Raw genomic sequence first — 57,671 nt, 5'->3', positions numbered from 1 at the left:
GAACGCAAAACCTTATAGGAGTGCTTGGGGACGACCATGATGTAGTTAGCATATCCACACGATTTTTCAAGCGGAATGAAGAACCTGTCCACATAGAGAATGACTATTTCTTCGCGTATCTATTGGAGAAGGTTCTACATGTAGATGTAGCAAAGGGATTCAACTTTCCACCTCTTAAGAACAACCGCTGGAAAAAGCTGCTGATACTTTTATTCCCATATTTCTTGAGTAAAGCTCTTCAAGTCGGTGCATACAAAATGTATGTGAGGCGAGAGTATAACGACTCACGGCTGAAGGGTACGGTCGATGTAGCGAGGTACCTCAGCATTGATATCCCTTTCATCGGGCGTGTGGCGTATACCACCAGGGATCTTGATCTTGATAACCCCGTCAGTGAATTAATCAGGCACACAATTGAATATATTGTTTCAGGATTTAAAATTGGACAGCAGTTGCTTAATGGCAACAAAAACGTCAGGGACAATGTACGAACTATCCGGCTGAGGACTCGGCGATATCTCAAGTCAGAAAGAAACAAGATCATAGACTGGAATATCCGGCATCCCGTTGTCAATGAGTACTTTCGAAGTTACAGGCTACTACAAAAAATATGCGTGGCTATCTTGTGCCACGACTCCATATCAGCAAGTGCCGTAAGGAACGGTCACATCAACGGCATTCTATTCGACTGCTCATGGCTATGGGAGGAGTATCTTAACGTTCTTTTGCGCAACAAATGTAAGGGCCTATCTTTCGTTCATCCGCGCAACAAGTCGAAAACCGGAAAACAATACTTGTTCGGCAAGCCTGAAAAACATGACCGAAATTCTGAAGTCAAAGGAGTTACCGGACTTATATATCCTGATTTCTTAATAAGCAGTGCTCCCATCGTAGTTGCTGACGCGAAATACAAACCGGTGGACAATATTTCTGGTGCAGACTATCTTCAACTACTGGCATACATGTATCGGTTTGATTCCCGATATGGACAGTACTGGTATCCAGAACCACAAAAGGATGATAACTGCAAACCAAATGTAAATAGACTTGAATTGCTCACTGGGATCGATGACGGTGAGCAAAGTAAGCAATTCAGACAGGAGGAGCAGAAAGTCGTACTCGACAAAGTTGGTTTCCCAATTCCCGGTGGAGCATCGACTTATGAGGAGTACTCTTCGTCTATGCAAAAGAGCGAAGAACAATTCGCACAATCAATCATGGCATTGCAAAATCATGGCATTGCAAGCTAAATCGTGGCTATCCGAGAACGTTAATCCGCTCTACAGCAAACCAGGCCCTTTAACCTCAGAAACCTTGCTATCTGATCAGACCGGTGGTATTAAACATGTGATTCCTAGAAGTGTGCGTTTATAACTTCGTAAGCTGTGACATGCAGTTTTTTCTTAATATTCTTACATTTTTAGCGTTCAGCAGGAGTACATCGCTATGCGCTTATATAGCGTCTCTATCCCCCCCCCCCCTGGAGAACCAATGGCGGTATCAAAAGAATGCTCGAATTCAGCGACACATATAAGATATAACAAGATTGAATAAAACGGCCGGCTTACCATATTTATTCGCATGTGGGGCTGAAATGCGTGTCGCCCGGATAATTGAATGGGATAACAACAGCAACTACCGGCCTTATTGACAAGAGCACATCTTGAATTGAAGCGCATACACGTTCAAGACTAAACCTTGCAATATCAGCCTAGCCTATCAGTTTGATATGCAGACTTTATCGGATAAGAGAGTAATCATGACCGGTACCCTCTGTTCGTTAATGCCTGCTGTTGAGTTGTGATCTGGATAGATTGAGAACACGAACTCAGGGCTGTAAGGATATCAGTAAGATGCCATAGCCGGGAAATGGACAACCCTGATGATCCAAGAGAACGTTCTAGCTGCCACATCAGCGAACGTCCCGATAAGGGAGTGCATACTCCGAGGCAAGACCTCGTCTTTTTAGTGGGTATAAGAAAAGAGCACTTTCCTCTGCCGAAGCGATGCTGGATTAGAATACAAAAAATCGCAAACAATTTACATGTTGACAGCGCGAACGCTGAAAAAATAAAACGGCGCTAATAATTCACGAAAATGAATCCTGACCATACGGTGTTATTACTAATAACGCATAGTTAAAGGGTGGGCGAAGTTTGATGACAATGATATGGATTCATTCCTTGACATGTACTCGCCCTATACTAGGGATGGTAGTGTGTAGACTGCTTTTGTCGTCCAGCCAATCCCACTAAAACCTAATCGCCATTAGTAGGCGCAGGCCGATACCAGTGAAAAGGGGTATCTATGAAAGTGGTTGCGATAATAATGAATGTTGCGAGCATATTTGGTTTAGCTGTCACAGCTGCCATACAAATTCGAGCTGGCTATTACAGCGACGAGCACTCTAGCCTCTTTACTCAGTTCGATTCGACGCAATCAGATCTTGCATGGATTTGTGCCTTGCTATTTTTTATTCTTTTCGTATTATCACTTTCAACACTGATTTACTTTGTCGAACAAGCAAAACGGAAGTCACCGAATCAATAAGTACACCTTTAACGAATCCTGTTCCACACCAAAAATACATTTCATAAATGTCGTGTCACCTGCCGCTGAAGGCAGAAACTACAGCATTTTATAGCTTTGTCCCTATCCAAAATCTCTGGCAATAACGCTAGGTATAAAACAATAGAAGCCTTGCAAGAACTCGTCATCAGCAAATCCGACAGTGTTCTATGTCAGGCGAGTTTGTATAACACACTCACTAAAGGCTTTCAAACAACTTTTTACTTGCAATTCAAATGTCTTGCCGGACCTACGGGATTTTGACACGCGCCCCTCCAAGAGAGGGCCGCTGTACTTGTACGAGCTAGTTACCTTTGACTGTTGCCAGTATCAACTAGAATTCAGGCGATGCTAGCAAGCTCCCACTACTAATTTATACGAGCTGAAGTAGATAATTGGTGCACCATTGTGCCAAATCGATTTTTCTATGATTTTCGAAAGATGATAGACGGAAATCCTTGCTGTTCGACAAATCTTAGCGTAACTATACTCAACTTCCTAGAGATGGAATGATACCGAGGAATGGAAAATTAGACATTTACGGACATACATAATTGTTATCTCGCTATATGTTGAATATCAGAAAATGCTGGCCAATTAGTAACTCCATCTTACTGACATACCCGGTCATTCTTGCAGTCTAAGTAAGTAACTTTTGGCTATGGCAATCATCGAAAATCGTAGCGGATCAGCTACCAGAGCCCTGTCAAACTACATCAACTCGACCAACTCCCGAGTTCGCAACAACTATGTATGAGAATCAAAATCTCGTTGATTCCTCAACTAATCCTCTGCAGGCAACTCGGTAAACCAATATCAGGCTGAAACACGGTGCGAATGAGGAGACTCCAGATTAGAGTTGGGAGAAGAGCGCTATTTGGAAGGCCTGCCCCATATGCCAAGGCAGTCCAAGTGAAAGAGGACATGGACTTGCGTCTGTGATGAGACAGTTGCCCAGACGGTCAGTTAGACCGTCAGAACTGGTGAGCCTTGTTCCAATCCGCCACCCGCGCAAAGTAATCAATGTACGAGCTCCCCGGTTATTCGCGGTGACTGTCTCCAGAAGGGGAGTCTTCAGGCCAAAACTTCTGTCACTCGTATTCTCGCCATCCACTGCAACATGCCCACATGATGCCAACGGGCCAAAGCTACAAGGTGACGGGCTGAGAAACTGATCGACCAGTCACAGCCGAAGATTCCCCTAATGATGAACCAGACCGCATCACCATCAGAAGGAAACCCATGCCGAACCCTAGTATCATCACCGTCACCGACCTCGGCTTCGCCTATCCGAGCAGCCCATCCGCCATTTTCGAGCATCTGTCCGCGACCCTTGACCGGGGCTGGACCGCCCTGCTCGGCGACAACGGCTGCGGTAAAACCACCTTGGCTCTGCTCCTGTGCGGACGCCTATCGCCGACCCAGGGAAGCATCAGCCCGAAACCCAACAGCTTGGTCTGCGAATACTGCCCCCAGGACATCGCCGAGCAACCGCATAACCTGGACGATTTTGCCAACGACTGGTCACAGCGGACCGTTGCCATCAGGCGGACCCTGGGCATAGCAGACGATTGGGTCTACCGGTATCCGACCCTCTCCGGCGGTGAGGCGAAGCGCCTGCAAGTGGCCTGCTCCCTCAGCCGGGAACCTGACCTGCTGGTCCTGGACGAGCCGACCAACCATGTGGATGCAGCGACCAGAACCCATATCGGCAAGGCCATGGACTGCTTCGCAGGCATCGGTCTATTGATCTCTCACGACCGGGCCCTGATCGACGCCAGCTGCCCTAGGTCGTTGGTTTTCCGCAAACGTCACACGCAGGCCGGCAATGTGCTGACGCTGACCCAGTTCAAAGGCAGGCTGGCGCAGATCGAGGAGCAGGAGAAGGCTGAAGACCGTCACGCCCAGGAGGAATTGGATAGCAACCGCCGGGAATTGAGCAGGCTCAAGCGGTTCAAGGCTGCACGCTTCCAGAAACTCCAGCATGTGGATGCCCTGAGACAGCAGGGAGGCCGGATCGACCCACACGACCACGACGCCCGGAACATTCACAAACTGGCCAAACCCGGGGCCTCGGGAACAGCAGCTGCCCGCGGCTATCGGCAAGCTGACGCGCGCATCGCCGCGACCAGCAGAAAGAACGCCGACCTACAGACTGCCGCTAAACGCTATGACGGGAGCATGAGCCTGCAGGCCGAAGCCAGCCACAAACGTGAATTGGTCCGAGTTGATGGCGGCGACCTACGTGACTGGATGGAAAGACATGGCGTCGAAGACAGCCAGCATGGGCCAGCTCTAAAAACCATCACCATCGGGCCGAAAGACCACATCGGCATCAGTGGTCCGAATGGACGTGGTAAGTCCACCTTGCTCGAGCTGCTTGCCGCCCGTCTGCCCACGGATCTGCCCCGCCTGATCCTGCCTCAGATCATTGGCTCGGCACGAATACACAAGGCCTTGGAGGACGCGGTCGCGCTGCCGGGGACTCAGAAAAAGAAACTGATGTCGGCTTACGGCCAGCTCAACGCTGATCCAGAAGATCTTCTGGCCGGTCACGAACTCTCTGCGGGCGAGGGCCGCAAACTATTGCTGTGCCTGGGATTCTTAGAGCATCCCCAGCTACTGATCCTGGACGAACCGACCAATCATCTAGACCTTCGCTCCCAGGCCGCTCTGGCCGAGGTGCTGGCACCCTACCAGGGAGCCCTGGTGGTCGTCTCCCACGATGAAGGCCTCCTGGAAGCTGTAAGCTCAATCCGCTGGGAAGTCGAATGATTCCAGGACACCCATCAGCCTGATATTAGTGTGCGGGTTAGGGGACGCGAGTTAATGATATACCAGTCGCCATGCGACCTCCATATGAACATGTCGCCCCAATCCACCACAGTGCAGTGCAGCTAAAAGAGCGAAGAAACGAGAAGAACCAGTGATATGTCAAATATGTGCCTGGAGCCGGGAATACAGGTAATAAAAGATTCCAAGGCCTAAGACCTTGGAATCATTGCTATATGGTCGGGCCGGCGGGATTTGAACCCGCGACCCCTTGACCCCCAGTCAAGTGCGCTACCAAACTGCGCTACGGCCCGACGGTGCATCAGCACCGAGTAGAGATAGTAGCACAGCGTCACCGGGCCGACAACGGTCCGGCGAGTCCCGGTAGACCTGTCCGGACAGACCGGGCACATGATCGACTTGCTATCATGATTCTGGACGGTCGGCGCAACCCGCGTCGGCCGCGAGTCGTTCCAGCCCGGAAGGGGTTCCATGAGCACAGACGTTTTCGACCTTTCGGCCGCAAAGATGCGCGACAAGGGCATGAGCGAAGTCTCCATCAACCAGTTCAGGCACCTTTACGAAACCTGGGAACGGGGAGATGCCAAGGCCTGCGTGCGCGAGAAGGATGTCGTCCCGCTCAAGGACGTGCCCCGCACCAAAGACATCCACGACACCATGGACATGGACATGGCCCTGGACGCATTCTCCCGCACCGCCTTCATCAAGCTCAACGGTGGGCTGGGCACCTCCATGGGCCTGGAAAAGGCCAAGTCCCTGTTGCCCATCCGTCGCCACAAGGCCCGTCGGATGCGCTTCCTGGACATCATCATGGGCCAGGTGCTGACGGCCCGCAAGCGCCTAGGGGTACCCCTGCCGCTGATCTTCATGAACTCCTTCCGCACATCGCGCGACACCATGCGCGTGGTCAAGCAGGACCGTCGCTTCGTCCAGAACGGCGTGCCCATGGAGATCATTCAGCACATCGAGCCCAAGATCGACGCCGACACCGGCCGTCCGGTCGACTTCCCGGCCAAGCCCGACCTGGAATGGTGCCCTCCCGGCCACGGCGACATCTTCTCGACCATCTGGGAGACCGGCCTGCTGGACACACTCAAGGAGCAGGGGATCGACTACCTGTTCATCTCCAACTCCGACAATCTGGGCGCCCGGCCTTCAAGGACCCTGGCCGGCTATTTCGCCCAATCCGGAGCGCCCTTCATGATCGAGGTGGCCAAGCGGACCGAGGCTGATCGCAAGGGCGGCCACATCGTCATCGACAAGGCCAGCGGACGCCTCATCCTGCGGGAGATGTCCCAGGTGGACCCGCATGACCGCAGCTCGGCCATGTCCATCCGCAAGCACCCCTACTTCAACACCAACAGCATCTGGGTCAGGGTCGATGCCCTGCGCGACAAGCTGACTGAATACGACGGCGTGCTGCCTCTGCCCATCATCGAGAACCGGAAGACCGTCGACCCCACCGATCCTTCCACCCGCCCCGTGGTGCAGCTGGAGACCGCCATGGGCTCTGCCGCCACGCTCTTCGAGGGGGCCATCTGCGTGCAGGTGGATCGTATGCGCTTCCTGCCGGTCAAGACCACCGACGACCTGTTCATCATGCGCTCCGACCGCTTCCATCTGACCGACTCCTATGAGATGGAGGACGGCAACTACGATTTCCCCAACGTCCAGCTGGATGAACGCTACTACAAGTACATCGCCGACTTCGACGAGCGCTTCCCCTACGGGGTTCCCAGCCTGGCGGCTGCCAACTCGGTCACCATCGAGGGGGACTGGACCTTCGGCAGGGATGTGACCCTATATTCCGATGCCCATCTGAGCGACCAGGGGCGCTCTTCATACGTACCCAACGGTCAGTATGTGGGACCCCAAGGGATCGAACCGGACGAGTGGGTCTAAGGCCAGGCGCAACAGGGTTCAGCCTGTCAAGAAAAGGGACCATATTTGGGTGTTTGGCTCCCACGGTCCTGAAAATCCATCTATGATAGGTAGACGTGCGTTAGGCGCACTGATACACAAATTTTAACGATACGCGAGGACTGATGGCAGAAGGCACGAACGGAAGACGGCGTTTCTCGGATAAGTGGGGCAAGCACGAACTCGATGTCCTAGCCGTCTTATCGTCCGCTTTCCCGCAATGGCTTACATCACGGCAAATAGCGCAACGGGTCAAGGCCTATGCCGACTCCTACGGCGAGCTGGCCGACCAGGCCGCCAAGGCTGCCTTTGCCAAGCAGTTCCAGCGTGACCGGGCCAAGCTGGCGGCCATGGGCATTGCCATCGAATCCCGTCAACCCGAGTATTCCTCCAAGTCCGAGGGCCAGGATTTCGCCTCCTACCGTCTGCAGCTGGGGGACGAGCCCCGCATCCGTATGCACTTCAACCAGGAAGACATGCCGGTACTGGCCGCAGCCAACTACCTCGCGCGATCCATTGCCATGTCCCAGGAGGCGTGCGAGGAGCCGACCCGGCCAGTCTCACGCACAACGCCCCGAGTGCCACAGGTGCCCATCCCTGGCCTGGGTCTGGACTCCATAGCTCCGGGACTGGGTACTCAGCGCATTCCCGATAACCTGGTCAAGGTCATCGATTCCCGCCGCTTCGCCGCCACAGTGGACGTGGACGGGGAGAACCTGAACGTGGCCTATGCCGACTCGGACGATCTGGCCATGTTCGTCCTGGAGCACCCCGATGCCTCCATCGTCAGCCCGCAGGAGGCTGCGGATGCTTTCCGGCGCCGTCTGGATGCAGCCACCCGCTTCAAGCTGGCCGACGAGTCGCAGAGCCCCGGCGCGGCAACGGTCATCTCCCCGGAGATTGCACGAACCAGCGTCGAGCATTTCGCCAGTGACCTAAGCGACGACGACACCGACCTACGGCACGCCCGCAGGGCCAGTGCATCATCCTTCCAGACCGGGTCCGAGGTGGACCGCCGACTGCGGCTCATGCTTTTCCTGTCCGCACATCTGGGCGAGGAGTTCTCCCTGGCCGAGTTGGCCGATCGCTTCATCGGCCACCCCAGCAGCAAGGAAGAGCTGCGCAAGTACGTCAATACCATCCACAAGGACATCAACACCCTGACCACGGTTTCGGATGACGGGGAGATGGCCGGCAGCCAGTTCTTCGACATTGACTGGTCCCTGCTGGATGACAGCGGCATCGTCTCGGCCACCAACTCGCTGGGCTTGGAGCGACTGGCCGGCATTTCACCCCAGTACCTGAGCATGCTGACCGCCTCGCTCAACTACCTGGCCCATTCGCCCCTGCTGCCCGAGCAATCCCGCACCCAGGCCGAGTCGCTCTACCAGCGCCTGCGCAAGCATGTAGGGCCGGGCGAGACACCCTGGCTCTCCCTTACCGGGTACGAGACCGAGCCCAAGAGTTTCTCGGTGGTACGCCGGGCCATCAAGACCGAGTGCCTGCTGGACATGGAGTACACGGACGCCGCCGGCCGGACCCGCCGCAAGGTGGTGGCCCCCGCCAAGATCTTCGTGGATGAGGGTGTCTACTATGTCGCCGCCTGGACCGATATCGGCGATGCAGCGGAGGGCACCGAGGCCGCGGATGCTCCCTCGGATTCCAGCCGCCACCTCAAACAGGGCACCGGACGCAACAGGCAGTGGCAGGTTCTGCGAATCGCCAGAATCGAACATGCAACCATCGTCAAGCCCAGGCACAAGGTGGAGTTCCCGGATGTGCCTGTCAGTGAGCTGCGCAAGTGGTCCTTCGACAACGGCACGGCTGCGGTCTTCATCACCGACCGGCCGGACCTGCCCTACATCAAGTCCCTGCCGGGTGCCTCTGTGGAGCCCTGCGGGTCCGGGCAGAAGGTTCACCTGACCGTTTCCTCGGACTCCTGGTTCGTGGCCTTCTGCATCGCCCACGCCAAGCACATCACCGCAGTGGCGCCCAAGACCCTGCGCACCATGATCCTGGCCCGTGCCCAGCGCGAGATCACCATCAGCGACGCTCACGACAAGGAGCAGGGCCGGCACTAGTCCCGGTCGGAGAGGAGTGCCATGCCTGGATGGATCTGGATCCTTCTTGTGATCTTCATGCTGGCCATGCTGATCGGCGGAGCCGTCTACGCCATCCGCCACGCCATGGCAGCCAGCCGCTCCATAGGGCGGGTCTCGGACGATCTGAACCGTCACATGCCGCAGCCCCCGGCAGCAGGGCAGTCCCAGGCAACGGATAGGACTAAAGGTCCGGCCTTCGCCCTGCCCCTGTCGCAGTCAACCGAGCGATACAGCCAGGCCCATGCCCTGGTGCTGGAGCGCAAGGAGCAGCGCAGGAGGAACCACGGCCGCATCTGGCGGCGGTGGAAGCAGTTCAATAGGTAGTTCTTGGAGGAACATGTCAGGTCATCGTCACCACGGACAGGATTCAGCAGCATCCGAACCGGGGCCGGCGGAACGCTACGCCCGTTTCAGTCGCCACCGCAAACGCATGACCGGGGCGCCCGCACGCTTTCAGTCCAAGCTTCCCTTCCCCCTGGATGACTTCCAGCTGGAGGCCATCACCGCCCTGGAGGATGGCGACAACGTCCTGGTGGCCGCTCCCACCGGCGCCGGCAAGACCATCGTGGCCGATTTCGCAGTATTCCTGGCCCAGGAACAGAACGTCAAGACCTTCTACACGACCCCTATCAAAGCCCTGAGCAACCAGAAATACCATGACCTGGTCGACCGCTACGGCGAGGATCGGGTGGGGCTGCTGACCGGCGACACCTCCATCAACTCCGAGGCGGACATCGTGGTCATGACCACCGAGGTCCTGCGCAACATGCTCTACGAGCGGTCCTCCACCCTGACGGCACTGAAGTACGTGATTCTGGACGAGGTCCACTATCTGGCCGACCGCTTCCGGGGGCCCGTCTGGGAGGAGGTCATCATCCATCTTCCGGCCTCCACCCGCATTGTGGGGTTGTCTGCCACCGTGTCCAACGTGGAGGAATTCTCCGACTGGATCTCCTCGGTGCGTGGACGCACCCATCTGGTGGTCTCCGAGCGCAGACCCGTGCCGCTGGAGCAGCACGTCCTGGTCCAGGCCGACAGGCACACCGAGCCCGAGATCCTGGACCTGTATCGGCACGATGGCTCTGGAAAGCAGACCCCAAAAATCAACCCGCGTCTGGTCTCCCGGCTGGCCCAGCTGGACAAGGCCGGACAGGAGCGCATCCAGGCCCGCGACAAGGGGCATCATCATCGCCATGGCCGAGGCGGCAGGCCGGAGCGAAGGATGGGGGAGCGGTACCGTCCAAGCCGGGCTGACGTGGTCGATGAGCTGGACTTCATGGACATGCTGCCCGGCATCTACTTCATCTTCTCCCGCACCGGCTGCGACCAGGCCGTCCAACAGTGCATTCGGGCGGGGTTGCAGCTGACCACCGACGAGGAGGCCCGCCGTATACGGCACATTGTGGACTCCATGGCAGCAGGGCAGCTCAGCAAGGAGGATCTCAAAGCGTTGGGATTCTCCCAGTTCCGCTTCGCTCTGGAGCAGGGCTTCGCCGCCCATCACGCCGGCGTAGTCACCCTCTTCCGGCAGATAGTCGAACATCTGTTCGAGTTAGGGCTGCTCAAGGTGGTCTTCGCCACCGAAACCCTGGCCCTGGGCATCAACATGCCCGCCCGCTGCGTCGTGGTCGAGAAGCTGGAGAAGTTCGACGGCACCGGGCATGTGGCCCTGACACCCGGTGAGTTCACCCAGCTGACCGGTCGGGCCGGCCGACGCGGCATCGATGACATCGGCCATGTGGTGGTGGTCGATCACCGGGACTTCAGCCCCAAGACCATGGCAGCCCTGTCCAGTAGGAGGGTCTACCCGCTGCACTCCAGCTTCCGGCCCACCTTCAACATGGCCGTCAACCTGCTCAATTCCTCCAGCTACAGCCGGGCCCGGGACACCCTGGACCATTCCTTTGCCCAGTGGGAGGCCAACCGATCGGCCTCGGAGCTGGAGGAACGCATCGAAACCCTGACCAGCGGCCTGGAGGACTACCGGAAGGCCGCCCAGTGCAGCCGTGGCGATCTGATCGAGTTCATGCGCATCCGTTCAGCCCTCTCCTCGGCCCAGAAGAATGATCGCCGCCGCCTGAAGCGGCAACGATTCACCAGCGAGAAGGCCCGCGACCGGGCATTCCGTGACCTTGACCGGCACATCGACCAGCTGCGCGAGCAGGAGCGCAATCATCCCTGCCGCCAGTGCCCGGACCTGCCCAAGCACCTGCGCTGGGGGAACCGATGGATTCGCATGGACAAGGAGCTGCAGCGCACCCGGGAGCAGTACGAATCCAAAACAGGGTCGGTCTCACGCCAGTTCGACAGGATCTGCCAGATTCTGGCCGACCTGCGCTACACCCGGCCTGTGGACCCTGACGACTGCCGACTGACCCGGAAGGGCCAACTGCTCAGGCGCATTTACAGCGAGCAGGATCTGAGCCTTGCCGAGATTCTGGATCGGGGCATCCTCGACGATCTGGAGCCCCCTGAGCTGGCGGCCGCAGTCTCCGGACTGGTCTATGAATCCCGCCGTGGGGTAGGGGAGCAGCCGGGGGAGAGGGCCGGATACCGGGCTCCCGGGCTGGTTGAGGCCATGGAGGATATGAAGCGTCAGTGGTCCCAGGTGCAGGAACGCTGCGATCAGGCCGGGTTGGAACTGCCCCCGGAACTTGACTTTGGCCTGGGGCCGACCATCTACGACTGGGCCTGTGGCGACTCGCTGACCACCATCCTGCGCGACAGCGACCTGACGGCGGGAGACTTCGTGCGCAACGCCAAGCGCCTGTCCGATGTGCTCACCCAGATCGTCCAGGTGGAACCCTACCTGGGCAGGGGAGGGCATCACCTGGCCAGGACTGCCAGCATCGCCGCCGACCAGGTCAATCGCGGCATTGTGGCTTACACCGGCGTGGAGTGAACACGGGCCCAATCAGGGAATAAGTTTCAGGTCAACACTGTTCTGTAGCTTGGAAGCAGGACGGACACGAGTATGGAGGAATCATGGCAGAGCGCAGTCTTCGCGGCATGAGCATTGGGGCGAAGTCCCTAGAATCCGATCAAAATGTGGACTTCGCGGCACGCAGCGAGGTCGCCTATATCTGCCCAAAGGGCCATCGGACCATTCTGCCGCTGGCTGAGGGTGCTGAGGTGCCCCAGGAGTGGGAGTGCCGCTGCGGGCAGATCGCTCACCTTGAGGGACACGACGAGCAGGAGTCCGGCAAGACCGGCAAGCCGACCAGGACCCACTGGGACATGCTGCTGGAGCGTCGGTCCGAGGACGAGCTCAAGGCTGTGCTGGACAAGCGTCTGAAAATGCACCGCGAAGGATGGTTCCCCGACTATGAGTAAATCACCGAGCCGCCTGGTTCTCTTGGATCTGGACGGCACCCTGACAGCTTCTCATCCGGGCATTATCGCCTCTGTGATACAAACTTTCAAAGAGCTTGGTCATCCTGTGCCCGATGAGGGCGCGCTTCGACGATTCATTGGACCGGCTATCGAAGTGTCCTTGCGCCACAACGGCATCAGAGAGGAAGATGTCGATAGGGGCGTGCAAATCTACCGGCGTTATTACAGCGGGATAGCAGCCTTCGAGGATCCGGAGCATCCAGGACACCAGGTCCCTGGACGCCTGCTCGCTACGGTCTTTGACGGCATTCCAAAACAGCTGAGTCGTATGCGTCAGCATGGTCTGACTATAGCTGTGGCCACCTGCAAACCCGAGTATCAGGCTCTGCCGGTCTGTGACCACTTCGGGCTGACGCCACTGGTAGATGGTGTCTATGGAGCAAGCAAGGACTCCACAAGGATTACCAAGGCCCAGGTCATCACCTACGCACTTGAGAAGATCGGTTGCAATGCAAAGCTCGGCGACAGGGCCCTTATGGTCGGTGACCGTTGGACCGATGCCGATGGCGCCTTGGAAACCGGCCTGGACTGCCTAGGATGCCGCTGGGGCTATGCCGAACCCGGGGAACTCGAGTCTCACGGCTGCTACCGAATCATCGAGCAGGTCGACCAGCTGTGCCAAGCTGTCGATGATTACTTCGACAACGACCATACCCAGCATTGAGTCGGCCAGAACCGCATAGAACCACATTTATGCTTTAGGGGGCCACCCGAGATCACCCGGGTGGCCATTGATAATTGTGAGCGATGCTCTTGCGACGTCACCGAGACGACCATAATAAAGAGACCATGGAATCGCTGGAAAATCACCGGAAAACGGCGCAATCGAAATCATGACCTAATAAGCCGATAATGTACGTTATGTCAAATTACTTATTGTTTTTCTCCCCTATTGATACCCTCACATTCCGTTCAGGCAGCCCGCTGACGCTGCTCGTGTTGGTGCTCCAGACGCTGACGAAGACGCATGGCCGTCAGCTCGTCGATGGGCCGCTCAGGCAGTCCCGGGGTCAGCTGTCCGGTAGTCAAATCCACATGGTCGCAGGTCTGCAATTCCAAATCCATGCGATGCCAGATTGCGCCCACAGAGACAGCAAAGACGGCACGCCCGGACTGCATCAAGGCGAATACCTGATCGGGGCCTGAGCATTCGGTGACCTCGTCGCCGTCGCAGACCACGGTCACGTGCTCCAGCTGGCCGACGGTCCGACGCTCAAGATAAGCCACAGTGCTCGTGGCGTTGACCAGGTTGACGCCGGCATCCAGGAGTCGCTTGAGAACAGCCAGGATGACGACATCCTTGAAGGAATAAAGCCTGCGGGAGCCTGAACCGTGCGAGGCCTTGATTGATGGCTCCACAATCCGCTTGCGGGCCCAATAATCCAGCTGTCGATAGGTGATGCCGGCCACCTTGGCTGCGACCGTGCCACGGTAGCCACGGGTCGTGCCTTCGGCCTGCTCAGGCGAAAAGAGTTCCCCCTGCACCAGCATCGGCGCCTCTTCGGCCATGTCAAGCCCCCTGTCAGTTCTTGGAGATGACTGCCCGATTATCGAAGTAGACCAACCGGAACTTGCCGATCATGATCTCGTCGCCGTTGTGCAGGTCGGCCTGGTCCACACGTTCACGGTTGACGTAGGTTCCGTTGAGGCTGCCCGTGTCCTCGACACGGAAGCCATGATCGGTCCGTACAAAAATGGCGTGCGCCCTGGAGACCGTCGAGTCGTCCAACAGAATGTCCGCCTTCGGATCACGGCCCACGCTGACCTGGTCCTCATCCAGCAGATAACGCGATCCCGACACCGCTCCCCTGGTGGAGATCAGCAGGGCTGTGCCCTCAGGCAATCGGGCCATGGTCTCCAGGTCGTCCTTGGTCAGTGGACGGTCACCGTTGGAGGTGACTGGAATATTCAGGGCCGGCATGCCGATGATGGTCGTCTCGCCCGCAGTGGGAATAGGTTCTGTCATAACTGCCTATTCTACAGGCTTTGCATACTGATAGTCCTGCACGCGTCGAACCTGGTCGATTTTGACACTATCGGACTGGTCCACCGATACGGATGCATGGAACTGCACCTTGATCCGCGAGCCCACTCCCCCGGCGATCTGAATGGCGTTCTGCAGGCTGTCCGGGTCTCCGATGGCCTTGACCACATATGGGCTGTGCAGCTTGGCGTGGTCGCACTGCAGGCCGGTGCGGGTATCCAGCAGATAGGTGTTGGTGACCACCCGGACATCGTTGAAGGATATGACCTCAGCCCCGGCATTGCGCAGCTCCTCGATCAGGTTGAACATGGTCGAGGCATCCACGCGGTCGCTGTCCTCAGTGACCGTTACGACCACTCCCCTGCCCTGGGCCGGCAGCCGTCCGGACAGGATGCCGCTGCTCTGTTCGTTCTGCTGGGCGATGCGGGCGGCCTCCTTCTGCTTATCGGCGGCGGACTTGATGGAGGTCAGCTGCTGGTTGAGCTGGCTCTTGCGCTCCTCCAGCTTGTCGACCTGATTGCTGGTCTCGTCCAGCACCCGCACCAGCTCTTCCTCGGACAGGCTCTGGTAGGAGGACTGGTTATTGCGCACCTGGACGGCGTACCCGAAGCCCAGCAGCGCACACATAAGGGCAACCAGGACGCTGGTGACCAGCCTGACCCTGGTGGCGTTGGAGTTGAGTGTGCGCAGAGGCCTCCGGCGAACCACAGGGAAAGCGCCGGTCTGCGTATCGTCGGATGGGGCCCTGACCCGCCCAGGCCGCCTGGGTGGAATGCTCTTGGGCATCTGTTCATCGCGTTTCTTCCTGAGGGTGTGTCTCATATGATCACCCCTTGAAAATGAACCGCCGAATAGCGGAGACGTTGGAGAAGATGCGGATGCCCAGAACCACGATCACGGCCGTGGACAGTTGGGAGCCCACGCCCAGCTGGTTGCCCAGGAAGACCAGCAGAGTGGCGGTGATCACGTTGGAGATGAAGGAGACCACGAAGACCCGGTCCGAGAAGCTGCGCTCGAAGTAGGAACGGACCGCGCCCATCAATGCATCCAGGGCCGCCACCACCATAATGGGCAGGTAGGGCTGCAGGACGATGGGAATGTCGGGCTTGAGGAAGATGCCCGCCACCACGCCTAGGATCAGGCCGAGAATTGCCGACATGTCAATGACTCCTTCCGGCATAGGACAGATTGGGCAGACCGACAGCATTCAGGTTCAGGCGCCGCTGCTTATTCACATTGACGGTGATGTTCGCATTCTTCAGGTCACGCAGACGATTCTGCAGATCGCTACGAGCCATCAGATCAGACAGGGCGCCCTGGTCGCCTATGGCCTCGATCTTATAGGGCGCCTCAATGGAGGCGGTCCCCACCAGGATGGTCTGACCGGCCGTGCGCACTGAAGTCTGCGTTCCTATTCTATTGCCGTTGATGGCGATGGCCTCGGCTCCCGCAGACCAAAGCTTGGTCAGAAACCACTGCAGGTCCTGGTCCGTGACCAGTTTGATCTGATCAGCATTGTCCCGGGCATCCTTGGAGGCTATAGGGTTGGCCAGGGTGATGACGATGCCCTGGCCCTGCACCTTGCTGGTACCGTTGGTCAGATCGTCGGCGGTCTGCGTGTCGTTCCGGCCCTGGCCACCCACTTGACCCGAAAGCGTGTCGATATTGCCGTTGAGGTCAGAAATCTGCCCGTTGAGGTCGTTGGCACGCTTGCTGACCGCCTCTACCTGGGTAATCAGCTTTTCGCGCACCTTCTGACGCGGGTCCCTGTGCAGCACCTGCACTATGCCCGTGCCCGCCAAGCCGACCAGCACGCAGATGACGAAGACCAGGATCCTGTTCACCCAGACACTCACCGGTGATCTGCGCTCAGCGGGCAGCAGGCGGGCATCCTCGAACATGGGATCCATGGGACGGTTGGTCAGGTCATCGATCAGCCTCAGGGACTCATCGGCCATGCGCCGACGAATGGACTCCTGGGAGGGCTCGGAGCTCTCCTCATCCACATAGTGGCGCTCCAGGCCGGCAGTGGAATGCGAAAAAGCCGCCCGGCGGTGAATCAGGGCACGGTCGGGCGGCACGGGGAAGGATTCAGGCGTCATCTGTGGCTCAGTCATGATGGCCATCCTGATGGTCCTGATGGTCCTGACGAAGCAGTCCAATGCCTTGACGTGCGTAGATCAGCCCTGCCAGCCAGTAGAGCGCCACACCCCAGATGACGGCGGCAAGAGCCACCAGATGGAAGAAGCGGAAGAAGGCGGAAGTGCCCACATCCGCAAAGATCAGGGCAGGTATGGCAAGCATGAGCACGGCCGTTCCGGTCTTGCCCGCGAAGTGCACCGGCAGAGGGCCGTAGTTGTGTTGGGCCAGAGCCAGAACCAGCAGGCCCATGAGCACATCCCTGGCACCGACCAGGGCCAGAAGCCACCAGGGCAGTATGGAGGCGATGCTCAGGGCAAGGACAGAGCAGAGAATGAGCAGACGATCGGCCACCGGGTCCAGAATCTGCCCCAGCTTGCTGACCTGGTTGAACCTGCGGGCAATGACCCCATCCATACCGTCCGACAGGGCCGAAATCAGCATGACCACCAGGGAGATGATCAGATGCCGGTTGGCCACCAGGTAGGCAATAAGGGGTATGGACAGGATACGAAGCAGGCTGATGACATTGGGTACGGTGAGAATCACCGACCTCGGCTCAGGGCTGTACCTGCTGCGTGAAATTCGATCGATCAGTGCCATCCGACTACATTCTAGAGGCTTGAAGGGCTGTTACAAGGATGGCGCGCGCGCCAATTTCATAAAGCCGGTCCATGAGGTTGTTCACCTGGTCCCTGGGTACCATGGCCCTGACCGCCGCCCACTGCTTGTCGTGCAGGGAGGAGACTGTCGGAGACTCATACCCGGGCGTGATGCCCACAGCCATGGCTACACGCTCAACCGGGATGTCGTAATCCATCAGTACATAGCGGCGGGCTGTCAGCACACCCTCCAGCCTACGGGACATGACCGCCAGGCGCTCATCATCCGGATCCAGGCGGGGCGACCTGATGAGAATACCCTCCGACTTCAGAATGGGATCGCCGAAGACCCGAAGCCCGGCGTTGCGCAGGGTGGTGCCGGTGGAGACCACATCGGCTATGAGGTCAGCCACCCCAAGCTGAACCGACGACTCCACTGCCCCGTCCAAGTGGATCAGTTCAGCCTTGAGCCCCTTACTGGTCAGGTAGTCTTCAAGAAGCCGGTCGAAGGTGGTGCCGATCCGCTTGCCGTCCACGTCCTGCAGGGTGTTGATGGAGCTGGCCTCCGGAGCGGCGAACCTGAAGGTGGAAGCGCCGAATCCCAGCTGGGCGACCTCGACGGCCCCGGTACCCGAATTCAACAGAAGATCACGCCCGGTGATGCCCAGATCGATGGTTCCCAGGCCGACATAGACCGCTATATCGTTGGGCCTTAAGTAAAAGAGCTGGATGTCGTTGTCGACGTCATCGACTACCAGCTGCCGATCGTTGGAACGCAGACGATAGCCGGACTCTGACAATAGTCTCCATGCGGGCTGGGACAACATGCCTTTATTGGGCACCGCGACCTTCAACACGGCAACCTCCTAATTGCGGAAGCGAATCTACAGCGGAATGGGATTGGGGGGTCACAGGTACCTGTAGACATCCTCCAAGGTAATGCCCCGATCGATCATCATGACCTGGATGTGATACAGCAGCTGGCTCATCTCCTCGGCGGTCCGCTCCTTGCCCTCGTACTCGGCTGCAATCCAGGTCTCCCCGGCCTCTTCATTGATCTTCTTGCCGATGAAATGCGTGCCCTTGTCCAGCTCTTCAACAGTCAAGGATCCTTCCGGGCGCTCCTTGGCCTTGGTCGTGAGCTCCTCAAACAACCCATCGAAGGTCTTCATCTGGCTATCTCCGTTCTTCCTGCAAAACCTGTCAGTCCTTGTAGCTTACCTGCGCGGCCTGCCTGATCTGGTCAATGGCCTTGGCCGGGTCGTCGGCACCGTAGACCGCAGAGCCTGCCACCAGGACATCGGCTCCAGCCTCTGCGACGATGGGGGCCGTGGTGGGGCTTACCCCGCCATCCACCTGGATGTGGGTCTTGAGTCCGCGGGCGGTGATCTGGTCACGCAGGCGGCGGGTCTTGGGCATCTGATTGTCCAGGAACTTCTGGCCGCCGAAGCCTGGTTCCACGGTCATGACCAGAATCATGTCAAATTCATCGAGAATATCGAAAATGGGCTCCACGGGTTCGGCAGGGCGCACGGCCAGACAGGCCTTGACCCCCATGTCGTGCAGCTGGCGGGCCAGACGGACCGGGGCATGGACGGCTCCGGTGTGGAAGGTGACGGAGGCGACACCCAGCGTGGCGAATTCAGGGGCCCAGCGGTCGGGGTCCTCGATCATCAGATGCACGTCAACCGGCAGGTCGGTCACCTGGCAGATGCGCTCCACCACAGGCTCGCCAAGCGTCAGGTTGGGAACGAAATGGTGGTCCATCACATCCACGTGGACCATATCGGCATTGGCAATAGCCTTGAGATCCCGCTCCAGGTTGGCGAAATCGGCGGAAAGAATGCTTGGTGCTATCTGAATGCTCATGAAGATTATTCTATGTTGTGCGGAAGACTGGCGGCACCGGTTTGTAGCTCAATTACACAGGTCCCGACCCTTGGGTGGCCGACCCCCGCCCTACTTGCTCCGGGCCTCGGATTCCTGACGGACCTCAAGCTCGGTGATGGTCCTCAGCTTTTCGGACAGCAGGGAGGTCGGCTTGCCCTTGCGCCCGATGAGGACGAAGGCTGCAGCCGCCAGGAAGAAAACCGTCATGGACACCCAGACATTGATCCTGACCCCCAGGAATTCGTGGGCGAAGTCGATGCGAAGGGCCTCGATCCAGGTGCGCCCCAGGGTGTACCACATGACATAGAGGGCGAAGAGGGAGCCGGCCTTGAGGACGTTCACCGCCTTGTGGCCGATCCAGACCAGGAGGGCCGCGCCGATCAGATTCCAGATCATCTCATACAGGAATGTTGGCTGGAAGAGGGTGCCGGTCGGGCAGGTGGCCCCGTCATAGCACTGTTCGCTGCTGCCGATGGCGGAACCCGCCGCGTCGATCTTCAGGCCCCAGGGCAGCGTGGTGGGAGCCCCGTAGAGCTCCTGGTTGAACCAGTTGCCCAGCCGCCCGATGGCCTGTGCCACCAGAAGGGCTGGAGCCACGCTGTCGGCCAGCAGGGCGGTCGGGTAATTCTTGTGACGGCACCAGGCCCAGGCCGCCAGAGCTCCCAGGAGGACCGCACCCCAGATGCCCAGGCCTCCACGCCAGATGCGCAGGATATCCGCTGGGTTGCCATCGGCTCCGAAGTAGCGTTCGGGGGTGGTGATGACGTGATAGAGCCTTGCGCCGACGATGCCGGCCGGTACCGCACAGATGGCGATGTCCAGAATCTGGTCGGTCCGGCCACCCTCCTTCTTCCAGCGTCTGGCCGTGATCCAGGCAGCCACGATGATGGCCAGAAGCATGGTCAGGGCATAGAACCTGATGGTGACCGGCCCCAGTTGGAAGCTGGATATTCCCGGCGATGGAATGTAGGCAAGCGTCATAAAGCCCCAATCTAGCCCCTGGGCCTTACAGCCCCGCTCACTTCCTGGCCTGGGAGATGCCCCAACGCAGGTCGGAGCAGACCTCGGCCAGGGCCTCCAGTGCCTTTCTGCGGTCCTTCCGTGGCCTGCCCTCGTCATCCAGAAGACAGTGGACCAGGGCCGAGCCGACGATGACCCCGTCCGCGTAGGCGCCGACCTGGGAGGCCTGCTGGGCGGTCGAAACCCCGATGCCCACGCACACATAAGGGGCGCCCGCATGCCTGACCCGAGCCACCAGGTTCCGGGCCGAGTCGGACATGCTGGTTCGCTCGCCGGTCACGCCCATCCGAGAGGTCGCATAGACGAAGCCCCTGGCGGCTCGGGAGGTGAGTTGCAGACGTGCATCGGTGGAGTCGGGCGAGACCAGATAGACCCGATCGAGGCCATAGCGGTCCGACTGCTCTATCCATTCCCCGGATTCGTCGACGATCAGATCCGGGGTGACCAGCCCTGACCCGCCTGCCTCGGCCATGCGCTGTGCAAAATCCGCCACGCCGTGATGCAGAATCAGATTCCAATAGCTCATGACCAGAGCCCTTGCGCCGTCCGCCTGGACCTGACGGACCGCATCGAAGACGCCTTCCACCTTGACGCCATTGTCGATGGCGCACTTGCTGGCCGCCTGGATGACCGGACCATCCATGACCGGGTCGCTGTAGGGCAGTCCGATCTCGACGATGTCGACCCCGCTTTTCACCATGACCCGCATGGCCTCCAGCGATGTGGGCACGTCGGGGAATCCATAGGGGAAGTAACCGATGAAGGCCGGTCTGCCCTGCTGGCGGAGGGCCTGCAGCGTGGACGCCACCGGGCTGATCGCGCGGCTGAGCCCCTTGGGTTGGACGGGTTGGACGGGCTGGACGGGGGCTTTCTGCCATTGCCATTGCTGGTTGACCATCAACGGGCCTCCTCTTCTGCTTGATCGCTCTTGGCGTGCCCGGCCTGGGCTTCCAGAGCACTGGCCTCCTGCTCGGACAGGTAGCCGAACCATCTGCCCGCCGTGGCCACGTCCTTGTCGCCTCTGCCCGAGATGTTGATCAGAATGACAGGATTCCTGATTCCCTTGCGCAGAAGGTCGATGGCCGCCTTGCTGGCTCCTGCCAAGGCGTGCGAGGACTCCAGGGCAGGGATGATGCCCTCGGTCCGGCACAGGTCGCTGAAAGCCTGCATGGCCTCCTTGTCGGTCGCATAGTCATACTTGACCCGGCCCATGTCGTGCAGCCAGGCATGCTCAGGACCCACCGAGGCGTAATCCAGTCCGGCGGAGATGGAGTAGGTGTCCATGGTCTGGCCCTGGTCGTCCTCCAAGAGATAGGACCTGGTCCCCTGGAAGACGCCGACCTGTCCTGTGCCTGGCGACAGGCGGATGGCGTGCCTGCCCGAGCTGGGCCCGTCCCCGCCGGCCTCGTATGCATAAAGGGAGACCCGGGGATCGTCCAGGAAAGTGTTCATGATGCCTATGGCGTTGGAGCCACCGCCCACGCAGGCCACAACCCCGTCGGGATGGTCGATACCGTATGCGGAAAGCTGTGCGGAGGCCTCTTCGCCGATGATCTTCTGGAAGTCCCTGACGATGGTCGGGAAGGGATGGGGGCCGGCCACCGTGCCCAGCAGGTAGTGGGTGGACTCCACGTTGGTGACCCAGTCGCGCAGGGCCTCGTTGATGGCATCCTTGAGAATCCTGGTCCCGGTGGTCACCTCGACGACTTCGGCGCCCAGCATTCGCATCCTCGCCACGTTCAGGGCCTGTCTGCGGGCGTCGATCTGCCCCATGTAGATTCGGCACTTGAAGCCCAGGAGGGCACAGACCGTAGCCGTGGCCACGCCGTGCTGTCCGGCGCCGGTCTCCGCAATGACGCGGGTCTTGCCCATCCGCTTGACCAGGAGCCCTTGCCCCAGGGCGTTGTTGATCTTGTGGGCGCCCGTGTGGTTCAGATCCTCCCGCTTCAGGAAGACCCTGACCTGGCCGCCGACCCGGTCACTGATCAGCTTGGCGAACCGGGGGGCCGGCGTCAGGGCCGAGGGACGCCCCACATAGACCCGGTTGAGTCTGTTCAGCTCCTCACGGAAGGCCGGATCGGCCTTGGCCTCCTTATAGACACGCTCCAGCTCGTCAAGGGCGCCCACCAGGGCCTCAGGGACGAAACGTCCACCATAGGGGCCGAAATAGGGACCGTCATGGGTCGACAGGGGCCTGGCCTCGGCGGCCTTGAAGCGGTGACCGGCCTGAACCAGCAGACGAACTGTACCCTCCTGGTCCTGGGAGGTGACCAGACCTTCCCCTATCAGGACCGCATCGGCCCCTGCCCGGGCGTAGCGCTCCAGCTCGACCGTGCCGAACACTCCGGATTCGGCCACCTTGACCACGTCCTTGGGCAGGTTGGATGCCAGCCGGGCATACTGGTCGACGTCGACGCTCAGGTCCTTCAGGTTCCGGGCGTTGATGCCGATCACCCTGGCACCGGCCGCAATGGCCCGCTGGATCTCCTGACGATCATGCGTCTCGACCAGGGCGGTCATGCCCAGGCTCCCGGCCAGGTCGAGCAGGTGCCTGAGGCGGGTATCATCCAGGGCAGCCACAATCAGCAGTATCATATCCGCTCCGTTGGCCCTGGACTCCCAGACCTGGTAGTCGGAGACGATGAAATTCTTGTTGAGCACGGGAATGCCGACGGCCTGCCTGACCTGCCGCAGATCCTCCAAGGACCCCAGGAAGCGCCTGCCCTCGGTCAGGACCGATATGGCCGAGGCGCCCCCGTTGGCATACTGTCGGGCCAGGGCGGCCGGATTTTTGATGTCGGCAAGGTACCCCTTGGAGGGCGAGGCTCGCTTGATTTCCGCGATGATCGGAATGCCGACGCTCTCCCTGAGCAGTCGGGCGGCATCCAGAGGTTTGCGCTTCATGCTCCTGACCTGTTGCTTGAGGCTTTCCAAGGGAATCTTCTGTACCCGGCCCCTAGCATCCTCCACGGCGCCGGCCACCAGTTCATCCAAGACGGTCATAGAGCCCTTCCCTCCATTTTCCTGTGTGTTCCCTGCCACAACCTTAGCGTCTTTCTGCACTGGATCACCCTTCCTCGCTCTGCATTTGTGCCTGCGTACGGTTACCCTGCACCGCCGGCAGGGGTCCTCCGGCCTCGAAACATGACCTGTGTCCGGTGTGGCAGGCCGCCCCCACCTGGTCTACTTCGATAAGCAGCGCGTCCCCGTCGCAGTCGATGCTGACTGCCTTGACGTATTGGACGTGCCCGGAGGTGTCTCCCTTGCGCCAGTATTCCTGTCTGGAGCGGGACCAGAAAGTGACCCTACCCGTGGTCAGGGTGCGCCTCAAGGCCTCCTCATCCATGTACCCGACCATAAGCACCTGACGACTGTCATACTGCTGGACCACAGCGGCCACAAGTCCCTTGGCGTCCTTCTTGAGCCTGGCCGCTATGCTCGGATCCAAACGTGCTTCCCGGTCCTTCGAAGACTGTGACATTGATCCTCGTTCTCCTTGATTCATCTGATTGGTTCTGCTGATTGGTCCTGTTGATTCGTCCGACATGACCTTGTCGGGTGATTATCCATGAATCTATGGTATGGGTATGGTTTCCCGATGGATGCCAACAGGGCCTGCAAATGCCGTGCACCATGTGGTGCCGAAGAATTATCTGCGGGATTGATTCAGGCCTGCCATCGAACCGGATACCCGGCCGCATGGAGCGCCTGCTTGACGTCCTTGATGGACACCTGGCCAAAATGGAAGACGGAAGCCGCCAGGACCGCGTCGGCCCCGGCCTTGACAGCAGGAGGAAAATCGGCGGCCTTGCCTGCCCCTCCACTTGCTATGAGCGGCAGTGATACAGCCTTGCGCACGTCGGCGATCATCTCCAGATCGAAGCCCTGACGGGTGCCGTCCGCATCCATGGAATTGAGGAGGATCTCGCCGGCCCCTAGCTCCTGGGCCTGCTTGACCCAGTCAATGGCATCGATGCCGGTGGATTGGTGGCCGCCCATGGTGGTCACCTCATATCCCGAGGTAATGCCCTGTACATCGGATCGGCGGGCATCGACCGATAGCACCAGGACCTGGCGGCCGAACCGCTGGGCGATGTCTCCGATGACCCGCGGATTGGCGATGGCTGCCGTGTTGATGCCGACCTTATCGGCGCCTGACCGCAGGAGAGTATCGACATCCTGCGGGGTACGCACGCCTCCGCCAACGGTCAGCGGAATGAAGATCTGGTCGGCAGTGCTTTTGACCAGGTCCACCATGGTGGCCCGCCCGCTGCCCGAAGCGGTCACATCCAGAAAGGTCAATTCGTCGGCGCCCTGTTGATAGTAGGCGGCAGCCAGCTCGACCGGATCACCCGCATCGCGCAGATTCTTGAAGTGGACGCCTTTGACCACACGGCCCTGATCGACATCAAGGCAGGGAATGACACGAACCGCTACCGTCATGCGACCTGCCTTCCTGCCTGAACCGATTTGTTTGAGTCACGACATTAGCTTCTGCAGTGTCCGAAGACCATGGCATGTCCACACTATGGCATGGCTGTGTCATGGCCACATTGCAAAACGCGGAATCAGGCCTGGAGCTTGACGGACTTGGCTGCCAGCTGTCCGCAGGCGCCGTCGATGTCCGATCCTCGGGTGTCCCTCATGGTTGCAGTGATGCCGGCCTTGTGGAGGATGTCCAGGAAGCGCTGCTCATCCTCGGGCTTGGAGGCCGTCCAGCGCGACCCCTCGATCGGATTCAGGGGTATGGGGTTGACGTGCGCCCAGTCGTCCCCGTAATGGTTGAGGCGCTTGGCCAGAAGGCGGGCGTGCTCGGCCTGGTCGTTGATGCCGCGCATCAGGGCGTACTCGATGCTGACCCGTCTGCCGCTGGCCAGGTAGTAGTCGTGGGCCGCGTCCAGGACCTGGGTGGTATTGAAGCGGCGGTTCATGGGAACCAGCTTGTCGCGCAGCTCGTCACTGGGAGCATGGAGGGAGACGGCCAGACGGACCGGGATTCCCTCTTTGGTCAGCTTGCGGATACCGGGGACCACGCCGACCGTGGAGACGGTGATGTTCCTGGCCGAGATCCCGAATCCCTTGGGCGGCAGGGCACTGATCTGCCTGACTGCGGAAAGCACGGCCCGGTAGTTGCCCATGGGTTCGCCCATCCCCATGAAGACGATATTGCTCAGACGACCTGGACCTCCGGCAACCTGTCCGGACTTCATCATCCGGGAGGCGGCCCGGACCTGCTCCAGAATCTCACCGGTTGACATGTTCCGGGTCAGGCCCAGCTGACCTGTGGCGCAGAAGGGGCAGCCCATGCCGCAACCGACCTGGCTGGAGATGCAGAGGGTGGCCCTGGAGGGGTAGCGCATGAGCACGGATTCGATCCTGGATCCGTCGAAGAGCTCCCAGAGGGTCTTGATGGTGGTCCCCTGATCCGCCTTCTGAACGGTGACCGGGGTGATCAGTTCAGGGAAGAAGCGGTGTGCGGCCTCCTGACGGCTGGCCGCAGGAAAGTCTGTGAAGTCGTCCGGGTTGGTGGACAGGTGATTGAAGTAATGGTTGGCCAACTGCGAGACCCGGAATTTCGGCAGGCCCAGTTGGGCGCAGATCTCCTGACGCTCCTGCTGGTCCATGTCCGTAAAGTGGCGCGGCGGCTTGCCTCGCCGGGCGTGGTCGCCCGCCAGAACGTCCCTGAAGGCCCCATCCTTGCCTCCGGGGGTGATGCCGGTCTCAGGCTCGTCACCGGTCATGTCGACATCCGTCATACCTCAACCTCATCCTGTATCAGTCATCCGACCATCAATTCCGGTCACAGGCCGGTAGTCAAAAGAACCAGTGTGATGAACGGTGCGGACATGAGGATGGAATCCACCCTGTCCAGCACCCCGCCGTGGCCCTTGAGCAGGTGGCCCATGTCCTTGATCCCCAGGTCTCGTTTGATCAAGGAGGCACTCAGGTCCCCGAGGGTGCCTGTGGCTCCGACCATGATGCCCATGAGCAGGGCGACCCACCAGATTCGTCCCCAATCCGCCATGGGGTAGGTGGCCGCAAAGATGACCAGGGCGCCGACCAGGCAGCAGAGCATGGAGCCTGCAAGCCCCTCCAGCGACTTGCCGGGCGAGATGCGGGGCGAGATCTTGTGCTTGCCGAAGAGCGAGCCGAAGAGAAGACCGCCGATGTCGCTCAAGGCAGGCAGGAAAATCACCATGAAAGCATGTGCGGCGGGATGCCCGCCGAAGGTGGTGGGCAGGGTTATCAGACAGGCCAGGAGGGTGATGTAGACAACGGTCAGGAGGGTGACTCCCACATTGGCCAGGCTGCTTGACCGGCTATCACCCTCTGCGGTGCCGTAGGAGGCATCGGCCATGGTCTGAGCATCCTTGCCCGACAGCTTGGCGTTCACCGCCTTGAGCAGACGGCCGCCCAGACGATGGTTGCGGGTGGCCGCAAGAGCCCCGACCAGGGCAGTGATCAGAACACCGGCGGTCATGACCGCCACATGGTCCGGCGCGTAGAACGAGGCCAGCATGGTGGCCGCCGAGCATACCCACAGCTCGACCACCGGAATGTGCAGGCCCGCCGTGGCAAAGTCCACCCTGAGCTCCCAGAGCCCCAGGGTCATGAAGATCACGATCAGATAGATGAATGCGTCGATGCGCACCAGGATGCAGGCCAGGATGATGACCACCAGAAGCGCACCGGTAGCCACCGCCTGTGGCATGTTGCGCCCGGTCCGTTTGTTCAGGGTTGCGACTGCATCCTGACCTGCATTCTCGGCTAAGCTTTCCTTGGTACTCATGAAGTGTGGACCCTCCCCAGGCGGATCAGACCTCGAGGATCTCCTTCTCCTTGGCATCCAGGAGCTGGTCGATCGTGTCGTTCTTCTGCTTGGTGACGGTCTCCAGCTCCTTCTGCAGCCGGTTGCCCTCGTCCTCGCCCAGGTCGCCGTCCTTGACCTTGGCCTCCAGCTCCTCCTTGACCTTGCGCCGGATGTTGCGGACAGCCACCTTGCCCTCCTCGGCCTTGTTCTTGGCCAGCTTGACGTAGTCCCGGCGGCGCTCCTCGGTCAGCTCGGGCATGGTGACCCTGATGACGTTGCCGTCACGGCTGGGGTTGACGCCCAGGTCGGAGTCGCGGATGGCCTTCTCGATCGCACCCGCCTGGGAGGGGTCGAAGGGGGTGACGGCCAGGGTGCGAGGCTCCGGGACGCCGATGGATGCCAGTGACTTGATGGGCGTGGGAGTGCCGTAGTACTCCACCATGATGTCGTTGAGGAAGGAGGGGTTGGCTCGCCCGGTCCTGATTCCCGAGAAGTTCTCCTTGGTCGCCTCGATGCTCTTGTCCATCTGCCTGCCGGCCTGGTCCACCACTGTGGTCATGATCTGCTCCTTGCTGTATGGACCATCCGCCTGTGCGCGCGAGGTCCTTCATTCTTATACTCTACGGCCATAGGGCCACGGGGGCCAAGCGGCGTGGGGTCTGCCCGCGACCGGTCACAGGGTGCGATCAGGGCCGCCGTGGACCAGGGTGCCCAGACGCTGGCCCTCGAGCGCGCCAGTCACGTTGCCTTCACCCTCCAGCCCGAAGACTCGGATGGGCATGTCGTTGTCCCGGGCCATGGACAGCGCTGCCGCATCCATGACGGCCAGGTTGTCCACCAGGGCCCTCTGGTAGCTCAGATTGGTGAACATGCGCGCCGAGGCCTGCTTGTGCGGATCAGCCGTATAGACACCGTCCACACCGTTCTTGCCCATCAGGACCTCGACGCAGTGGATCTCCAGGGCCCGCTGGATGGAGACGGTGTCGGTTGAAAAGTAAGGCATGCCGGATCCTGCGCCGAAGATGACCACGCGCCCCTTCTCCAGGTGACGGATGGCCTTGAGCGGAATATAGGGCTCGGCCACCTGGCCCATGGTGATGGCTGTCTGCACCCTGGTGGCCTGACCATCCTGCTCCAGGAAGTCCTGCAGGGCCAGGCAGTTCATGACCGTGCCCAGCATGCCCATGTAGTCGCCGCGCGAGCGTTCGATTCCGGCCTGGCTGAGCTCGGCTCCGCGGAAGAAGTTGCCGCCGCCCACCACGATGGCCACCTGCACGCCGCCCTGCACCGCCTGGACGATCTCCTTGGCCACCCGCTTGACCACCTGCACGTCGATGCCGACCTCGCCTCCCCCGAAGGCCTCTCCGGAGAGCTTGAGCAGCACACGACGAGGCGCTGCTGGGTTTTGCGCTGAATCGGATCCGGTCATAAAAGCCCTTTCTCCAGACATGATGACGGGCGGAATACGCCGCTAATAGGGTATCGGGGCTGGGCGACAACCCCTACCTGAGCAGGCCCTGGGAATTGACCCAGGACAAAAGAAGGGGAGCGACCACGAAGGCCACTCCCCTGCCATCAGTGCCGACCGTCTGCCCATCCCTCAGACAGGATCGGGCGAGACGACCCACGACATTGCCGGACTACCGACTACTCCTCGTCGCCCTTGCCGACCTCGAGACGGGCGAAGGCCAGAGCCTTGCCGCCAGCCTGCTTGAAGAGGTCGCCAATGGTCTTGGAGGTGTCCTTGACATACTGCTGCTCCAGCAGGACGGTCTCCTTGAAGAAGGCGTTCAGACGCCCCTCGACGATCTTGGGAATGATCTTCTCGGGCTTGCCTTCGGCCTGGGACTTCTCGGTGGCCACACGACGCTCGGACTCCACCACGTCGGCGGGCACATCCTCGCGGCTGAGCCACTTGGGGCTCATGGCGGAGATCTGCAGGGCCACCTCATGGGCCACCTGGGCGCCGGCCTCATCAGTGGCGATCATGGCCACGATGGAGGGGGGCATCTCCACGGACTTGCGGTGGGCGTAAATCTCCACACGGGGACCTTCGACCCGGGCCACCTGGCCGACCTTGACGTGCTCATGGAAGAGCGCGCCGGCCTCCTCCACAGTCTCCTTGACGGTGCCGGACTTGGACGGAGCGGCATCGACCTGCTCGGCGTTGGAGGCATCAGCCTTGGCCACGTCGTCGATGACCTCCTTGCCGAACTCGACGAACTGAGGGGTCTTGGCCACGAAGTCGGTCTCGGAGTTGAGCTCGACGGCATAGCCGATCTGGCCCTGTCCGCCCTCGACGACGGTGGAGGCGATCAGGCCCTCCTGAGCCTTGCGGCCCTCACGGGCGCCTGCGGCCTGGATGCCGGTGGCGCGGATGATCTCCTTGGCGCGGGCCATGTCGCCCTCGGCCTCGGTCAGGGCCTTCTTGACGTCCATCATGCCGGCGCCGGTCTGGTCACGCAGCTCCTTGATCAGTGCAGCGGTGATTTTTGCCATGAAACTCTCCTATCTAGACGCCAGATTCAGGCGGCCTGATCAGCAGCGGGGGTCTCCTGCTGCGGTTGCGCAGGCTGCCCGGCCTGGGGAGCCTGGGCGGTCTCCTGGGCCTGCTCCTGCGGCTGTCCGTCCTTGTTCTCCAGCAGGTTCTTCTCCCACTCGGCCATGGGCTGGTCGGAGGCCTCCTCGGTCTTGGCGGCCTTGCCGGAGCGCTCCAGCAGACCGTCGGCCACGGCATCGGCCATGAGCCTGGTCAGCAGCTCGACGCCGCGAATGGCATCGTCGTTGGCGGGAATGGGGTAGGTGACGAGCTCAGGATCCGTGTTGGTGTCCACCAGGGCCACCACCGGAATGCCCAGCTTGTTGGCCTCGGAGACCGCCAGGGCCTCCTTGTTGATGTCGACCACGAACAGGGCCGAAGGGGTGCGGTTCATGTTGCGGATGCCGCCCAGCTGGCGCTCCAGCTTATCCTTCTCGCGCCGCAGGAGCAGGAGTTCCTTCTTGGTCAGCCCCGAGCCGTGCACATCGTCGAAGTCCATCTCCTCCAGCTCCTTCAAGCGGCCGACCCGCTTGGTCACGGTCTGGAAGTTGGTCAGCATGCCGCCCAGCCAGCGCTCGGAGACGTAGGGCATGTTCACCCGGGTGGCCTGGGCCTTGATGGCCTCCTGGGCCTGCTTCTTGGTCCCCACGAAGAGCACGGTGCCGTTGTGGGCCACGGTCTGCTTGATGAAGTCATAGGCCTGGTCGATCAGACCGAGCGACTTGAAGAGGTTGATGATGTGGATGCCGTTGCGCTCCATCAGGATGTACTGCTTCATCTTGGGGTTCCAACGACGGGTCTGGTGTCCGAAGTGGACGCCGGCCTTCAGCATTTCGCTCATGGTGATCTGTGCCATGTCCGTACCTTTCATTGTCGGTTATTGCCTGGCCATGTGCACCTGCGTGCAACTCCGAAGAGCCGACCGACACAGGGCGTCGCGGACATGGCGCGAATTTACGGCGTGTGTTCGGGAATACTCTTGGCGCGCCTGCCCACCCGTGACAGCGGACCTGCGCAATGACACGCCGAATTACCATGATACCCGAGGCCAATGACCTCGGGTATCATGTTCGCCCTCTGCCTACTTGGCTGATCTCAGCTGCTGCATGGCCTTGCGGCGGACATCGCTCTCCAGCCGATCCACATAGACATGGCCGTCCAGGTGATCGCACTCGTGCTGGATCATCCGCCCCATGATGCCATGGCCTTCGAGGGTCACCGTCTTGCCGTCCAAGTCGATGCCGTGGGCTCGGGCGTAGTCGGCCCGCCTGGTCGGATACCAGAGGTTGGGCAGGGACAGACATCCCTCCTCGCCATACTGCTCGCCGGAGGTCTTGTCGATGACCGGATTGATGATGTAGCCCACCTTGCCGCCGATGTTATACGAGAATACGCGCAGGCCCACGCCGATCTGATTGGCCGACAGGCCGGCCCGGCCCGGGTCGTCGACAGTGTCCACCAGGTCACGCACCAGACTGCGCACAGCCGGGGTAATGCTGGTCACAGGATCGCAGGGGGTGCGCAGAACCGGATCGGGAACCACTCTGATTGTACGAATCGCCACTGCCTACTCCTCGTCATCCCGGCCGTCACGGCCGTCCTTCTCATCCTCTGGGGCCGCTTCCTCCTCCTGGCGGCCATCACGCTTGCGTCCGGTCATGCTGGCCAGGGAATCGCTCATGGTGGTCCGTGCCCTGCTGACGATGTCGTTCTCCTTGGCGGCGGGCTTGGCCGGCGTCCTGGGCGCATAGAGGACCTTGTCCACAAGTTCGGCGTACTGGCGGAGCACCTCGGGGCGAACGACCTTCAGGCTCGGGGTCAGGGTGCCGTCCTCCTGGCTGAAATCCTTGTCCAGCACCAGGAACTTGCGCACCGACTCGGCCCGCGAGACGTTGCAGTTGGCCTTGTCCACATACTGCTGGATGAAGGCATGGATGGCATCGTTGTGGCTGGCCTGCTCCAGGCTCATGTCAGCGTCCAGACCCTGGGAGGTCAGCCAGGACTTCAGCATGCCGGCATCCAGGGTGACCAGGGCGCCTACGAAGGGCCTGCCGTCGCCTACGACCACGGCCTGGGAGACTATCGGGCAGGTGCTGATGACATCCTCCAGGGGAGCCGGGCTGACGTTCTTGCCGCCGGCGGTGATGATGACGTCCTTCTTGCGGCCGGTGATGAAGACGAAGCCCTGGTCGTCGATCTGGGCCAGATCGCCGGTGTGCAGCCAGCCGTCCTTATCGAGGACGGTGGAATCCAGCTCGGGCTGGTGGTAGTAGCCCATGAAGACGCTGGGGCCCTTGACCAGGAGCTCGTCGTCGTCGCTCAGCCTGACCGTGATGCCCGAGCCGGGGCGGCCGACCGACCCCACCTCGTTGGCATCCTCGAAGTTGACGATACAGGGGGCCGCCGTCTCGGTCATCCCGTAACCCTGTATGAAGGTGATTCCATCGATTCCGTTGAAGAAATGGGCCAGGTCGGCGTTCATGGGCGCGCCGCCGCAGGCCAGGTAGCTCAGGTTGGAACCCAGGGCGGACTCGATCGTGTTGCCGACGGTCTTGGTGTAGAAGGCGTGGGCCAGGCGGGTCAGCGGCGAGTGGCCGCGCCCCTCCTGCTCATCCTTGGACCACTTGATGAAGTGCCTGGTGGCCTTGGCGAAGACCTTGCCGGCCAGACCTGTGCCGGCCTTCTGCGAGGCGGCGTTGTAGACCTTCTCGAAGACACGGGGCACGCCCAACAGATAGGTGGGACGGAAGGTGCGCAGATCGGTCAGCAGGTGTTTGGCATTGGAGACGTATCCGACCACGCCCTGGGCGCCGATAGCCACGTACTGGATGTAGCGGGCGAAGCAGTGGGCCAGGGGCAGGAAGAGCATCAGACGGGAGGGCGCCGCCAGCATGTGGTAGAGCACATCCCAACCCACGAAGACGATGTGGACGAAGTTCCGGTTGGAGAGCATGGCGCCCTTGGGTTCACCGGTTGAGCCCGAGGTGTAGACGATGGTGGCCAGATCGTCGGCCTTGACCTGGGCGATGGCCCGGTCCAGACGCTCGTCGTCGATCCCCTGGCCGAATTCGCTGACCGCGTTCAGACCCCCGGCTTCGAAGTTGAAGACGTACTTGAGTTTGGGCGAGGATCCCCGGACCTGCTCCAGAATCTGCGCATGCTCCGAGTCGCCAGCGAAGGCCAGGACACAGTCCACGTCCTGAACGATCTTCTGGGCCTGGTTGGGCGAGTCGGTCTCATAGATGGGCACCGAGACCGCACCTATGGCGGCGCAGGCGAAATCCGTAACCCCCCAGTCATAGCTGGTGGAGGCGTAGATGACCACGGTACTGCCCTTTTCCACGCCCAGAGCCATCATGCCCTTGGCCACGGCGCGAACCCGTGCGGACATCTGCCCGGCCTTGACGTCATGCCAGTTTCTGGTCATGGGATCCTGCCACTGGGCAACCAGCTCCTCAGGGTCGCGCGCAGTGCGTTTTGCCAGGAGTGAATAGATGGTGTCCTTGTCCGTCGTCGGGTGTTGAAGCTCGACCGTATATTCACGCAACATACCCACCATCATATGGGTCAACCCGCCAAAGCCGCCGCCTAGCCCATGTCGAAGCGCACACAGAGCCAGCGCGAACCGCTTCTGGCGACGATCAGGTTGGTCAGCACCGTGCGCTCGCCGACCAGGAATCCGATGGTGGTTTCGTACCGGTCACGGTCCACGCGGTAGAGCTCGACCAGTTTAGGAATCAGCGGCAGGTAGGCCATGCCGACATGATCCGTCGTGCGGACCATACCCAGATGCCGATCACGTATCAGTCTAGCCAATATAGCCAGCCGCTCCATGCAAACGCGGTTGAGCACACGGTCCAGGCTCTTCATCGGCAGGCGGCCCCGCAGCACATCGAAGACCCTGGATGCCAGGGCGCACAGGTTGATGAGAATTCGTTTCAGGTCCCCCGTCAGACCCTCATGTCCAGCACCATCTCCTGGACGGACGAAGTTGACGGTTCGCACTGTCAGATTGATGTCCCCAAGTCCCAGCGGCACTTGAGCGCAGGTAGACGGCCACCAGCCGCCAGACTCCGGTCCCGGCGAATCCCCGATTGCCTGATCCCCGTCCCAGGTCGGCGCCAGATCCATATACTCCGTCATACTTCTCCCCTCGCACTTCTATGTGCCTGTTCCCCCTCTCATGCCGGCGAGGTGCACTGGGCGACCGACGCAACGACAGCGATTACGTCCAGAGTATGAATGCGCTGAGGCAATGTAAAGGCCGGTTCAGGAATGTGGTCAACCTGAACCGGCCTTGATACGGATTGTGGATAAATGGGCTCTGAATGCCCTGTCCTGCTCAGCAGCGCGGAGAGGGAGTCACTGCCACACGGCACTTCTGGAAGTTCTTGACATCCACGTAGCCGGTGGAAGCCATGGCCCGGCGCAGGGCCCCGATCAGATTCAGACTGCCATCCGTGCGATCGCTGGGCCCGAAGAGTATGCGCTCCAGGCTGCCCACCTGGCCGACCTGGACCCTGCGACCCCGTGGCAGCTCAGGATGATGGGCCTCAGCCCCCCAGTGCATGCCCTGGCCTGGAGCCTCGGTGGCCTTGGCCAGGGGTGTGCCCAGCATGACCGCGTCGGCCCCCATGGCCAAGGCCTTGACAAAGGACCCCGAGGTGCCGGTCTCCCCATCGGCGATGACCTGGACGTAACGTCCACCGGACTCGTCCAGGTAGTCACGACGAGCCTCGGCCACATCCGAGATGGCCGTGGCCATTGGAGCCTGAATCCCGATGGTGGCGGAATCAGTTGAGGAGGCTCCCCCGCCGAACCCGACCAGCACCCCGGCGGCACCCGTGCGCATCAGATGCAGGGCAGCCTGGTAGGTGGCGGCCCCGCCGACGATGACCGGAACGTCCAGGTCGTAGATGAACTTCTTCAAATCCAGGGGCTCGTGGCTGGTGGAGACATGTTCGGCCGAAACCGCCGTTCCACGTATTACGAAGAGATCCACACCCGCATCGACCACCGTGGTGTAGAACTCCTGGGTGCGCTGCGGCGAGAGGGCCCCGGCCACCGTGACCCCGGCCTTGCGAATCTCCTGCAGACGGCGGGTGATCAACTCAGCCTTGACCGGTTCCCGGTAGGCCTCCTGAATGACCCCGGTCGCCTGCTCCGGCGAGGCATGGGCTATCCGATCCAGCTGGGGACGCGGGTCCTCGTATCGGGTCCACAGTCCCTCCAGATCGAGCACGCCCAGTCCGCCCAACCGTCCCAGGGCGATGGCCGTCTCGGGGCTGGTCACCGAGTCCATGGGCGCCGCCAGCAGTGGCAGGTCGAACTCGTAGGCATCCACCTGCCAGGCCGTGGAGACATCCTGGGGATCCCTGGTCCTTCTTGATGGGAGTATGGAGACATCATCGAGCGTGTAGGCCACCGTGGCCTTCTTGCCGAGACCGATTTCGATTTCCTGTGTCATGTCTGCAAGCCTAGCGCCTCATGATGACGCTCCGGCGTGCTACGAACGGGTTACGAGCAGGGGAAGAGAGAGTAACAAACTTGGGATACAACTGTTCGCGAGCGCAACTGCGGCACCGGGGGCAGGATCCGGCCCCCGGCCCGCCCACTGTTAGGAGGCCGCCATGGACAAGATCGCCGTGAAGGGACGCATCGTCGAGCTCGACGGTGACGAGATGACCCGTGTCATCTGGAAAATGATCAAGGAACGGCTGATTCTGCCCTATCTGGACGTGGACCTGGACTATTACGATCTGGGCATCCGAAACAGGGACGCCACCGACGACAAGGTCACCGTCCGGGCGGCCCAGGCCATTCAGCGCGAGCATGTGGGCGTCAAGTGCGCCACCATAACCCCAGACGAGGCCCGGGTGAAGGAATTCGGTCTCAAGCGCATGTGGAAGTCGCCCAACGGCACCATTCGCAACATTCTTGGCGGAACCATCTTCCGCGAACCCATCGTCATCGACAACATCCCCCGGCTGGTTCCCGGATGGTCCAAGCCCATCGTGGTGGCCCGCCATGCCTTCGGCGATCAATACCAGGCCACCGATTTCACCGTGCCCGGGCCGGGAAAGCTGAGCGTCACCTTCACCCCCGGGGACGGGGGCGACCGGATGACCCGGGAAGTAACCGTCTACCCAGGTCCGGGCGTGGCCCAGGTGCAGTTCAACCTTGACGACTCCATCCGCGACTTCGCGCGCTCCTGCTTCAACTATGCCCTGCAGAGGCACTACCCGGTCTACCTGAGCACCAAGAACACCATCCTCAAGGCCTACGACGGCCGGTTCAAGGATATTTTCGCCCAGGTCTACGAGCAGGAGTACCGGAGTCGGTTCGAACAAGAGGGACTGACCTACCAGCATCGGCTGATCGACGACATGGTGGCCTCCTCGCTCAAGTGGCAGGGCGGCTATGTCTGGGCCTGCAAGAACTACGACGGCGATGTCCAGTCCGATGCGATAGCCCAAGGGTTCGGCTCCCTTGGCCTCATGACCTCCATGCTGATGACGGCCGACGGGCAGACCGTAGAGGCCGAGGCCGCCCATGGGACCGTGACCAGGCATTACCGGCGCTGGCTCAAGGGGGAAACCACCTCCACCAACCCGATCGCCTCCATTTTCGCCTGGACCGGCGGACTCAGGCAGCGGGCGCGACTGGATGATACGCCCAAGGTGGCCCAGTTCGCACAAATCCTGGAGTCAGTGGTCATCGAGACCGTGCGCTCCGGCCGCATGACCAAGGATCTGGCCAGCCTGGTCGGTCCTGACCAGCCCTGGCTCGACACCGAAGGGTTCATGGATGCCCTGGACCACGCCCTTGCCGAGCGTATGGGTTCAGCTGCGACAGAGGCCACGGAAGCCAGGGCGGACTAGCAGATCGGACAGAGCATCATCTCCTTGCCCTTGCAGGCGGCCGATCCGCCCGGTTCACTCTTGACCGTCTGCCGCTAGGCGAGAACCTTGTGCGCAAAAGCGAGGAGACTCCATACGTTCCTGCCCGAGAGCCCATAGAATGGTTGCTCGGGACCCGGCCAGAGTCGGGCACTGTCGGAACGAAGGAGCGAATGTGAAGAAGACCGGCTTAGCACGGCATTTGTCCGGCTTGCTGGCCCTGCTGGCGAGCCTGGCCATGGTGGCATCGACCGGTGCTTGCGGTCCGGCCCTGGGCAAGGGGGAGCATTCCCCGAGCGCCCCGCAGAGCCGGGCGACTTCCACGGCACCTGCAGAAGTGCCCGGTCGGGTGGCCATTTTCACCCCCTCCGACGGCATCACCCTCTCCCAGCACACGCCCATCAACAAGTGGGCCGCCCTGGTTCCCGAGATCAAGGCGGCACTGATCAAGGAGCATCTTTCCGGCAAGCGCATCGATACCTACACCAGCGGGAATCTGGAGGATCAGAGCAAGGAATTGCAGGATTACGTGGTCAACAGCCTTGCGGAGCGCAAGGCCGGGAAGACCTCAGCGCCGACCACACTGGTGGTCGCACCCATGACCTCGCCAGACTCCATCACCCGCCAGTACGGCGATTACATCAGCAAGTCGCTGGTTGCCGATGCCAAAGACAAGGCGCGCGCACGCCTGGTCTCGTCTCTGCGTCTGGCCGCGGGCGCGGGCATGCATGTGGTGCTGCTGGCCAACCAGGTTCCGGGCATTCAGCCGGATTTGTTCGTACAGTTGTCCGATGCCCGGGCCATTGGTCAGATGCAGGCGGACAAGCTGGCCAGCAAGTTGGAGCTGGACAAGGTCAGCAAGAACAACCCCTGCCGCATCGAGATCCTGCTGCCCAACCGCACAGCCGAGACATCCCCCTCTGATGCCTCCTCTGCGGACAAGGAGGCTGAAGCCGACCAGGCTGAGCAGGACCGGCAAGAGGAGCGGGATGCGCAGAGTTCTTTCCCCGCCCAGGCCTTCGCTGGTATCTGGCAGGTGCTGGGTCCTTACTTCAAGGACGGGCGGGCTGTCAGCCCATCGGGGCGTCTGAAGGCGGATAGCACCGAGAAGGACTGGCAGGCGGTCGCCTTCGATCCAGGCAAGGATGCTTCGGCTACCGGCAAAGAGCTGGCGACCCGCCTGGCCATGGACGATGGCGCCAAGACCCACACCGAGGTGGATGGCATTCTGGCCATGAACGACTTCATCGTCTCCGGAGTGGTCTCTGAGCTCGGGGATCTGGGATACCGGGGTTCGTCAGCGGACGTCAACCCGGAGATCTCCATATCCGGCATTGTGGGATCCATGGCCGGCCGCCAGGATCTGCACCGACAGCGCGTGCCCAAACCCGCCCAGAGCCCTACACCCCAGAATTCGGCGGGGTCGCAAGCGGAGTCTTCACAGGCCACGGGCAAAACCCAGGAATCCACGCCCTCGGACGACCACACCGCCTGGCCAATCATCAGTGGATATGGCGCCTACGTGGACAACATCCCTCAAATCGTGGACGGACAGCAGTGGATGACCGGACTTGAGGACAGGCTGGGGCTTGCGGCTGATATCGCCAAGGCCTGCGTCGGCCTCAACAGCCAGGGCAAGGTACCGGCCATGGACACGATCCAGACCGTCAACCAGGACGGCAAACAGGTGCGTCGCCTGTCAAGACCCTTGGTCGCGGTTTCGGCCTCCAACCTCAAGGCGGCGCTGATCGATACAGGCTACATCAAGCCAGCCGACGCAGGTCTTTGAGCATAGATCTCCTGCTCGACCCGGTCCTCATACCGCTTGAGAACCTCCTGACGGCGGGGCTTGTATGATGCGGTCAGCAGACCGTTCTCTCGGGTGAAGTCCTGGTCCAGGATCAGATAGCGGCGGATGCCTTCGGCCCGGGATACCTGAGCGTTGGCCGCGTCCACGGCACGGTCGACCTCGGTGCGGATGATGGGGTTCTCCCCGGCCGCAGCGGCATCCTTCAAGGGCTCAGCGCCCTGGTCCCGCAACCATCGGTCGACCTCATCGTAATTGAGGGTTATCAGGGCAGAGATGAATGGCCTGCGGTCCCCGATGACCATGCAGTGGCTGATGAGGGGCGAACGCTCGACAGCCGTCTCCAGCAGCGCCGGCGAGATGTTCTTGCCCCCTGCAGTGATGATGATCTCCTTGCGCCGGCCAGTCAGCCGGACGAACCCGTCCTCGTCCAAGCTGCCCAGATCGCCGGTCAGGAGCCAGCCGTCACGAATCTGCCTGGTGGTGATTTCTGGATGGTTGTGGTAGCCCATGCAGACGTCGGGGCCCTTGACACATAGCTGGCCCTCCTGGTCGATGCCCACAGTGATGCCGGGCATGGGCAGGCCGATGGTGCCCAGCCGATAGCCCTCGGTGGGGTTGACCGTCACAGGACCCATGGTCTCGGTCATGCCGTAGCCCTCCAGCAGGGGCAGGCCTATGCCATTGAAGAAGTCCGCAATGTCCCTGTCCAGGGGGGCGCCGCCCGAAATGGCATACTTGACCCGGCCGCCCAGGGCCTCCAGGATGGGATCATAGACGGTGCCCGTGTACATGAGGTGCTTGGTCTTCAGCGACATGGGAACCCGGCTGCCGGTCTGCTGATGACGGGACCACTGCCGGGCCACACCTGCAGCATCCAGGAAAATCCTGCCCCTGGCGCCTGTGCCGGCTCGCTGGGAGGCGGCGTTGTAGATCTTCTCGAAGATTCGCGGGACAGCCAGGATGAAGGTGGGCTTGAAGGTCTGCATATCCTGCAGCAGATTGCGGATGGACCCGGTAAGCCCCAGGGTGAGATCCGTGGCGATGGCGAAGAACTGCAGGCATCGGGCGAAGGCGTGGGCCAGAGGCAGACAGAGCAGAAGCCGCCTGCCCTCGCCCAGGCAGATGTCAGGAACCGCCTGAGCACCCGAACGCACTGTGAAGACGATGTTGCTGTGGCTGAGTTCAATGCCCTTGGGCTTGCCAGTGGAGCCTGAAGTGTAGACGATGGTGGCCAGGTCGGAGCCTTGCACCGAGTCGGCCCGGGCTTGGAAGTCCGCCTGGTCCACCGCCCGTCCGTAGGCGGTCATGGTGGTCAGCGCACCCCTGGTGATCACATACAGGTCGTTCAGATAGGCGCACTGGGAACGAACCGCGTCCACACGCGCCCTCATGTCGTCATCCTCCAAAAAGGCCATGCCCACGTGGGAGTCGTTGAAGATGCGCCGGATCTGATCTGGAGAATCTGTCTCGTAGACCGGCACCGTCACCGCTCCGATGGACAGGATGGCCATGTCCAGGGCAGTCCACTCCCATCGGGTGTGCGAGACGATGGCCACCGAATCCCCACGGCTTATCCCCCGTGCCATAAGCCCCTTGGCCAACGAGACAACGCGGTCCCGGAACTCACGGGCCGTGATGGCCTTCCACTCACGTCCGCTCCGGTATTCGATCAAAGGGTCGTCGCCCAGGCGCTCCACCCTGTCCTCAAGCAGGGAGAAGACGCTGGCATCGGCATCTATGGGTTCCTCAAGCGGACGCGTGAATTCCTGCTGCATGTTCTGCATGACCACTCCCTGCTGAAACGGCGTTATGCTTAATAATTCTAACCGCTCTCCCGGGCTGGCGATATACCCGGTCTGCGAATGCGCGCGTCATCTGAACGACTCTGGCACTGCTATAAGGGTTTGAGACGAATCCTATGATTTCCGACTTTAGCGCCGGGATCCAGATAACGGCCTTGATTGTCTTTCAGGCCCCAGTGCAGACACGCCTGGCCACAGTGGTCGGAGGCCCCCTGCACCCTTCCCCAGACCGTACCGGTCTGCAACCGGGTACCTGCCGGCAAGGAGCTCTGTGCAGGCTCATAGGTGGAGACCAGGTTGCCGTGACGTATGGAGACCACGTCCTTGCCCGCTACGGAACCTGCAAAGGCGATGACACCGTCTGCAGGGGCACGGATATTGCTGCCTGACTCCGCCGCCAAATCCATCCCGCGATGACCGCTCAGCCATGGACGATCCGGGGGATCAAAGGGACGCGTAACCTGCGGGGCGGCCTTATCGCCAGTCAAGGGTTCAAGGGGCCACAGCCAGCCCCGGCGGCAGGCTCTGGTCGATGAGGCAACTCGACCCTTCTGCGCCGGAGCCGTGACCGAAGGCAGGATCGGCGCAGGCTGAGCCGTGACGGTTGCCGTAGGCCCCGCAGCCGACAGGACCAGTGCCAGCGTCAACACCAGCAGGGTCCGGGGAAACCATGGGGGCCGACAGCCGGAAGGCATGATGGGCATCCGGCCGGTAACCCGCCTGATGCCCTTGTTCTTATGGTCACGCGCACAGGCCATAGTCGCACCTTCAATCCGTCATCGTGGATGCCCGATTGGGCGCCCACCATCATGATGGATTGGATGCCACAGCCGTGTGAACCGGAGGGAGGGATGTGGTCGAATATGTAATCGTCCACATCAACACAGACCGTAAAGGCACCGTAATCGAGGATCCTCGGAAGGTTCCCGGCCTGGATGCCTTTAGCGGCCTGTTCAAGCCAGATGGATGACCGTCCAAGAGATGGGAGGCAGTTGAAGAGTCAAGGCGTCCCCATCCATCCTGAAGTCTTTCCGGGCATGCATGACGACCCGCTCCTGGTCTTCAAGCGTGTTGCGCGCCGAGGGGTCGTCCTCGTGCAGGGTGCTGACCGTGGCCTGCCGATCTCGATCCTGTTCGGGCAGGGCGATACTGAAATCAACAGAACTGTCAAGGTTGCGGTTGACTACAAAAACGCTCAGTGAACCATCGGCACCTCTGACGGCCGCTGAATCGGTCATGGGCACCCGGCCATAGCGGGATATCTCATAGGTGTCGCCGCTCTGCAGGCTCTTGAGCACGCTGGCGCCCCGCGCATAACGGGAGGTCAGGGCGAAGGGGTAGAAAATGGTCTGCCTCCAGGCCGGGCCGCCGGGCTTGGTCATGATGGGGGCAATGACGTTGACCAGCTGGGCCAGGCTGGCCGCATGAACGACGTCGGCATGCCTGAGCAGGGTGATCAGCAGGTCGCCCACCACCACGGCATCCGCCGCCGAATAGACATCCTCCAGGAGCGGTGCGCCTACGGGCCAATTGCCGATGCCTTCGGGCGATCTGCTGGCCTCAGCATCCTGGTACCAGACATTCCACTCGTCGAAGGAGATGAAAACCTGATGATCACTGCCCAGCCGGGCACGCGAGGCGGCGATGATGGCTTTTACGTCGGTGATGAAACTGTCCATGTCCACGCCGGAAGCCAGAAAACTGGCCATGTCCCCATCCTTGGGCGCGTAATAGGCATGGCATGAGAGGAAGTTCACATTTTCGAAGCAGCGCTCCAGGACCGTGCGCTCCCAGAGACCGAAAGTGGGCATGGTGTGCGAGGAAGAGCCGCAGACAACCAGGTCCAAGTCCGGGTCGATCATCCGCATGGCCACAGCCGTCCGGTTGGCCAGATCGGCGTATTCCTCTGCACTCTTGTGGCCGATCTGCCAGTCGCCGTCCATCTCGTTGCCCAGGCACCACATCCTGATGTTGAAGGGGCGATCATGGCCGTTGGCGCGACGCCGTTCCGACAGCTCGGTGCCCGATGGCACATTGCAGTATTCGAGCAGATCCAGGGCCTCCTGCATGCCCCTGGTGCCCAGGTTGACGGCCTCCATGAGCTCGTTGCCGCCCAGCTTGTCCAGCCAGTCGCGCATCTCATGCAGACCGAACTCGTTGCTTTCGCCGGAGTGCCAGGCCAGGTCGAGACGCCGAGGACGGCTTTCGCGCGGTCCCACGCCATCCTCCCAACGATAGCCCGAGACGAAGTTGCCGCCCGGATATCGGATGGTGGTCACGCCCAGTTCCTTGACCAGATCCATGACGTCCCGGCGAAAGCCCTGTTCGTCTGCTGTCGGATGACCCGGCTCATAGATGCCCGAGTAGATTCCCCTGCCCAGGTGCTCCACGAAGGATCCGAAGAGGCGATCGTCAATGGGCGTGGACTCCTGCTCCTCATCCACCCTGAACTGTGCCCTGCCCCTGTGATTCCGCTGCCCTTGCGCCACTGTCCGACTCCTTCGTTCTGACTGTATCGTCCATGATTCTCGTCCATGTTGAAACTATGGAACATCTGAATAGTACAACGTTGTGAATTCGACGAGCCACCCGTCTGTCGCCCCAGGCAGTCAAAAAACGCCTGTCTAGTGCCGAACAACAGGATGCATAATCAATCATCTCACATAAGAGATGAGGATATTCAAAACAAGCGGCAGCATCAAACCTCAGGCTGGGAGGCCTGTATAGCAGTTCAATTGGTTGAGCAACCTGATACTCGTATCTACAGCAACGAGGATCATTCGAGACGGGGGGGGGGTATTTGCTTGACGGATTGCACAATATGAAGAAACCTGGCGGATAAGGAAAACCGCCGGAGGACCGGCGGTTGAGAGCTCCCGCAGCTGGGCTTGAACCAGCGACATTTCGATTAACAGTCGAACGCTCTGCCAACTGAGCTATGCGGGAATGTCCCGTTCAACTCTCGCTGAACACAATTACCATACTATAGTCAGGACTCTCGTATCCGACAACTTGGCGTGTCGATTACATGAGGATCCTGTCCATGGGCATGGCCGAGTCAATGGAGAAGTCAGGAGCCGAGGGGGGCAGTCCGGCCTGGACCAGATTGACGCCCAGCATGGCCACCATGGCGCCGTTGTCCGTGCACAGGTTGATCTTCGGAATGCGGACCTTGACGCCCTCCTGGTCGCCCAACTCTTCAAGCTTGCCGCGCAGCTGCGAATTGGCTGAGAACCCGCCGCCGACAATCAGGGTATCCGTGTCGAATCTGTGGCAGGCGGCCATGGCCTTGCGGGATAGGACGGTGGCCACGGAATCCGCCAGGGAGGCGCAGACATCATCCACAGGAATGTCGAGTCCGGCCTGCTGTCTGCGTTCGACCCACCGAGCCACGGCGGTCTTGACCCCGGAGAAGCTGAAATCATAGGGATGCTCGGCTCCGGCCCGGCCCTTGGTCAGTCCCTGGGGCACGGCGATGGCGTGAGGGTCGCCCAGACGGGCGTGGCGGTCGATGTGGGGGCCGCCGGGATAGGGGAAGCCGAGCAGACGTGCAATCTTGTCAAAGCACTCCCCCGCAGCGTCGTCCAGGGTAGTGCCCACCACCTGGACCGATCGAGCCAGGTCATCCACATGCAGCAGCGAAGTGTGGCCGCCGGAAACAATCAGGGCCAGTGCATTCTGAGGGAAGGGACCGAACTGGAGCTGTGTGACCGCTATGTGGCCGATGACATGATTGATGCCGTATAGGGGCTTTTTCGCCGCCCAGGCCAGCGCCTTGGCACCGGAGACGCCTACGGCCAGGCAACCAGCCAGTCCCGGTCCGGCCGAGACCGCTATGGCATCCACCTGGGACAGGTCCATGTCCACATCCTTCAAGGCCTTGGAGACGACCGGCACAAAGGACTCAGCGTGTGCCCGCGAGGCGATCTCAGGGATGACGCCCCCATAGCGGGCGTGCTCGTTCATGGAGGATGCCACCACGTTGGACAGCAGCCGGTTGCCCTGCACCAGGGCGGCCGCGGTCTCATCACAGGTGGATTCGATGCCAAGCACCAGAGGCTCACTCATGGTTGATGATCCTTTCCTGTCCTTCTGAAGGCTTGCTGCCGACAGATCCCACCGGACCCGGCCCGATCGAGCTCAAAGGTCTGGTCATGGCCCAGGCATCCACGTCTTCAGGCTGATAGTAGCCCTTGCACAGACCCGTCTGTGAGAAGCCGAATTTTTTGTAGAGGTCAATGGCCGCAGGGTTGTCTACGCGCACTTTCAGGTCCATGCGTTGCAGACCCTTGCGATCGGCTCCGGCAATCAGCCTGGCCAGCAGGGATCCTGCAATGCCTCGACTCCGGGCTTCCGGTAGCACCCCCATGGTCATCAGCTCGGCATCCCTTTCGCCCGACCAATAACCCCCGTAGCCCAGGATGGCACCCTGGTCATCCCATACCAGGTAGGTGCGTGAGGGCGCAGACAACTCGAAGCGCAGCTCCTGCCGGCTCCAGGCCTGGTCGCCGAAGACGCGCGCCTCCAGGTCGACCAGCTGGTCCAGGTTCCCCAAGGCCGCCCTACGAATCATGACTGGACTGCCACGTGCTTGAGCGGATTGGGGACCGAGACGTCCGGCCGACGAAGGTAAAGCGGTTCCACGGGATCGATGAGCCCCCGTTGGGCACGTCGGCATGCACAAGCCGCCATCAGACCTGTCCCACGGGTCCGATCCTCCAAAAAGGATCCTTCGTCCAGCACCACCCGTATACCAGGATGCTTATCCGGACGCTGCCACTGGTCAGCGTAGCGACCGGCTCCGTGACCGCTTACGACCAGAGTGACAGGACGCGGATCCACAGACTCACTCTCTTCTACAACGGCTGCGATTTTCTCGCAGATAGCGGCTGGATAGTCGATGCTCATTTCTGTCAGCGGCCGGGCCGGGGCTTCCACGTCTCCAAAGTCGTCAAAGAGACGATAGTAGAGCTGCCGACGTCGAGCATCATTGACTGCCAGGACCAGGAGCCGGGAATGGTCTTGGTCCTGCTGCTTGAACCGGCTGTAGGCATAGCGGGCCTGCGGCTCCAGGACGTCCTGTCCCAGCAAACGGGCACCCGTGGCAAAGGCCAGGGCCTTGGCAGTGACGATTCCTGCCCGAAGACCTGTGAAGGGCGCAGGGCCCAGTCCCACCACGATGGTCCTCAGATCGTCGGCAGACAGCCCGGCCTGGTCCATGACCTTGGCGATATTGACCTGGAGGCGTTCCACATGCGAGCGCGAGTCGGTCTCGATGCAAGGCTCCCGCCCCGGCAGCCCCACAGTCGAGCCATATGAAGTGTCTATCACCAAAAGGGGCGTATCGCTCCCGCTCATGCCGTCATCGCCTTTCTCAGCTGCTCCAGTCTGGTGGCCCATGAAGGACCCACTCCACGCAGACGTACCATACGCTGACCCTGGGAGCTGGGTGGCGCGTCAGGATCTTCCCGGGGATCCACGGGTCGGGCGATGCTCACTTCCAGACGTTGATCGGCCAGTGCCGAGGCCATCTGCTCGCCCCATTCCATCAGGACGATGGTGCTTTGGCCCGGATCCTCCAGCTCCTCGTCAAGACCAAGGGACTCCAACTCATCCAGGAGCCGATCCACGGCATCCTCGCCAGGCAGATAGTCCTGTCCGCCCAGCCTATAGGCATCCACGTGGATCAGGGTGACCGGCGAGCCGTCGGACAGATGGCCATGCAGCTCTCTCGCAATGGTGAACGTAGGCGAGACCACAGGTCCGTCCACTCCAAGTCCGCTGCCCAGCCCCTGGGCCAGCGTGGTCTTACCCGCCCCCAGAGGTCCGGACAGGAGGATCACATCCCCGCCTTGCAGACACGAGGCCAGGTTTCTGCCCAGGCGTTGCATATCCTCGCCCGTAGGCACGGCCAGCCCAAATCCATCCTGCTGCCCGGCGCTGTCCTGCAGGCTCATGCCAATGTCCTTCCCTTGGCGGCAATCAGCTCAACTGCCCGTTCCAGAGCATAGCGGGCGTCGCCGCTACTGGTTTTGCTGACCTCATCAGCCTGGGCCAAGGCCTCGATGCAGGCGGCCAGGCCGGAGGATGTCCATCTATGCAGCTGTCGTTTTGCCTCCCGCAACTGCCAGTAGGCGGCCTTGGCCTCGGCTGTCGTGATGGCTCCCGATTCGATGGCCGCCTCCTTGCCCAGCGTCCGTAGCTTCAGGGCCAGTACTCCGATAAGGGATACCGGTTCGTTGCCCTGTTCCAGAGCTGAACGCAGGGCGACGACGGCTTGGGCCGGCCTACCGGCAAGGGCCCTGTCCGCCACAGCGAATCCGGATACAGCCGGGTTATCGGTCAAATACCGGTTGACGATCTCCAAGGTCATGGGGTCCTGGTCAAAATCAAAGCAGAGCTGGGAGCACATGGCGGCAAGTTCCGGAGTTCGTTCGCCCAGGACATCCACCAGACGCTGGGCCGCCCGTGGCTGGATGCGGCGCTGATGGGCCTTGAATTGCCCGTAGACGAAATCGACTTTGTCATCGAACTTCTTCAGATCCGGCATCCGTTCTATGACTGCTCCGGCCCGTTCCATCTGGTCCAGAAGCCGACGGCCCCGGTTGCCCCCGTCATGACGTGCTATGACGATGCTGGATTCGGATCCTGCCGGCTCGCGGCAGAAATCCACCAGGACCTGGGTCAAGGCCTCATCGGCCGCCTGCAGATCATCCAGAAGGACCACGGCCGTCTGACTGAGCAGGGAGGGTCCGACCGCCTCCTGAAAGGCGTAAGCGTCGCAGTCGGCCGCGTCCATCTCTAGGTATTCGCTGTCCGGATGAGCGGCACATGCCTGTGCGCACAGCTGCTTGACGCGCCGCCCGTTGAGGAAGGGATCACCGCCGACCACCAGATGGACGGAAGGGTTCTCCTGCTGAGCTTTGGTCATGACTCAAATCTCCCTTCATCACTGGACATTGACCCCGGTCGTTTTTTGAAGACCAACCGGGCTAGAAGGCCATGGGTTTGCTGCACCCAGACCTTGATTGACCCCCAAGCCGATGGCCGAAAAGGAACCCCGGAATCCAGGCCTGTCACAGACGACCATGAAGGGTCCCTCCTCCGGGCACGGATGAGTCGAATCAATCGATGATCGATCACGGCCATGAGAACCAGACCCACCAGGCAGACGCTGCCGACTGGCCCCGAAGGCCAGGCCGCCGGAGCAGCCGCCTCGCCCAGCCAGGTTGCCGCAAAAGCCATGACTCCGGTACCCAGGGAGGTCAACCGGGCCAGCAAGAGCCCCAATGAGGGCCAGAGCCAGGATGTGAGCAGGGCCAGCAGGCCGGTTACTGTGGCAGCATCGACCACAGGAGTGACCAGCAGGTTGGCCAGAGGGGCCAGCAGAGGCAGTCCGGGACTCATCAGCACCTGCACGGGCAGCGTCCCAGCCTGGGCGCACAGGGTCGTGGCCAAAGGACGTGCCAGAAATGCCGGAAGATGGTCTTCAAGGAGGGCCGTCAAACGCCGGTTGCCCAGACCTATGCCCAGCACGGCCCCACAGGAGAGCGCGAAGCCGAAGCTTGCCGCCATGGAAGGCCGCAGGATCAGGACCAGCAGCACGCACCATGACAGCGTGTTCAAGGACTGTGCAGGCCGGCAGGCGGCCAGAGCCAATGCCGAAAGTAGCCCCATGGCCTGAGCTCGCAAGACTGAGTCCCCGGGGACCATCAACATGCCCAAACCCAGATATGCTGCAGACAAAACCAGGGCCGTCAGCAAGGGCGGCGAGCGCAGGGCCCGCATGATCGAAACCAGCAGCGAGGCCAGGACCATGAAGTGCCCGCCGGAGACGGCCATCAGATGAAGGATGCCCGATGCCCGGAAATCCTGGGTCAGACGGGTGGCATATGCAGGTTCCACTGCCGGCCTGCCCACAGACCCACCCGATCCGGGTGGGGCCTGGTTGCCCAGGATGCCCATGGTCAACCCCGGCACCAGGATCCGCCCCTGGTCGTCCAGCCTGCTGGTCTGTTCAAGAAAGGCCCCTTGCATGCGAGCGATGAATCGTCTACTGGGTCCTGGCGGCCTGACCTCTTTCATGCCGCCTTCCACGGCCAGCCAAGGCATAGGACGGCCGTAAGCGGAGGGTTCCAAGAGGCCTCGTACACGATACTGTCCGCCCTGCTGCAGCAGGCATGACCGGCTGCGGGCGAAGAGCACCATCCCTTCATCGGAGGGCATGCGCACCCCGGCCACAGTCACCCACTGCAGCCTTAATTCCACCTGACAGTCCCAGCCTCGCCGAGAGGATGCGCTCATGGGGCCCACAGCCCGACCAAGAACCTCAGCCATCGCCTTTCCCCGACGGATCTGACGGGCTGCCGGCCCGCCGCGCACCGACTCATGACCGACCGTGGCAGCCAATCCTGCGGTCAAAGCCACGGCAACCAGGACGGCCAGCATCGGTAGCCTCCGTGGACCGAACCAAGCGGAAACCAAGGTCGAGGAGGCAGAAACAAACTTGGGTGAAGAGCGGAGCAAGGAAGACCCGTGAGCGGAATAGCGCCTGAACCCGGGGTATGAGCGTTGGTTTGGAAACCGGCGCAACCAATGAAACCGAATATTCTGATGAGCCGTGTCCACATGACTGGTGTTCCTGGTGTTCAAATAACCGGTGTCTTTGGTATTCGTGGTATTCACGCAGGGTCTATGCCGATGATCTTTGTTCCAAGGACTTTTGCCCCGATTATCCCTGTTCCCGGGACGCGTACATACTCGGGGCAGATGGTTCCGTTTCCATAAGCGATGGGGCCGACGAAAAACATGACTCCTGCAATCGGGGTCCTCTGCGGCGACCAAACGGACGAACTTGATGGCAAGCAGGACCATTGCAAGGAGTAATGGAAGCGCCAGGACAAGCGGCATCATCCAGACCGTCATGCCCATACTTCCATTGTCCATGCCGCCTTTGGACTCCCCGCACCTGGCTGATCCTGCCGACGATCCGCCCGTGCTCCGATCCAGCAGCCAAGGGACCAGCAGGGCAACCGCCCAGGCCAGACAGGCAGCGGGGAGCATCCGAAGATTGCGGCTGCCGTTCTCCCGATCAGTTGCATCGCGAACCCCGTCGCGAACCGCTGCATGACCGGCCATCATTGCACCACCAGATATGGCCGTAATCGGGCCAGGGTCTTGGCACCGATGCCGGGGACATCCAGGAGCTGGTCTACCGAAGTGTAGCGGCCGCCGATGGCTCGTCGATGTTCCAATATTTTTGCAGCCTTGACCGGACCGATCCCTTTGACGTTTTCCAGATCCTGCTGGCTGGCGCTGTTCAGATTCACGCGCCCCGCCTGATCGGCTGACCCTGATGAGGCGCTGGAGACCGGAGCAGCAGGGGCGTTGTCGGCCTTTTCGGCAGGTTGGGAGGAGCCGGAGACCGGAGGATCGGCCTGCCCGCTGCCTGCTTCACCATGGGTACCACGGCTGTGATCGTTTTCCGAGGCCTGCTCGCCTCGGTGTGCAGCACTGTTCGCGTTATTGTTCGTAGGAGCCGATGAGCTGGTCCCGGATCCGTCAACAGCCACCCCTCTGGCCAGGGCCCGTCCCTGCTGGGCCAGCAGGGTCAGGCTCAGGGCAAGGGCCGCCACCAGAATAAGGATGGCCGTCAAGGCCTGAAGCGGCGTAAATGACCAGACAGGCCGATTCCGTCGGGACCGGGACTTGGCCATGCCTTCGGCTGATGGCTCCGATCGAATCGATTGATTCAGCGATTGTTTCAGGGCCAGTGCTTGGAGGGGCGGTGCCGGCGGCTGGGTGATGTTGATGCTCATGGGTCCAGCCTGGCATGAAAAAGCCCCCCAGTATGAGGCCGGGGGGCTATGTGGTCGAAGGTCATCGCCTGTCCACAGCCTGGCCTGGCTGTGGACAGTGCAGGGTCAGGCCGGCACGACCGATACGATCTTAGGCGCCTTGACAATGACCTTCCGCGGCTCCTTGCCGCCCAGCCGCTCCTGGACGGCAGGCAGTGCCAGGGCCATGGCCTTGAGCTGGTCGGGCGCGATGTCGGGGCTGACCTGCAGCTTGCCGCGGACCTTGCCCTTGACCTGGACCACGGCAGTGACCGTGTCCTCGCCAAGATAGCGATCATCCCAGGTCGGCCACTGGGCATGCGCCAGGGATTCCTTGTGACCCAGACGGCTCCAGAGCTCCTCGCAGATGTGGGGGGCGATGGGCGAGAGCATGAGCACCAAGGGCTCGATGGCTGCCCTGGGCGTCGGGTTCAGCCCGGTCAGATGGTTGTTGAGCACGATCATCCTGGCGATGGCCGTGTTGGGCCGCATGGCCTCCATCTCCACCGTTACGTCGTGGATGGTGGTATTGAGCAGCTTCAGGGTCTTCTGGTCGGGTTCGCCCTCGTCCAGGACCACCTCGCCGGTCTGCTCGTCCACCACGTTGCGCCAGAGCCGCTGCAGGAAGCGCATGCCACCCACCACGTTGCGCGTGTTCCAGGGCCGGGACTCGTCCAATGGGCCCATGCTCATCTCGTAGAGGCGGAAGGTGTCGGCCCCATAGGTGCGGTACATATCGTCCGGGGTGATGATGTTCTTGAGGCTCTTGCCCATCTTGCCGAACTCACGGTTGACCGGCTGCCCCTGCCAGGTGTAGCTGACCTTGCCGCCCTCCTCGTGCTCCTCCACCTCGGCGGCGGGCACATACTGGCCGCGCTGGTCGGTGTAGGCGTAGGCCTGGATCATCCCCTGGTTGAAGAGCTTGTGGAAGGGCTCCTTGGACGAGACGTATCCCAGATCGTAGAGGACCTTGTGCCAGAAGCGGGCATAGAGCAGGTGCAGCACCGCGTGCTCCACGCCGCCCACGTAGAGGTCGACACCGCCTGACTCCCCGGCCGTGGCATTGTGCTTGGGCCCAAGCCAGTAGTTGTATTCCTCCGGATCGACCATGTGCCGGTCATCCTTGGGGTCGATGTAGCGCATGTAGTACCAGCAGGAGCCGGCCCAGTTGGGCATGGTGTTGGTGTCCCTGTGGTAGACCTTGGGGCCGTCGCCCAGGTCCAGGGTCACGTTCACCCAGTCCTGGTTGCGGCTCAGCGGGGCCTCCGGGCTGGACTGGGCATCCTCGGGGTCGAAGGTCTTGGGCGAGTAGTCGGGCACGTCCGGCAGGGCCACCGGCAGCTGGTCGTCGGGCAGCAGGTGGGGCAGGCCCTGGTCGTCATAGACCACGGGGAATGGCTCGCCCCAGTAGCGCTGACGTGAGAAGAGCCAGTCGCGCAGCCGGTAGGAGACCGTCCCATGGCCCACCCCGGCCGACTCCAGCCAGGCAGTGACCTTCTCGATGGCCTGGTCGACCCGCAGACCGTCCAGGCTGAGCGGGTCGCCGGCGGCCTGGGTGGCCTGGACCGAAGAGTTGACCACAATGCCGTCGTGAGAGATGAAAGGCGCCTTGCCCCGGTAGTCGTCCAGGGTCTGTCCGGACTCAGCCAGCGGGCTGACCGTGTAGACGACGGGCAGGCCATACTTGAGGGCGAAGTCGTAATCGCGCTGATCGCCGCCAGGCACAGCCATGATGGCTCCGGTGCCGTAGTCCATCAGCACGTAATCGGCGGTGAAGATGGGCAGCTTGGCCCCGGTGATGGGGTTCACCGCGTACAGCCCGGTAAACAGGCCGGTCTTGGCTCCGCCCTCATCCACGCGATCCTTGGCGGTCTTGGCCTCGGCGGCCCTGCGATAGGCCTGCACGCCCTCCGCAGGATTGGCATAGCCGCCCTTCCACTGCTCAGGCACGTCCTCAGGCCACTCCTGGGGCAGGTGCTGGAGCAGGTCATGCTCGGGGGAAACCACGGCGAAGGTGGCACCGAAAAGCGTGTCGGGACGGGTGGTGTAGACCTCCATGGTCTGATCGCCGTCGGGGCTGGGCACGGTGAAGTCCACCGAGGCCCCATGCGACTCCCCGATCCAGTTGCGCTGCATGAGCTTGACCTTTTCGGGCCAGTCCAGAATGTCCAGATCCTCCAGAAGCCGGTGGCCGTAGGCGGTGATGCGCATGGACCACTGCTTGAGCTCACGCTGGTAGACCGGGTAGTTGCCCCGCTCGGAGCGTCCCTCGGCGGTCACCTCCTCGTTGGCCAGGACCGTGCCCAGCCCGGGGCACCAGTTGACCGGCGAGCGCGAGATGTAGGCCAGGCGGAAGTCGTTGAGCACCTCGGAGCGCTCGGCCTCGTCCAGGTCCTCCCAGGAGGCGTCGGCATGGCCGGGGATGGGCCTGCTTCCGGACTTGAAGGCCTGGACCAGCTCGCTGATGGGCCTGGCAGAACCCGTCCCCCCGTCGGCACGGCGGTAGTCGGGGTCGTACCAGGACTCGTAGATGCGCGAGAAGATCCACTGGGTCCAGCGCACATAGTCGGTATCGATGGTGGCGAAGGAGCGGCGGTCGTCGAAGCTGAGCCCCAGCCGGTGCAGCTGCCAGCGCATGTTGGCGATGTTCTGCTCGGTGGTGACCCGGGGGTGCTGGCCGGTCTGGACGGCGTACTGTTCGGCGGGCAGGCCGAAGGCGTCGTAGCCCATGGCGTGCAGGACGTTCTCGCCCTTCATCCTGTGGTAGCGGCTGACCACGTCGGTGGCGATGTAACCCAGGGGGTGGCCCACATGCAGGCCCTTGCCCGAAGGATAGGGGAACATGTCGATGACGAAGTAGGGACTGCAACCCTCGGCGTGATTTCCCTGGGCATCCGTCAAATCACCCTTGGTGTTGGCGGCCCAGAAGGTGCCCTCCTTGTCCCAGCGCTGCTGCCAGTGCTCCTCGATGGTCTGCGCCATGGCGGCATCGTAGCGGAATTGAGGCTGATCGGATTCCTGGGTCTGCTGATGATCCCTGTCTTCATTCGCGTTCATATGGTGAATTATCGCCATTCACATGGACACGGCCGGGCCGATGTCCAGCATCCGTCGTCCTTACGGGAGCCGTGCTCAGTGGTCGCCGGGCTGCAGGGTACGGGCGGCGGCATCGATGGAGAAGCCGATTGACCGGGAAGCCCGGCCCAGGGCGGCCTTGAAGGATCCGTCCCGCATCATCCTCTTCAGGGCCTGGTCGATGACGCCCACCAGCTCCGGATCCCCGCGGGGCACGCCTATGCCATACCGCTCATGGGAGAAGGGGTTGCCGACCAGGCGCAGCTGGCCACCGCCGCGAACATGAGCCAGGCCGGCCAGGGCGAAGTCATCGCCGCTGGCGGCATCCGTATCCCCGCTGAGCAGGGCCGTGATGCACTCGGGGAACTCCTCCCGCTCCTGGACCTGGGCTTGGGGGGCCAGCGAGCGTACCAGGGCCCCGGAGGTGGACCCCGCTGCCACGCAGACCCGCTTTTGGGCCAGATCCTCCACCCCGGCGATGTCGTTCTGAGTGCGGCGAACCAGCAGATCCTGCCCGGCAGCCAGATAGGGCCCGGCGAAATCCACCAGCTTCTGCCGTTCCTGGGTGATGGAGTAGCCGGCCACCACCATGTCCACCTGGCCCTGTTCGAGCATGCGCTCGCGATCCGCAGGCTTCACCTGGCGGAAAACGATCTGCGACTCGGCATATCCAAGCTCGTGGACCACATACTGGGCCACGTCCACATCCAGTCCCCGGTACTGGCCGGACTGGGCGAACCCAAGTCCAGGCTGATCGAAGGAGATGCCCACGCTGATCTTGGGCCCGATGGAACCCGCCCGGTAGCGATCCTCCTGGCGGCCGCACCCGCTCAGGGGCACCGCAAGAACCAGCGCCAGCAGAGCCGCCGCAATCCTGCGTGCAAACATGACCGGCCCCTACTTGAACATTCTCGAACGGGTCAGGAACCAGGTTACCAGGGCGGTCACCAGGCCCGAAAGAATCACCACGACCGCAAAACCCCAGGGTTTGTCGGTAAACGGCATGCCGAACATGCCCTGGTTGAAGTTCATGCCATACATGGAGAAGATCAGCGTGGGCACCGACAGGCTGATGGAGATGATGGTGAAGATCCTCATCACATTGTTGACGTTGTTGGAGACGATGGAGGCGAAGGCGTCGGTCATGTTCGAAAGCACGCTTGAGTAGATGTTGGCCATCTCGATGGCCTGCTTGTTCTCCGTGATCACGTCGCCCAGCAGGTCCTCATCGTCCGGATAGCGCTTGATCCGCTCCAGCCCGGTCAGCTTCTCCAGGACGATCTCGTTGGACTTGAGACTGGTGGCGAAATAGACCAGGGTCTTGTTGAGCTCCAGCAGCATGAGGATCTCCCGGTTCTGCATGGAGTGGCGCAGTTTGAGCTCCAACCGGTCCGACTCGCGGTCGATGATGCGCAGGTATCGCAGGTAGAGGGTGGCGTTGCGGTAGAGGATCTGCAGGATGAAGCGGGACTTCATGAAGGTGTTGAAACCCCGGATGGTGCCCTCCATGAAGGGATGGAGCAGGACGGTGTCCTGCATGCAGACGGTGACTATCAGATCCTCGGTGACGATGATGGACAGGGGGATGGTCTCGTAGTAGTCCCGGCCGTCGCGCTCCTCGGCCCGGGGAATGTCGACGATGACCATGGTGTACTCGTCCTCCACGTCCACACGCGAGCGCTCCTCATCGTCCAAGGGGGCACGCAGGTCAGCCAGGTCTATGCCCGTGGTCTGCGAGACGTTGGCCAGCTCGACATCGGTGGGCGCCGATAAGCATATCCATGAGCCCTTGGAAGCCTTGCCGATCTGCTCGATCTGCCCGTTCATGGTGCTGAATACTCTCATCATCGCCATCACCGCCTCTCGTGCTCGAACCTGGCCGACGTGTCTGGCCGAACCGATAGTAGCAGATAACCAGTCGCCGCCGTGCTCAATTTCGCAGGGTAGTCCCTGGTCACCCCCTCCATGGGCGCAGGACGGCGGGTTGGATTTTGGAGGCGTCGAAGCGGAAATGACCGGTGATGGGACGATGGCCAGGTGACCCCAGGTAGTCGTTCTCCCTGGCGCGCTGGCCCATGTTATGCAGAAGCAGGGGAATGCCCTGGCTGTCCCTTTTATCCGAGGCTATGCCGATGTGCCAGGAGGTGTCGAAGATGACAATGTCGCCCTGCTGCCACTGGTCGGTGGCCGCGGTGTCGTTGGTCAGACGCTGGGCGTGCCGGGACAGGAATACGCCGAGGACGTTGGTGCGTCTGAAGTCGATGTTCGGATCAGGCCTGCTGATGACTCCGACATAGGCCCCAGGAGACGAGGCGATGTCAGCGTCGACCATGGCTTTGAGATCGTAGCCGGCCTGTCGGAAGGCCCTCCAGATCTCATCGGTACAGGCACCCCGGTCATCGGGTGGATAGCCGCCCTGATAGTAGCCGCTGTCATAACGTGGATGGATGCGTGCCTCCTGATGGGCTCCACGCACCATGGCCGTGTAATCGTCCACACCGTCGTGGTTGTAGTCCACAGGCGAGATCAGAGGCGGGTGGACAGCAGTCTGCTCAGGAGAATACCCGGGAGGGCTATGGGAAGCGGTCTTGCGGCCGTTTGCAGAGGAGCTTTGATTATCATGGCGAGCAGATCCGACACCCATCAGCCTGCCAGCCAAGGCCAAGGAGCCCACCACAATCAAAGCAAGCGCCAGCAGAACGGCCACCCACCGCAGAACAGTCGTCCGCCCACGACTGTTGCCGCTACGGCTTTGCTCTGTCGGCACGGCGGTCACCTCATCCGGTTGCGAAGGGGTCTGCCATCCATGAACCGACGAAGATTATCCAGGCAAATTTCCCGAACCTTGTCCATGTTGGAGGGGAGATAAGCTCCCCCGGCCACATGCGGGGTGAGCAGGCAGCGTGGTTGCCTCCAGAGTGGGTGGTCTTCAGGCAGAGGTTCCGGTTCGGTCACATCCAGCCCTGCACCGAAAATGCCATCCTTATCCAGGGCTTGGGCCAGAGCCATGCAGTCCACGGCATCTCCCCTGCCCGCGTTGATCAGCACGGCGGTGGACTTCACCAATGCAAGACGATTGCCGTCGATGATATGTCTGGTCTGCGGCGTTGAAGGCAGGGCCAGAGCCACTACATCCATCTCAGGCAGCAGGGCATCCAGATCGTCAAAACCAGCCAGACGGTCGAACCCCTCCACCGGCTGGTCGGGATGCCGCCTGATACCGATGGTCCGAGCGCCTACAGCCTTGGCCAGACGAGAGAAGGAGGCTCCGATATCCCCCGTGCCCAACACCAGAACCTGGCAACCGCGCGGTGAAAGGACAGCCCCGCGAGGTTCCCAACGGCCCACGCGTTGATTGTCCCGGTAACCAGGAAGGTCCTTCATCAGGGCCCACATCATGGCGAACATGTGCTCGGAGACCGACTGCCCGTAAGCGCCTGAGGCACTGGTCAACATGGCATCCGGAGGCAGAACCCCCGGTTTCAGGTAGGCATCCACACCCGCGCTGCTGGTCTGCAGCCAGACCAGGTTACGGCAGGCAACCACCTGCTCGGACGGCGGATTACCCAAAATGATCGTGGCCTCCGATCGGAGGGATTGAGGGACATCGATGAGCCAATGCATGCTCTGCCGCATGTCCGTGTCGACAATGAACTCCTGATGAACGCCTGGAGCCGCCTGGAGGAATTCCTGTCGTTCGCTCTGGTCCAAGGGCAGGCAGTTGATGATGAGCTGGTCCCCAGGATGGTTCTCGTTCCGCTTTTCAGCCCGTACTTCGACATCGTTTTTGCCGGTCATGGTCCGCCGCCTTTCCGTTGCTGCCGACCCCCTTGGTCGCCCCTTGTTCATCATGCTAGCGCACTTGCAAGCTCAGGAATGACTCAAGACCATTCGAGGATAAAATCCATCAATTAGCTCACAATCCCTGCAATTCCGGGGCAACACACTGAGTTGCTCCATTCGCCAATCCCGGTGTACTATGAGCAAGGCTTCACCAAGCAAGGCAAGCACGGGGCTATGGCGCAGCTGGTAGCGCGTCTCCATGGCATGGAGAAGGTCGGGGGTTCGAATCCCCCTAGCTCCACAGATGGAATCCCGAGGTCACCTCGGGATTCTTTTTTATATCCAGCGCCTCTGCAACTGCGAGAGCCTGGACTAAGACACAGCGCAAACGCAGTTACGGTTCCAACCGGCAATCTCAGCTGGGCCATCAACGGGCAATCCCATCCGATGGCCGTCCACACTCGATGGAGCCCACATCGCGATCAAGGCTTTGACCCTGGCGTGTTTGCATTGTTTTTATCTACCGCTCCACAGAGGCGGACCCGTTCAGAATCCTGACTCCATTGCGAATCAAGCCTGCTGCAATGGTTGCGCCGGCACTCTTCCAAGGACCTACAATGATTCTGATTAAAATTCTGCAAATCTATCGGCCGACAGATTGGTGGACCCATCGCAACGACTCCGGAGGCCTACACAACAATGACC

49 protein-coding genes and 3 tRNA genes (1 of these 52 cut by a window edge) are annotated in these 57,671 nt (G+C 61.1%); 11 read left to right on the top strand and 41 right to left on the bottom strand.

Annotated features, from left to right (window positions below; genetic code table 11):
• On the top strand, positions 1–1,250 hold the 3' portion of the coding sequence (locus JF70_RS03745) for a 5-methylcytosine restriction system specificity protein McrC (RefSeq protein WP_082069376.1). Its footprint begins 238 nt before the window's first position; only the last 1,250 of its 1,488 coding nucleotides appear in the window; its start codon lies off the left edge, out of view; it ends in the stop codon at positions 1,248–1,250.
• A gap of 2,560 nt (positions 1,251–3,810) precedes the next feature.
• Positions 3,811–5,343: an ATP-binding cassette domain-containing protein gene (locus JF70_RS03740; protein ID WP_045935338.1), complete on the top strand. Its 1,533-nt coding sequence runs from the start codon at positions 3,811–3,813 to the stop codon at positions 5,341–5,343.
• Positions 5,344–5,577: 234 nt separating this feature from the next.
• Here JF70_RS03740 and JF70_RS03735 read toward each other — a convergent pair.
• Positions 5,578–5,654 (bottom strand) — tRNA-Pro (locus tag JF70_RS03735).
• 178 nt (positions 5,655–5,832) lie between these two features.
• On the opposite strand from JF70_RS03735, the gene JF70_RS03730 reads away from it, so the two are divergent.
• From JF70_RS03730 to JF70_RS03705, 6 genes are all read left to right on the top strand, one after another.
• Positions 5,833–7,263 carry a UTP--glucose-1-phosphate uridylyltransferase gene (locus JF70_RS03730; RefSeq protein WP_045935337.1) on the top strand — a complete coding sequence of 477 codons (1,431 nt, stop codon included), beginning with the start codon at positions 5,833–5,835 and terminating at the stop codon, positions 7,261–7,263.
• A 143-nt stretch (positions 7,264–7,406) separates the two neighbouring features.
• On the top strand, positions 7,407–9,362 hold the full coding sequence (locus JF70_RS03725) for a helix-turn-helix transcriptional regulator (protein WP_045935336.1): 1,956 nt from the start codon (positions 7,407–7,409) through the stop codon (positions 9,360–9,362).
• 21 nt (positions 9,363–9,383) lie between these two features.
• Positions 9,384–9,707, top strand: a complete 324-nt coding sequence (locus JF70_RS03720; RefSeq protein WP_045935335.1) for a hypothetical protein — start codon at positions 9,384–9,386, stop codon at positions 9,705–9,707.
• Positions 9,708–9,720: 13 nt separating this feature from the next.
• Positions 9,721–12,285, top strand: a complete 2,565-nt coding sequence (locus tag JF70_RS03715) for a DEAD/DEAH box helicase (RefSeq protein WP_045935334.1) — start codon at positions 9,721–9,723, stop codon at positions 12,283–12,285.
• 83 nt (positions 12,286–12,368) lie between these two features.
• Positions 12,369–12,716 (top strand): RNA polymerase-binding protein RbpA, encoded by a 348-nt coding sequence (locus tag JF70_RS03710; protein WP_045935333.1) that lies wholly within the window; start codon positions 12,369–12,371, stop codon positions 12,714–12,716.
• Complete coding sequence (locus JF70_RS03705) at positions 12,709–13,440, top strand: HAD hydrolase-like protein (RefSeq protein WP_045935332.1); 732 nt, start codon at positions 12,709–12,711, stop codon at positions 13,438–13,440. Before JF70_RS03710 ends, JF70_RS03705 begins: the two co-directional genes overlap by 8 nt.
• Before the next feature lie 248 nt (positions 13,441–13,688).
• On the opposite strand, the gene JF70_RS03700 is transcribed toward JF70_RS03705, so the two are convergent.
• The 24 genes from JF70_RS03700 to JF70_RS03585 form a co-directional block, all read right to left on the bottom strand.
• Positions 13,689–14,285: a MerR family transcriptional regulator gene (locus tag JF70_RS03700; RefSeq protein ID WP_045935331.1), complete on the bottom strand. Its 597-nt coding sequence runs from the start codon at positions 14,283–14,285 to the stop codon at positions 13,689–13,691.
• A gap of 13 nt (positions 14,286–14,298) precedes the next feature.
• Positions 14,299–14,742, bottom strand: a complete 444-nt coding sequence (locus JF70_RS03695) for an FHA domain-containing protein (protein WP_015021766.1) — start codon at positions 14,740–14,742, stop codon at positions 14,299–14,301.
• Between the two features lie 6 nt (positions 14,743–14,748).
• On the bottom strand, positions 14,749–15,582 hold the full coding sequence (locus JF70_RS03690) for a DUF881 domain-containing protein (protein WP_052690722.1): 834 nt from the start codon (positions 15,580–15,582) through the stop codon (positions 14,749–14,751).
• Between the two features lie 4 nt (positions 15,583–15,586).
• Positions 15,587–15,919: a small basic family protein gene (locus JF70_RS03685; protein WP_015021764.1), complete on the bottom strand. Its 333-nt coding sequence runs from the start codon at positions 15,917–15,919 to the stop codon at positions 15,587–15,589.
• Position 15,920: 1 nt separating this feature from the next.
• Positions 15,921–16,877, bottom strand: a complete 957-nt coding sequence (locus JF70_RS03680) for a DUF881 domain-containing protein (RefSeq protein ID WP_045935330.1) — start codon at positions 16,875–16,877, stop codon at positions 15,921–15,923.
• Entirely contained in the window at positions 16,870–17,502 is a 633-nt protein-coding gene (locus tag JF70_RS03675) for a CDP-alcohol phosphatidyltransferase family protein (protein ID WP_045935329.1), read from the bottom strand. The genes JF70_RS03680 and JF70_RS03675 overlap by 8 nt, the downstream gene beginning before the upstream one ends.
• Positions 17,503–17,506: 4 nt before the next feature.
• Positions 17,507–18,358: an ATP phosphoribosyltransferase gene (hisG, locus tag JF70_RS03670; RefSeq protein WP_045935328.1), complete on the bottom strand. Its 852-nt coding sequence runs from the start codon at positions 18,356–18,358 to the stop codon at positions 17,507–17,509.
• 51 nt (positions 18,359–18,409) lie between these two features.
• The gene (locus JF70_RS03665) at positions 18,410–18,673 is read right to left on the bottom strand and encodes a phosphoribosyl-ATP diphosphatase (protein ID WP_045935327.1); all 264 of its coding nucleotides are present in this window, start codon (positions 18,671–18,673) and stop codon (positions 18,410–18,412) included.
• Positions 18,674–18,704: 31 nt separating this feature from the next.
• Entirely contained in the window at positions 18,705–19,370 is a 666-nt protein-coding gene (rpe, locus tag JF70_RS03660) for a ribulose-phosphate 3-epimerase (RefSeq protein ID WP_045935326.1), read from the bottom strand.
• Between the two features lie 90 nt (positions 19,371–19,460).
• Positions 19,461–20,372, bottom strand: a complete 912-nt coding sequence (gene lgt, locus JF70_RS03655) for a prolipoprotein diacylglyceryl transferase (RefSeq protein ID WP_045935325.1) — start codon at positions 20,370–20,372, stop codon at positions 19,461–19,463.
• A gap of 37 nt (positions 20,373–20,409) precedes the next feature.
• Entirely contained in the window at positions 20,410–21,309 is a 900-nt protein-coding gene (gene trpA / locus JF70_RS03650; protein WP_045935324.1) for a tryptophan synthase subunit alpha, read from the bottom strand.
• Positions 21,309–23,414: a tryptophan synthase subunit beta gene (gene trpB, locus JF70_RS03645; protein WP_045935323.1), complete on the bottom strand. Its 2,106-nt coding sequence runs from the start codon at positions 23,412–23,414 to the stop codon at positions 21,309–21,311. Before trpB ends, trpA begins: the two co-directional genes overlap by 1 nt.
• A 64-nt stretch (positions 23,415–23,478) precedes the next feature.
• On the bottom strand, positions 23,479–23,892 hold the full coding sequence (hisI, locus tag JF70_RS03640) for a phosphoribosyl-AMP cyclohydrolase (RefSeq protein ID WP_045935322.1): 414 nt from the start codon (positions 23,890–23,892) through the stop codon (positions 23,479–23,481).
• Between the two features lie 185 nt (positions 23,893–24,077).
• Complete coding sequence (gene hisF / locus JF70_RS03635; RefSeq protein ID WP_045935321.1) at positions 24,078–24,854, bottom strand: imidazole glycerol phosphate synthase subunit HisF; 777 nt, start codon at positions 24,852–24,854, stop codon at positions 24,078–24,080.
• A 125-nt stretch (positions 24,855–24,979) separates the two neighbouring features.
• Positions 24,980–26,167: a dual-specificity RNA methyltransferase RlmN gene (gene rlmN, locus JF70_RS03630; RefSeq protein ID WP_045935320.1), complete on the bottom strand. Its 1,188-nt coding sequence runs from the start codon at positions 26,165–26,167 to the stop codon at positions 24,980–24,982.
• Between the two features lie 44 nt (positions 26,168–26,211).
• Positions 26,212–27,201, bottom strand: coding sequence for a phosphatidate cytidylyltransferase (locus tag JF70_RS03625; protein WP_045935319.1), 990 nt, complete (start codon positions 27,199–27,201; stop codon positions 26,212–26,214).
• Between the two features lie 25 nt (positions 27,202–27,226).
• Entirely contained in the window at positions 27,227–27,781 is a 555-nt protein-coding gene (gene frr / locus JF70_RS03620; RefSeq protein ID WP_045935318.1) for a ribosome recycling factor, read from the bottom strand.
• A gap of 114 nt (positions 27,782–27,895) precedes the next feature.
• On the bottom strand, positions 27,896–28,651 hold the full coding sequence (gene pyrH, locus JF70_RS03615; RefSeq protein WP_045935317.1) for a UMP kinase: 756 nt from the start codon (positions 28,649–28,651) through the stop codon (positions 27,896–27,898).
• A gap of 218 nt (positions 28,652–28,869) precedes the next feature.
• Positions 28,870–29,721, bottom strand: a complete 852-nt coding sequence (gene tsf, locus JF70_RS03610) for a translation elongation factor Ts (RefSeq protein ID WP_045935316.1) — start codon at positions 29,719–29,721, stop codon at positions 28,870–28,872.
• A gap of 26 nt (positions 29,722–29,747) precedes the next feature.
• A complete protein-coding gene (rpsB, locus tag JF70_RS03605; RefSeq protein WP_045935315.1) occupies positions 29,748–30,617 on the bottom strand; it encodes a 30S ribosomal protein S2 in 870 nt (289 codons plus the stop codon).
• A 225-nt stretch (positions 30,618–30,842) separates the two neighbouring features.
• Positions 30,843–31,325, bottom strand: coding sequence for a peptide deformylase (locus JF70_RS03600; RefSeq protein ID WP_045935314.1), 483 nt, complete (start codon positions 31,323–31,325; stop codon positions 30,843–30,845).
• 3 nt (positions 31,326–31,328) lie between these two features.
• Positions 31,329–33,311, bottom strand: coding sequence for an AMP-dependent synthetase/ligase (locus tag JF70_RS03595; RefSeq protein WP_045935313.1), 1,983 nt, complete (start codon positions 33,309–33,311; stop codon positions 31,329–31,331).
• A gap of 38 nt (positions 33,312–33,349) precedes the next feature.
• Complete coding sequence (locus JF70_RS03590) at positions 33,350–33,904, bottom strand: hypothetical protein (RefSeq protein WP_045935312.1); 555 nt, start codon at positions 33,902–33,904, stop codon at positions 33,350–33,352.
• Between the two features lie 199 nt (positions 33,905–34,103).
• On the bottom strand, positions 34,104–35,228 hold the full coding sequence (locus JF70_RS03585; protein WP_045935311.1) for a GuaB3 family IMP dehydrogenase-related protein: 1,125 nt from the start codon (positions 35,226–35,228) through the stop codon (positions 34,104–34,106).
• A gap of 163 nt (positions 35,229–35,391) precedes the next feature.
• Between JF70_RS03585 and JF70_RS03580 the strand changes: the two genes are divergently transcribed.
• Both JF70_RS03580 and JF70_RS03575 read left to right on the top strand, forming a co-directional pair.
• Positions 35,392–36,642, top strand: coding sequence for an NADP-dependent isocitrate dehydrogenase (locus tag JF70_RS03580; protein ID WP_045935310.1), 1,251 nt, complete (start codon positions 35,392–35,394; stop codon positions 36,640–36,642).
• A 193-nt stretch (positions 36,643–36,835) separates the two neighbouring features.
• Positions 36,836–38,449 carry a type 1 periplasmic-binding domain-containing protein gene (locus tag JF70_RS03575; protein WP_052690721.1) on the top strand — a complete coding sequence of 538 codons (1,614 nt, stop codon included), beginning with the start codon at positions 36,836–36,838 and terminating at the stop codon, positions 38,447–38,449.
• On the opposite strand, the gene JF70_RS03570 is transcribed toward JF70_RS03575, so the two are convergent.
• The 16 genes from JF70_RS03570 to JF70_RS03495 form a co-directional block, all read right to left on the bottom strand.
• Complete coding sequence (locus tag JF70_RS03570; protein WP_045936096.1) at positions 38,419–40,245, bottom strand: AMP-dependent synthetase/ligase; 1,827 nt, start codon at positions 40,243–40,245, stop codon at positions 38,419–38,421. The genes JF70_RS03575 and JF70_RS03570 overlap by 31 nt on opposite strands.
• Positions 40,246–40,364: 119 nt before the next feature.
• Positions 40,365–41,030, bottom strand: coding sequence for a M23 family metallopeptidase (locus JF70_RS03565; protein ID WP_052690720.1), 666 nt, complete (start codon positions 41,028–41,030; stop codon positions 40,365–40,367).
• A 195-nt stretch (positions 41,031–41,225) separates the two neighbouring features.
• Positions 41,226–42,761, bottom strand: a complete 1,536-nt coding sequence (gene arfA, locus JF70_RS03560; protein ID WP_082069374.1) for an arabinosylfuranosidase ArfA — start codon at positions 42,759–42,761, stop codon at positions 41,226–41,228.
• 384 nt (positions 42,762–43,145) lie between these two features.
• Positions 43,146–43,218 (bottom strand) — tRNA-Asn (locus JF70_RS03555).
• 78 nt (positions 43,219–43,296) lie between these two features.
• The gene (gene tsaD / locus JF70_RS03550) at positions 43,297–44,340 is read right to left on the bottom strand and encodes a tRNA (adenosine(37)-N6)-threonylcarbamoyltransferase complex transferase subunit TsaD (protein WP_045935309.1); all 1,044 of its coding nucleotides are present in this window, start codon (positions 44,338–44,340) and stop codon (positions 43,297–43,299) included.
• A complete protein-coding gene (rimI, locus tag JF70_RS03545; RefSeq protein ID WP_052690719.1) occupies positions 44,333–44,845 on the bottom strand; it encodes a ribosomal protein S18-alanine N-acetyltransferase in 513 nt (170 codons plus the stop codon). The genes tsaD and rimI overlap by 8 nt, the downstream gene beginning before the upstream one ends.
• Entirely contained in the window at positions 44,842–45,630 is a 789-nt protein-coding gene (tsaB, locus tag JF70_RS03540; protein ID WP_045935308.1) for a tRNA (adenosine(37)-N6)-threonylcarbamoyltransferase complex dimerization subunit type 1 TsaB, read from the bottom strand. Before tsaB ends, rimI begins: the two co-directional genes overlap by 4 nt.
• Positions 45,627–46,229, bottom strand: a complete 603-nt coding sequence (gene tsaE, locus JF70_RS03535; protein WP_045935307.1) for a tRNA (adenosine(37)-N6)-threonylcarbamoyltransferase complex ATPase subunit type 1 TsaE — start codon at positions 46,227–46,229, stop codon at positions 45,627–45,629. Before tsaE ends, tsaB begins: the two co-directional genes overlap by 4 nt.
• On the bottom strand, positions 46,226–47,203 hold the full coding sequence (gene holA / locus JF70_RS03530; RefSeq protein ID WP_045935306.1) for a DNA polymerase III subunit delta: 978 nt from the start codon (positions 47,201–47,203) through the stop codon (positions 46,226–46,228). The genes tsaE and holA overlap by 4 nt, the downstream gene beginning before the upstream one ends.
• Positions 47,200–48,720, bottom strand: a complete 1,521-nt coding sequence (locus tag JF70_RS03525; protein ID WP_052690718.1) for a ComEC/Rec2 family competence protein — start codon at positions 48,718–48,720, stop codon at positions 47,200–47,202. The genes holA and JF70_RS03525 overlap by 4 nt, the downstream gene beginning before the upstream one ends.
• A 689-nt stretch (positions 48,721–49,409) precedes the next feature.
• Positions 49,410–50,090 carry a ComEA family DNA-binding protein gene (locus tag JF70_RS03520; protein WP_045935305.1) on the bottom strand — a complete coding sequence of 227 codons (681 nt, stop codon included), beginning with the start codon at positions 50,088–50,090 and terminating at the stop codon, positions 49,410–49,412.
• Between the two features lie 105 nt (positions 50,091–50,195).
• Positions 50,196–53,165 (bottom strand): leucine--tRNA ligase, encoded by a 2,970-nt coding sequence (leuS, locus tag JF70_RS03515; protein WP_045935304.1) that lies wholly within the window; start codon positions 53,163–53,165, stop codon positions 50,196–50,198.
• A 75-nt stretch (positions 53,166–53,240) separates the two neighbouring features.
• Positions 53,241–54,071: a glutamate ABC transporter substrate-binding protein gene (locus tag JF70_RS03510; protein ID WP_045935303.1), complete on the bottom strand. Its 831-nt coding sequence runs from the start codon at positions 54,069–54,071 to the stop codon at positions 53,241–53,243.
• 9 nt (positions 54,072–54,080) lie between these two features.
• Positions 54,081–55,031 carry a magnesium transporter CorA family protein gene (locus tag JF70_RS03505; RefSeq protein WP_024627661.1) on the bottom strand — a complete coding sequence of 317 codons (951 nt, stop codon included), beginning with the start codon at positions 55,029–55,031 and terminating at the stop codon, positions 54,081–54,083.
• A gap of 106 nt (positions 55,032–55,137) precedes the next feature.
• Entirely contained in the window at positions 55,138–55,950 is an 813-nt protein-coding gene (locus JF70_RS03500; RefSeq protein ID WP_045936091.1) for a DUF1287 domain-containing protein, read from the bottom strand.
• 5 nt (positions 55,951–55,955) lie between these two features.
• Complete coding sequence (locus tag JF70_RS03495) at positions 55,956–56,981, bottom strand: D-2-hydroxyacid dehydrogenase (RefSeq protein WP_082069372.1); 1,026 nt, start codon at positions 56,979–56,981, stop codon at positions 55,956–55,958.
• Positions 56,982–57,194: 213 nt separating this feature from the next.
• On the opposite strand from JF70_RS03495, the gene JF70_RS03490 reads away from it, so the two are divergent.
• Positions 57,195–57,267: transfer RNA gene (locus JF70_RS03490), tRNA-Ala, on the top strand.
• Positions 57,268–57,671 lie beyond the last annotated feature (404 nt).

It is taken from the genome of Bifidobacterium mellis (assembly GCF_000967265.1).
Lineage (GTDB): Bacteria > Actinomycetota > Actinomycetes > Actinomycetales > Bifidobacteriaceae > Bombiscardovia > Bombiscardovia mellis.
Note: the sequence above shows the minus strand (reverse complement) of the source record. Positions and strands in the feature narration are given on the sequence as shown.

What these genes read in the sequence shown, in the direction of transcription:
- JF70_RS03740 (WP_045935338.1), top strand. Translation starts at nt 3,811, where the DNA reads ATGCCGAACCCTAGTATCATCACCGTCACCGACCTCGGCTTCGCCTAT.
- JF70_RS03730 (WP_045935337.1), top strand. Translation starts at nt 5,833, where the DNA reads ATGAGCACAGACGTTTTCGACCTTTCGGCCGCAAAGATGCGCGACAAG.
- JF70_RS03725 (WP_045935336.1), top strand. Translation starts at nt 7,407, where the DNA reads ATGGCAGAAGGCACGAACGGAAGACGGCGTTTCTCGGATAAGTGGGGC.
- JF70_RS03720 (WP_045935335.1), top strand. Translation starts at nt 9,384, where the DNA reads ATGCCTGGATGGATCTGGATCCTTCTTGTGATCTTCATGCTGGCCATG.
- JF70_RS03715 (WP_045935334.1), top strand. Translation starts at nt 9,721, where the DNA reads ATGTCAGGTCATCGTCACCACGGACAGGATTCAGCAGCATCCGAACCG.
- JF70_RS03710 (WP_045935333.1), top strand. Translation starts at nt 12,369, where the DNA reads ATGGCAGAGCGCAGTCTTCGCGGCATGAGCATTGGGGCGAAGTCCCTA.
- JF70_RS03705 (WP_045935332.1), top strand. Translation starts at nt 12,709, where the DNA reads ATGAGTAAATCACCGAGCCGCCTGGTTCTCTTGGATCTGGACGGCACC.
- JF70_RS03700 (WP_045935331.1), bottom strand. Translation starts at nt 14,285, where the DNA reads ATGGCCGAAGAGGCGCCGATGCTGGTGCAGGGGGAACTCTTTTCGCCT.
- JF70_RS03695 (WP_015021766.1), bottom strand. Translation starts at nt 14,742, where the DNA reads ATGACAGAACCTATTCCCACTGCGGGCGAGACGACCATCATCGGCATG.
- JF70_RS03690 (WP_052690722.1), bottom strand. Translation starts at nt 15,582, where the DNA reads ATGAGACACACCCTCAGGAAGAAACGCGATGAACAGATGCCCAAGAGC.
- JF70_RS03685 (WP_015021764.1), bottom strand. Translation starts at nt 15,919, where the DNA reads ATGTCGGCAATTCTCGGCCTGATCCTAGGCGTGGTGGCGGGCATCTTC.
- JF70_RS03680 (WP_045935330.1), bottom strand. Translation starts at nt 16,877, where the DNA reads ATGACTGAGCCACAGATGACGCCTGAATCCTTCCCCGTGCCGCCCGAC.
- JF70_RS03675 (WP_045935329.1), bottom strand. Translation starts at nt 17,502, where the DNA reads ATGGCACTGATCGATCGAATTTCACGCAGCAGGTACAGCCCTGAGCCG.
- JF70_RS03665 (WP_045935327.1), bottom strand. Translation starts at nt 18,673, where the DNA reads ATGAAGACCTTCGATGGGTTGTTTGAGGAGCTCACGACCAAGGCCAAG.
- rpe (WP_045935326.1), bottom strand. Translation starts at nt 19,370, where the DNA reads ATGAGCATTCAGATAGCACCAAGCATTCTTTCCGCCGATTTCGCCAAC.
- lgt (WP_045935325.1), bottom strand. Translation starts at nt 20,372, where the DNA reads ATGACGCTTGCCTACATTCCATCGCCGGGAATATCCAGCTTCCAACTG.
- trpA (WP_045935324.1), bottom strand. Translation starts at nt 21,309, where the DNA reads ATGGTCAACCAGCAATGGCAATGGCAGAAAGCCCCCGTCCAGCCCGTC.
- trpB (WP_045935323.1), bottom strand. Translation starts at nt 23,414, where the DNA reads ATGACCGTCTTGGATGAACTGGTGGCCGGCGCCGTGGAGGATGCTAGG.
- hisI (WP_045935322.1), bottom strand. Translation starts at nt 23,892, where the DNA reads ATGTCACAGTCTTCGAAGGACCGGGAAGCACGTTTGGATCCGAGCATA.
- hisF (WP_045935321.1), bottom strand. Translation starts at nt 24,854, where the DNA reads ATGACGGTAGCGGTTCGTGTCATTCCCTGCCTTGATGTCGATCAGGGC.
- rlmN (WP_045935320.1), bottom strand. Translation starts at nt 26,167, where the DNA reads ATGACGGATGTCGACATGACCGGTGACGAGCCTGAGACCGGCATCACC.
- JF70_RS03625 (WP_045935319.1), bottom strand. Translation starts at nt 27,201, where the DNA reads ATGAGTACCAAGGAAAGCTTAGCCGAGAATGCAGGTCAGGATGCAGTC.
- frr (WP_045935318.1), bottom strand. Translation starts at nt 27,781, where the DNA reads ATGACCACAGTGGTGGACCAGGCCGGCAGGCAGATGGACAAGAGCATC.
- pyrH (WP_045935317.1), bottom strand. Translation starts at nt 28,651, where the DNA reads ATGACCGGATCCGATTCAGCGCAAAACCCAGCAGCGCCTCGTCGTGTG.
- tsf (WP_045935316.1), bottom strand. Translation starts at nt 29,721, where the DNA reads ATGGCAAAAATCACCGCTGCACTGATCAAGGAGCTGCGTGACCAGACC.
- rpsB (WP_045935315.1), bottom strand. Translation starts at nt 30,617, where the DNA reads ATGGCACAGATCACCATGAGCGAAATGCTGAAGGCCGGCGTCCACTTC.
- JF70_RS03595 (WP_045935313.1), bottom strand. Translation starts at nt 33,311, where the DNA reads ATGTTGCGTGAATATACGGTCGAGCTTCAACACCCGACGACGGACAAG.
- JF70_RS03590 (WP_045935312.1), bottom strand. Translation starts at nt 33,904, where the DNA reads ATGACGGAGTATATGGATCTGGCGCCGACCTGGGACGGGGATCAGGCA.
- JF70_RS03585 (WP_045935311.1), bottom strand. Translation starts at nt 35,228, where the DNA reads ATGACACAGGAAATCGAAATCGGTCTCGGCAAGAAGGCCACGGTGGCC.
- JF70_RS03580 (WP_045935310.1), top strand. Translation starts at nt 35,392, where the DNA reads ATGGACAAGATCGCCGTGAAGGGACGCATCGTCGAGCTCGACGGTGAC.
- JF70_RS03570 (WP_045936096.1), bottom strand. Translation starts at nt 40,245, where the DNA reads ATGCAGCAGGAATTCACGCGTCCGCTTGAGGAACCCATAGATGCCGAT.
- JF70_RS03565 (WP_052690720.1), bottom strand. Translation starts at nt 41,030, where the DNA reads ATGGCCTGTGCGCGTGACCATAAGAACAAGGGCATCAGGCGGGTTACC.
- tsaD (WP_045935309.1), bottom strand. Translation starts at nt 44,340, where the DNA reads ATGAGTGAGCCTCTGGTGCTTGGCATCGAATCCACCTGTGATGAGACC.
- rimI (WP_052690719.1), bottom strand. Translation starts at nt 44,845, where the DNA reads ATGATTCGTAGGGCGGCCTTGGGGAACCTGGACCAGCTGGTCGACCTG.
- tsaB (WP_045935308.1), bottom strand. Translation starts at nt 45,630, where the DNA reads ATGAGCGGGAGCGATACGCCCCTTTTGGTGATAGACACTTCATATGGC.
- tsaE (WP_045935307.1), bottom strand. Translation starts at nt 46,229, where the DNA reads ATGAGCCTGCAGGACAGCGCCGGGCAGCAGGATGGATTTGGGCTGGCC.
- holA (WP_045935306.1), bottom strand. Translation starts at nt 47,203, where the DNA reads ATGACCAAAGCTCAGCAGGAGAACCCTTCCGTCCATCTGGTGGTCGGC.
- JF70_RS03525 (WP_052690718.1), bottom strand. Translation starts at nt 48,720, where the DNA reads ATGCTGGCCGTCCTGGTTGCCGTGGCTTTGACCGCAGGATTGGCTGCC.
- JF70_RS03520 (WP_045935305.1), bottom strand. Translation starts at nt 50,090, where the DNA reads ATGAGCATCAACATCACCCAGCCGCCGGCACCGCCCCTCCAAGCACTG.
- leuS (WP_045935304.1), bottom strand. Translation starts at nt 53,165, where the DNA reads ATGAACGCGAATGAAGACAGGGATCATCAGCAGACCCAGGAATCCGAT.
- JF70_RS03510 (WP_045935303.1), bottom strand. Translation starts at nt 54,071, where the DNA reads ATGTTTGCACGCAGGATTGCGGCGGCTCTGCTGGCGCTGGTTCTTGCG.
- JF70_RS03505 (WP_024627661.1), bottom strand. Translation starts at nt 55,031, where the DNA reads ATGATGAGAGTATTCAGCACCATGAACGGGCAGATCGAGCAGATCGGC.
- JF70_RS03495 (WP_082069372.1), bottom strand. Translation starts at nt 56,981, where the DNA reads ATGACCGGCAAAAACGATGTCGAAGTACGGGCTGAAAAGCGGAACGAG.